The sequence below is a fragment of the Streptomyces sp. NPDC001617 genome (assembly GCF_053596855.1).
The window spans coordinates 39,862-97,532 of the sequence record NZ_JBSFHA010000020.1; the positions used below are offsets into that span (position 1 = coordinate 39,862).

Here is a 57,671-nt window from a genome sequence, read left to right on the forward strand (position 1 = left end):
CGTGCAGGCGGGTGGCGTGCGCTTCCGGTTCGGGCTCGGGGGCGTGCAGGCGGGTGGCGTGCGCTTCCGGTTCGGGCTCGGGGGCGTGCAGGCGGGTGGCGTGCGCTTCCGGTTCGGGCTCGGGGGCGTGCAGGCGGGTGCTGTGCGCGTCGGTGTCGGGCTCGGGGGTACGCACGCGTGTGTCGTGTACGGCGGTGTCCTCGGTCGGCGTCGGTGTGCCCAGGTCCGAGAGGGAGCCGCGGACGGCCCGGCGGAAGCTGCTGAAGCGCGCGGCGCGGGCCAGGGGATCGTCCAGGGAGACGGGGAAGGGACGCGGAGGCTCGGCGTCGGGGAAATCGACGCCACGCGCGCGTGCACGCTCCCGATCGGCCTCGACGGCACGCGCGCGTGCCCGCTCCCGTTCCCGCTCGGCCTCCGCGAGGGCGTGGCCGCGGCGGCGCTTGGGGAGCCCCTCGGGGAGGGAGCCGGTGTCGCGTTCCCGGGAGTGGTGACCGGGGAGGGGGTCCTGGTCGGGGTCGGCGACGGGGGAGTGGTGGGTGTCCGTGGTGCCTTGGTCGGTCTCGGTCTCGGTCTCGCCGTCGCTGTCGGTGTCCGTGCCCTCGCCGGTCCCGGTGCCGGTGTCATGGGCGTCGTAGGACACCGGCGGCTTTCCGTCGTACGACACCTGCGACCCGTTGGCGAGGACCGAACCCGCATCCTCGCCCGACCGCTTGACCGGTGTCTCCCCCGACGGCTTGACCGGCATCTCCGGCAGCGGCAGTCCCTCCGGAGCCCGTGCCGCCCCCTGCTCCGGCACCAGGATGTCCTGGGGCACCAGCATCAGCACCCCGGTCCCGCCCCGCGCGGACGGGCGGTAGGACACCTTCAGGCCGTACTTGCGGGACAGGCGGCCCACGACCGCGAGGCCGAGGCGGGTGCCGGTGAGGCCGCCGAGTCCCTCCGTGTCGCCCGCCACGGCCCTCTCCGCGCGGCGGAGCTGGACGTCACCCATGACCAGGCCGCTGTCCTCGACAGAGACGATGACACCGGCCGGCACCTCCTCGACGTAGACGTGCACCTCGGCGGTCGGCGGCGAGAAGTTGGCCGCGTTGTCGAGGAGTTCGGCGAGGGCGTGCATGACGCCTTCGGCGGCGTGCCCGGCCACGGCAGCCTCGCAGGCGGAGTGCACGCGCACGCGTTGGTAGCCGCTGATCCGGCCCATCGCCCCGCGCATGATCGACTCCATGGCGATGGGGCGGGCCCAACGGCGCCCGGAACGCGCCCCGGTCAGGACCGCGACGGAGTCGGCGAGCCGACCCGCCTGCGCGGTGCGGTGGTCGAGGTGGAGCAGGTCGGCGAGGACGTCCTCGTCGCCGTGCCGTTCCTCCATGGCGCGCAGGTCGGCGAGCATCCCGGTGGCCAGGGCCTGCATCCGGCCGGCGGCGTTGGCGGTGGCCGAGACGGCGGTGGCGCGGTCGTGGTCGGCCCGACGCGCCTGCTCGGCGAGGCGGGCGTTCTCGGCGGTGAGCCGGGCACGCTCCGCGGCCAGTTCGCCGGTCAGCCGGGCACGCTCCGCGGCCGACTCGGCCGTCAGCCGACCCCGCTCCTCCGTGAACCCGGCCGTCAACCGGTGCCGTTCCTGGGCGAGTTCGGCCGCCGACCGGGCCCGCTCACGGGTCAGTTCCTCGGTCAGCCGGACCCGCTCCTGGTCGAACTCCGCGCTCTGCCGGATCCGGTCCTGCAGCAGCCGCCCGGTGTCCGCGGTGACCGCCTCCAGGCGCCGTCGCGCGATCCGGGCCGTCTGGTACGCGTGCGTGGCCACCGCGACGGCCGCGCACAGCAGCAGCGCGCCGGCACCCCCGCCGAGGGCCAGCGGAACCCGCTCCGAGTCCGGTACGCGAGCCACCGCACCGGCCACCGCGAGCACGGCCAGCACGGCGGTGAGCAGCGGGACGGGCGCGAGGGCGCGCAAGGAGGGACGTTCGCCGGGCTGGAGGGGGGCGGTCATGAGTCGGTCCTCGGTAGGGGTCCTCGGTCGTCCTTGTCCGTGCCTGAGCGATCCGTGTCCTGAGCGAGAAGAGACACCTGTTGCTCAACTGGCCGTCACTATATGGGAGTTCGTGATCGTATTGGGAAGGTTCCGCATCCGTTCACAGATTCCGACGGCCGCTTCCGGGGACTCCGGCGGCCGCTTCGCGGGACTGCCGCGGACAGAGGAGTCGTCACTGTCAGTGGTGGGATGCATGCTGGGGGCATGACGGATCTCGAGGCGGAGCTGCGCAGGGCCGTCCGGGGCGAGGTCGGGTTCGACGTCACGTCCCGGGCGTTGGTCACCATGGACGCGTCCAACTACCGACGCGTCCCGCTGGGGGTGGTCGCGCCCAGGGACGCGGACGACGTGGCGGCCGTGCTGGCGGTGTGCCGGGAGCGCGGGGTGCCGGTGGTGGCCCGGGGCGGGGGCACGTCGATCGCGGGGCAGGCGACCGGCACCGGTGTCGTCCTGGACTTCACCCGCCATATGAACCGCCTGGTCTCGCTCGATCCGGACGCCCGCACCGCCGTCGTCCAGCCCGGCCTGGTCCTGGACCGCCTCCAGGAGGCCGCCGACCCGCACGGCCTGCGCTTCGGCCCCGACCCCTCCACCCACAGCCGCTGCACGCTCGGCGGCATGATCGGCAACAACTCCTGCGGCTCCCACTCGGTGGCCTGGGGCACGACGGCGGACAGCGTGCGCGCGCTGGACGTCGTCACCGCGCGCGGCGAGCCGCTGCGGCTCGGACCGGACTGGGCGGGCGCGCCGGAGGGCCTGCGGGCCCTGGTGGAGGGCGAGTTGGCACGCCTGCGCACCGGCTTTCCCGATCTGCCCCGCCGTATCTCCGGCTATGCGCTGGACGCCCTGCTGCCGGAGAAGGGCGCCGATGTCGCCCGTTCGTTCTGCGGCTCCGAGGGCACGCTCGGAGTCCTCACCGAAGCCGTCGTACGACTCGTCGAGGCCCCCCGCGCCCGTGCGCTCGCCGTGCTGGGGTACGCCGACGAGGGCGCCGCCGCGGAGGCCGCGGCCGGTCTGCTCCCGCACCGGCCGCTCACCGTGGAGGGGATGGCGGCGGACCTGGTGCCGTCCGGGGGCACCGGGCTGCCCAGGGGTGGGGCCTGGCTGTTCGTGGAGACGGGCGGTGACGCGGAGGGTGAGGCACGCGCGCGTGCGGAGGCGATCGTGCGGGCCGCCGACGTCCTCGACTCCCTCGTCGTCACCGACCCGGCCGGACAGCGGGCACTGTGGCGCATCCGGGAGGACGCCAGCGGTACGGCGACGCGGATGCCGGACGGCTCCGAGGCCTGGCCCGGCTGGGAGGACTGCGCGGTGCCACCGCAGCGACTCGGACCGTATCTACGGGAGTTCAGGCACCTGCTGACCTCGCACGGGCTGCGCGGCACCCCGTACGGCCACTTCGGCGACGGCTGCATCCACGTCCGCATCGACTTCGACCTGCTCACCGAGCCGGGCATCGCCCGCTTCCGGCGCTTCTCCGAGGAACTCGCCGAACTGGTCGTGGCCCACGGCGGCTCGCTCTCCGGGGAACACGGGGACGGGCAGGCGCGGGCCGAACTGCTCCCGAAGATGTACGGCCCCGAACTCGTCGCCCTCTTCGAGCGGGCGAAGGCCGTCTGGGACCCGGACGACCTCCTCAATCCCGGGATGTTGGTGCGCCCATCCCCCCTGGACTCGAACCTCCGCTTCTCCGTCCTGCCCCGCGAACCGGTCGACGTCGCCTTCGGCTACCCGACCGACGGCGGCGACTTCTCGGCGGCGGTCCGGCGCTGTGTGGGGGTCGCCAAATGCCGTACGACATCCGCCGCCGGCGCATCGGTCATGTGCCCCTCCTTCCGTGCGACCGGCGAGGAGCAGCACTCCACGCGCGGGCGTGCCCGGCTGCTGCACGAGATGCTCGCGGGTGAGGTGGTCACCGACGGCTGGCGGTCCACGGAGGTCCGGGACGCCCTCGACCTGTGCCTGTCCTGCAAGGGGTGCCGCTCCGACTGCCCGGTCGAGGTCGACATGGCCACGTACAAGGCGGAGTTCCTGCACCACCACTACGAGGGACGGCGCCGCCCGGCCGCGCACTACAGCATGGGGTGGCTGCCGATGTGGCTGCGCTGGGTGACCCGCATGCGGGCGGCGGGACTGGTCAACTCCCTTGCTTCCGTGGGCCCGTTGGCCGCGCTCGCCAAGCGGCTGGGCGGGATCGCGCCCGAGCGGGAGCTGCCGCGGGTGGCGGCGGAGACGTTCAGCCGGTGGTGGAGGAGGAGGACGAAGGCGCAGGTGCGGCGGCTGCTGGCCGAGATGAAGGAGGACGGTCGACCGGGCCGCCGTCCGTGGTTCCGCGCCGCGGACGAGGACGACGACGAGGACGAGGCCGTGGAGTCCCTGCCGGAGGGCGGGATCGACGACGACGAGGAGGAGGACGACGAGGACGACGACCTCCCGCCCTTCGTCGCCCTGTGGCCCGACACCTTCACCGAGCACTTCGCACCGGACGTGGGCAAGGCGGCCCTGCGGGTGCTGGAGGCGGCCGGGATGTCGGTGATGGAGACGCCAGGGATGAAGTGGAAGGTGGAGCACTCTCCCGAGGAGGAGACGTGGGGGTACAGCGCGAATCCCCTGACGTCCCGCAGGGTCCGCGTCTGCTGTGGACTGACGTACATCTCCACGGGCCAACTCGACCGCGCCCGCACGGTGCTGCGCCGCACCCTCGACCTGCTGGACCTCTTCCTGGACCCCAGGCTGGGTGATCACGTCCCGGCGTTCGTGGTCCTGGAGCCGAGCTGCGCGGCCGCTCTCCGTACGGACCTGCCCGAGCTGCTGCACGACGACCCGCGGGCGGCCCGCCTCGCCGGGGCGGTCGTGACCTTCGCGGAGGCGCTGGAGAAGTACGCCCCCGACTGGGCACCCCCCACCCTCGACCGCCCGGTGACCGGCCAGACCCACTGCCACCAGCACGCGGTCCTCGGTGACGTCCCCGACCGGCGCCTGCGCGAGGCGGCCGGGCTCACCGGGGAGCTGGCGGGCGGCTGCTGCGGCCTCGCGGGCAACTTCGGCTTCGAGAAAGGGCACTTCGAGGTGTCGGCGAAGTGTGCGGAGGAGCAGCTGCTGCCGGCCGTTCGGGAGGCGCCGGAAGGAGCGGTGGTCCTGGCGGACGGCTTCTCGTGCCGGACACAGCTGGAGCAGCTGGCCGGGGTGCGGGGACGGCATCTGGCGGAGGTACTGGCGGAGGCGCTGGGGGAACCGGGACCCGAGGAAGACCGCCCATGGGCACACCGACCCTGGGCGAAGAGGGCCCTGGGGAACACCGACACCGCCCCCGGGCAGGACGACCATGACCACTGAACCCACTGAACTCGGCCGCGTGGCCGTCCAGGCCGGCGGCTCCTTCGTGACGACCCCCGACCTCCTCCGCATGGCGCGTCGCTGAAACCTCGCGGTTTCATAAGCTGACTCTCAGGTTCATAAGAGAACTCTCAGGTTCGGCGGCCTCGCTCAGGTTTCACATAGGTTTTCACAGCGCTTGTTTGCCATTGGCTCGCCGACTTTGCCGTTCTTTGAGTTCCGGGGCGTGTAGGTTCTTGGTTGTCGGGTTCCGGACGCGGAATTCAGCAAGACCGACATCACAAGTACAGTGCGAACCAAGGAGTCGGAAATGAGCCTCAAGAAGCTGGCCCCGCTGCCCCCGAAGCCCAAGAACAAGCAGCTTCCCCCGCCCCCGCCGAAGCCGAAGAAGAAGCACCCCAAGCCCCCGGTGCCGAAGCCGATCCCCGGTGACGACAACTGAGTGAGCGCTGAAGAGGGCCGACGCCTGCCGTCGGCCCTCTCATTCGTGGGATTCCGGCGTGGAATTCCCGTGAACGGGGAGAGAGCGGAGGGGAATAGTCATGCGTGAAGACGAAGTAAATCCCTCGTCGGGTTATGAGGAAGACGACGAGGATGATGAATTCGAATACGGCACCCCCACCATTCCCGCCCGCACCGCATTCCGCCGTTTCTGGCCGCTGACCAGGGGTCTCAGAAAGTGGCTGGTGCTCGTCTGGGTGTGCACGGTCCTCGCCGCGCTCGCCGAGACCGAGGCCATCCTGGTCTTCAGCGACCTCACGGACAACGCCCTGCAGAAGGGTTCGCTGGCAGCCTTCTGGACCCCGGCCGCGAAGTGGCTGGGCATGGCGGTGGTCGGCGCGATCGTCGCGTACGCCGGCAACTCCCTCGCCGCCTGGGCCACCGAACGCTTCGTGATGAGACTGCGCGAGCATGTCTTCGACCACGTACAGAAGTTGCCCCCGCACTTCTTCCAGAACCACCGCCAGGGCGACCTGCTGTCCCGGCTGACCGGTGACGTCGAGTCGATCGAGACGATGGTCGTGTCGGGCCTGGTCGGCGCGGCCTCCGCCGCCTTCTCCGCCCTCTTCTACGCGGTCGCCGCCTTCTGGCTGCGCTGGGACCTGGCCGCCGCGACCTTCGTCCTGGCCCCCCTCTTCTGGCTGGCGGCCCGCCGCTTCTCGGGCTCCATCAAGGACGTCTCGCGCGAGGGCCGGGTCGCCGACGGCGCCATCACCTCCGTGGTCGAGGAATCCCTCTCCAACATCGTCCTCACCCAGGCCTACGACCGCCGGGACGCCGAACGCCGGCGCCTGAGCGAGGAGGCGAACGCCTGGTTCCGCGCCTCGGTCCGCTCCACCCGCCTCAACGAGGCCTACGAGCAGCTCGTGGCCGTCATCGAGACGGTCTGTGTGCTCGCGGTGATCGGCATCGGCGCCTGGGAGATCTCGACGGGCCGGATGACCCTCGGCCAGCTCCTCGCCTTCGCCGCCTTCCTCGGCTACCTCTACCCGCCGGTCCGCGGCCTCGCCCAACTCGGGCTGACGGTCACCGCGGCGACCGCCGGAGCCGAGCGCCTGATCGAGATCCTCGACGTACGCCCGTCGGTCGACGACCCCCGCCACGGCGGCACCGAGATCGGCCGCCCCGACGGCACGGTCGAGGTCCGTGACGCCACCTTCACCTACCCCGGCGCCGACACCCTCGCCCTCCAGGGCCTGTCCTTCACGGTCGACCCCGGCGAACTCGTGATCGTCACGGGCCCGAGCGGCGCGGGCAAGTCGACGGTCTCGAAGCTGCTGCTGAGGTTCTACGACCCGGACGCGGGAGAGGTGTTGCTGGACGGCGTACCGGTCCGCGACCTCCCCCTCGCCCGCCTGCGCGAATACATCACCCTGCTCCCCCAGGAGACCCTCGTCCTGCACGACACCGTCCGCGCCAACATCGCCTGCGGCCGCCCCGGCGCCAGCGAACAGGCGATCGAGGACGCGGCGAGGGCGGCCGACGCGCACGAGTTCATCCTGCGGCTCCCCGAGGGCTACGACACCAAGGTCGACCCCAACTCGGCCCGCCTGTCCGGCGGTCAGCTCCAGCGCCTCGCCATCGCCCGTGCGATCCTGCGCGACGCACCGGTCCTGGTCCTCGACGAACCGACGACGGGCCTGGACGCGATGGCCGCCCGCCGGGTCGTGAAACCCCTCCGCCGTCTGATGGCCGGCCGTACGACCATCATGATCACCCACGACCTCAACCTCGCCCCCGACGCCGACCGCATCCTGGTCGTCGACCGCGGCCGGATCGTCGAGACCGGCCGCCACGAGGAACTGCTGGCTCGCGGCGGGGCGTACGCGCGCCTCCACCGCTCGCAGAACAACGCGGTGATGGACACGGGCGAGCTGCGGATGCCGCTGTTCGTGGAAGTGGAGAGGGAGCAGCCGGTCGCGGCTCAGGCGCAGACGGTCTACATGTACGAGGGCTACGGGACGGCGACGGCCTGGCAGGCACAGCCGCAGCAGACGTACGACCCCTACGCCGCCCAGTCCTACGGCTACCAGGAACCGGCGTTCACGACCCCCGAGCCCTCCTACGTCACGTCCCTCCCCGACGGCCGCCCCCTCTTCCGCGACGAGGAGCCCTGGCCGGGCATCTGACGCCCGAGTCCAGCACCCCGAGTCCAGCACCCCGAGTCCGCGATTCAGGACAGCCGCAAAACGGGTTCACACGCCTGACCGAGTCCATTACTCTGAACTTGGCAGTGCATCACGATGAACGAACCCCGAGCCGAGCCCCTGGACCGCCCGTGACCACCCCCAGTACCACCTCGTCAGTGGCGCCGTCCGCCACCGCCGCCGGCAACGCGACCCCGCACCACCGGGGCTCTCTCGGCCCGGTCGGTCTGGTGCTGGCGGGCGGCATCTCGGTGCAGTTCGGCGCGGCACTGGCGGTGAGCCTGATGCCGAGGGCCGGCGCGCTGGGCGTCGTCACCCTCCGCCTCCTGGCGTCGGCCGTGGTGCTGTTGCTGGTCTGCCGCCCCCGTCTGCGCGGCCACTCCCGCACCGACTGGGGCACGGTGATCGCCTTCGGCGCCACCATGGGCGCGATGAACGGCCTCTTCTACCAGGCGGTCGACCGCATCCCCCTGGGTGCGGCGGTCACCCTGGAAGTCCTCGGCCCCCTCACCCTCTCGGTCCTCGCCTCCCGCCGCGCGATCAACCTCGTCTGGGCCGGACTGGCCCTCACCGGCGTCTTCCTCCTGGGCGGCGGCGGCTTCGCCGCCCTCGACCTCGTCGGAGTGGCCTTCGCACTGGCGGCGGGGGCGATGTGGGCGACGTACATCGTGTTCAGCGCGCGTACGGGGCGACGGTTCCCACAGGCGGACGGGCTGGCGCTGGCGATGGCGGTCGGCGCGCTGCTGATGCTGCCGCTCGGCGTCGCCGAATCGGGGGCGAAGCTGACCGACCCCGTGACGATCGCGCTGGGCTCGGCGGTGGCGATCATGTCGTCGGTGCTGCCGTACACGCTCGAACTCCTGGCCCTGCGCCGCCTCCCCGCCTCCACCTTCGCGATCCTGATGAGCCTGGAGCCGGCCCTCGCGGCGACGGCCGGCTTCCTGATCCTGGGCCAGGCGCTGTCCCTGATGCAGGCCGCGGCGATCGCGCTGGTCATCGGCGCGAGCATGGGGGCGGTGCGGACGCAGGTGGGCCGGGCGAAGGCGAAGGGCACCGACCTCGCGTCATCCTGAATCGCCCTGACTGCCCTGACGACCCCGATCAGGATGGTCGGGCCGAGATGCGGGGCACTCCCGTCACGGACATCAGCAGCGAGTACAGCGTGGTGCCGGCGGTGATGAACAGGCGGTTGTTCTTCGGCCCGCCGAAGGTGATGTTGGAGGCCCGGTCGGGTACGCGGAGGCGGCCGATGAGGGTGCCGTCGGGGTCGTAGCAGTGGACGCCGTCGTCGAGGGCGGCGACCCACAGGCGGCCCGCGTCGTCCAGGCGGATGTTGTCGAAGTGGACGCCGGCGGGCGCCTCGGCGGCGACCTTGCGGCCGGTGAGCGCGCCGTCGGCGTGGACGTCGAAGGCGAGGACACGGGCGGCGCGGGTGTCGGAGACGTACAGCCGCTTCTCGTCCGGGGACAGGATCACGCCGTTGGGCCCGTCGAGGCCGTCGGCGGCGAGATGCACCTCGCCGGTCGCCGGGTCGATGCGGTAGAGGTTGCAGGCGCCGATCTCGGACTCGGCGCGGTGGCCCTCGTAGTCGCTGATGATCCCGAAGTCCGGGTCGGAGAACCAGACGGTGCCGTCGGAGCGTACGACGCTGTCGTTCGGGCTGTTGAGCCGCTTGCCCTGGAAGCGCTCGGCCAGGACCGTCACCGTGCCGTCGTGCTCGGTGCGGGTGACCCGGCGGTTGCCCTGCTCACAGCTGACCAGGCGGCCCTGCGGGTCGAGCGTGTTGCCGTTGCTGTTCCCGGCCGGTTCACGGAAGACGCCGACGGCGCCGGTGGTCTCGTCCCAGCGCAGGATCCGATCATTCGGAATGTCGCTCCAGACCACCTGCCGCCAGGCCGGCACATACACCGGCCCCTCGGCCCACCGGCACCCGCTGTACAGCACCTCCAACCTCTGATCGCCGCTCGTGCAGCGTCCGGTACGGAAGCGGTCGTCCAGGATCTCGTACAGGGTGTCGGCGGACATGGGGTCCTCTCGCATCCATGAAGCACTGCTGATCACCACCTTGTTCGACGTACGCCGAGCGGGGCAAGCCATGGAGACCCAGTCGGAGCTGACGAACGCACCCTCGCGTCACAAATTAATGCAAGCACGCTTGCTTGTTTCTGCACCACCTGCCATGCTCGCCCCATGGCTGACCCGACGCCCGTCATCGACGACCTGCGTGCGGAGAGCGAGGAACTCGACCTGCTCGTGGCCGAGTTGAGCCCGGAGCGGTGGGCGCTCGCCACCCCCGCGTCCGGCTGGACCGTCGCTCACCAGATCGCGCACCTCGCCTGGACCGACCACTCCTCCCTGCTGGCGGTGACCGACACGGACGCCTTCTCCCGCCAGCTGGAGAAGGCGTTGGCCCAGCCCGGGGACTTCGTGGACAACGGTGCGGAGGAGGGGGCCGCCAAGCCGCCGGACCAGCTGCTCGCGGACTGGCGGGCCGGCCGCGACGCACTGGCGGAGGCCCTCCGCGCCGCACCCCCCGGCGCCCGTTTCCCCTGGTACGGCCCGCCGATGTCGACCGCCTCCATGGCCACCGCCCGCCTCATGGAGACCTGGGCCCACGGCCTGGACGTGGCGGACGCGCTGGGCGTGACCCGCACCCCCACCGACCGGCTGAGCCACATCGCCCGACTCGGCGTCCGCACCCGGGACTTCGCCTTCGGGGTGAACGGACTGACCCCGCCGTTCGAGGAGTTCCGCATCGAACTCACCGCTCCCTCCGGCGAGATGTGGATCTACGGCCCCGAGGACGCCGACGAGCGCGTCACCGGCCCCGCCCTCGACTTCTGCCTCCTCGTCACCCAGCGCGCCCACCGCGACGACCTCGCTCTGCGCGCCGAAGGGGAGAACGCCGACCGCTGGCTCGACATCGCCCAGGCCTTCGCGGGCCCGTCCGGCGGCGGGCGCCCGCCGAAGGGAGGCACCTCATGACGCCACCCCTCCGCATCGGCAACGCCTCCGGCTTCTACGGCGACCGCTTCGACGCCATGCGCGAGATGCTCACCGGCGGCGAACTGGACGTCCTCACCGGCGACTACCTCGCCGAACTGACCATGTTGATCCTGGGAAGGGACCGGCTGAAGGACCCTGGCGCCGGGTATGCCCGCACCTTCCTCCGCCAGTTGGAGGAGTGCCTCGGGCTGGCCCATGAGCGCGGGGTCAAGGTCGTCACCAACGCCGGCGGACTCAACCCGGCCGGACTCGCCGACGCCGTACGGCGGTTGGCGGACCGCCTCGGCCTCCCCGTCCGCGTCGCCCACGTCGAGGGCGACGACCTCAAGGCCCGCTGTCCGGACAGCCTCGCCGCCCATGCCTACCTCGGCGGCTTCGGGATCGCCGAGTGCCTGCGGGCCGGCGCGGACGTGGTCGTCACCGGGCGCGTGACGGACGCGGCGCTGGTCACCGGGCCCGCCGCCGCCCACTTCGGCTGGCAGCCGGGGGAGTACGACCGCCTCGCGGGTGCCGTCGTCGCCGGACATGTCCTGGAGTGCGGGACGCAGGCCACCGGGGGCAACTACGCCTTCTTCACCGAGGGTTCGCGTGAGGTGCGGCGGCCCGGCTTTCCCCTCGCCGAGCTCCACGAGGACGGCAGCTGCGTCATCACCAAACACCCCGGCACCGGCGGCTTCGTCGACGTCGGCACGGTGACCGCGCAGTTGTTGTACGAGACAGGCGGCGCCCGGTACGCCGGCCCCGACGTCACCGCCCGCCTCGACACCGTCCGCCTCACCCAGGACGGCCCCGACCGCGTCCGTATCGACGGCGTACGCGGCGAGGCCCCGCCCCCCACCCTCAAGGTCGGCCTCAACCGCCTCGGCGGCTTCCGCAACGAGGTCGCCTTCGTCCTCACCGGCCTCGACATCGAGGCCAAGGCGGCGCTGGTGCGGGACCAGATGGAAGACGCCTTTGGGCAGGCCAAGTCACGCCCTGCGGAGGTCCGTTGGGACCTCGTCCGCACCGATCGGGCCGACGCCCCGACCGAGGAGACGGCGAGCGCGCTGCTGCGGCTCGTCGTACGGGACGCGGACGAGCGGGTCGTCGGGCGGGCGCTGAGCGGGGCCGCCGTGGAACTGGCGTTGGCCAGCTACCCCGGCTTCCATGTGCTCGCGCCACCTGGAAAGGGCTCGCCCTATGGGGTCTTCGAGGATGTGTACGTCCCCCATGGCGCCGTCGACCACAGGGCCGTCCTCCATGACGGGCGCCCGGTCCCCGTGCCGCAGGCCCACGACACGCTCGTACTCGACGATCTTCCGGAGCCGTCACTCCCCGAGCCGCTACCGGCCGGGCCCACCCGTCGCGGCCCCCTCGGCCTCCTCGCCGGCGCCCGCAGTGGCGACAAGGGCGGGAACGCCAACATCGGCGTCTGGGCGCGGACGGACGAGGCCTGGCGCTGGCTGGCGCACGCCCTCACCGTCGCCCGGCTGCGCGAACTCCTTCCGGAGACGGCCGACCTGACCGTCACCCGGCACGCCCTGCCGAACCTCCGGGCCCTGAACTTCGTGGTGCAGGGCCTCCTCGGCGAGGGCGTCGCCGCCCAGCACCGTTTCGATCCGCAGGCCAAGGCCCTCGGCGAATGGCTGCGCTCCCGCCACCTGGACATCCCGGAGGCCCTGCTGTGACCGTCATCAACTCCGCTCTGGACACGGCCGGTTCGGACTACCGGGCCAACCGCGAGGCCATGCTCGGCAAGCTGGACCAGTTGACCGCCGAGCACGCCAAGGCGCTCGCGGGCGGCGGCGAGAAGTACGTCGAACGGCACCGCAAGCGCGGCAAGTTGCTCGCCCGGGAACGCATCGAGCTGCTCCTCGACCCGGACACACCGTTCCTGGAGCTGTCGCCGCTGGCCGCCTGGGGCAGCGACTACACGGTCGGCGCCTCCCTCGTCACCGGCATCGGGGTCGTCGAGGGCGTGGAGTGCCTGATCACCGCCAATGATCCGACGGTGCGTGGCGGCGCCAGCAACCCGTGGTCGCTGAAGAAGGCCCTGCGCGCCAACGACATCGCGCTCGCCAACCGCCTGCCCTGCATCAGCCTGGTGGAGTCGGGCGGCGCGGATCTGCCGTCCCAGAAGGAGATCTTCATCCCCGGGGGCGCCATCTTCCGTGACATCACGCGGCTCTCCGCCGCCGGGATTCCGACCGTCGCCGTCGTTTTCGGCAACTCGACGGCCGGGGGTGCCTACATCCCCGGCATGTCCGACCACGTGATCATGGTCAAGGAGCGCGCGAAGGTGTTCCTCGGCGGTCCGCCCCTGGTGAAGATGGCGACCGGCGAGGAGAGCGACGACGAGTCCCTGGGCGGCGCGGAGATGCACGCGCGCGTGTCGGGACTCGCGGACTACTTCGCCGTGGACGAGCGGGACGCGCTGCGGCAGGCGCGCCGCGTGGTCGCCCGCCTCAACCACCGCAAGGCGTACGGCGATCCGGGACGCGCCGAGCCGCCCAAGTACGCGGCCGAAGAGCTCCTTGGCATCGTCCCCGGCGATCTGAAGGTGCCGTTCGACCCGCGCGAGGTCGTGGCCCGGATCGTCGACGGCTCCGACTTCGACGAGTTCAAGCCCCTCTACGGGACGAGCCTGACGACCGGCTGGGCCACCCTCCACGGCTATCCGATCGGCGTGCTGGCGAACGCCCAGGGAGTCCTGTTCTCCGAGGAGTCCCAAAAGGCGGCACAGTTCATCCAGTTGGCGAACCAGCGGGACATCCCGCTCCTGTTCCTCCACAACACGACCGGCTACATGGTCGGCAAGGAGTACGAGCAGGGCGGGATCATCAAGCACGGCGCGATGATGATCAACGCGGTGAGCAACAGCCGCGTCCCGCACCTGTCCGTCCTGATGGGCGCCTCCTACGGCGCCGGGCACTACGGCATGTGCGGTCGCGCCTACGACCCCCGCTTCCTCTTCGCCTGGCCCAGCGCCAAGTCGGCCGTCATGGGCCCCCAGCAGCTCGCCGGCGTGCTGTCGATCGTCGCCCGGCAGTCGGCGGCCGCGAAGGGGCGGCCGTACGACGAGGACGCGGACGCCGCCCTGCGCGCCATGGTGGAGCAGCAGATCGAGTCCGAGTCGCTGCCGCTGTTCCTGTCCGGGCGGCTCTACGACGACGGCGTCATCGACCCGCGCGACACCCGTACGGTCCTCGGCCTGTGTCTGTCGGCCATCCACACGGCGCCGTACGAGGGTGCGCGCGGCGGCTTCGGCGTCTTCCGGATGTGAGGGATCCAGTGATTGCTTCTGTCCTCGTGGCCAACCGGGGCGAGATCGCCTGCCGGATCTTCCGGACCTGCCGTGAGGCGGGAATCCGGACGGTCGCGGTGTATTCGGACGCCGACCAGCACGCGCTCCACGCGCGCGTGGCCGACACGGCGGTACGGCTGCCGGGCGAGGCGCCCGCCGAGACGTACCTGCGCGGCGACCTGATCGTGAAGGCCGCCGTCGCCGCCGGCGCGGACGCCGTGCACCCCGGTTACGGCTTCCTCTCCGAGAACGCCGACTTCGCCCGTGCGGTCGTCGACGCGGGGCTGACCTGGATCGGTCCGCCCCCGAAGGCGATCGAGGCGATGGCGTCCAAGACGCGCGCCAAGGAGCTGATGGGGCTCGCGCCCCTCGCCGAGGTGACCGAGTCCGACCTTCCGGTGCTGGTGAAGGCGGCCGCGGGCGGCGGGGGGCGCGGGATGAGGATCGTGCGCCGCCTTGAGGAGCTGAGCGCCGCACTGGAGGCCGCGCGCGCCGAGGCCGCGAGCGCCTTCGGGGACGGGGAGGTGTTCGTCGAGCCGTACGTGGAGGGCGGCCGCCATGTGGAGGTGCAGGTCCTGGCGGACGCGCACGGCACGGTCTGGGCGCTGGGCACCCGCGACTGCTCGCTCCAGCGCCGCCACCAGAAGGTGATCGAGGAGGCACCCGCGCCAGGCCTCTCGGAGGGGCTCAGGGCAGAACTCCACGAGCTGGCCGTACGCGCCGCGCGCGCCGTGGACTACGTGGGCGCCGGCACGGTGGAGTTCCTGGTGGCGGGCGAAAGGGCGCACTTCCTGGAGATGAACACCCGCCTCCAGGTCGAACACCCGGTGACGGAAGCGGTGTTCGACATCGACCTGGTGGCCCTGCAGATCCGCGTCGCCGAGGGGGAGGCGCTGGAGAACGACCCTCCACGCGCGCGTGGCCACGCCGTGGAGGCCCGCCTCTACGCCGAGGACCCGGCGACCGACTGGACCCCCCAGACGGGCACCCTGCACCGCCTCACGGTCCCGGAGGGCATCCGCCTCGACACCGGCTTTGAGTCCGGCGACCCGATCGGCGTCCACTACGACCCGATGCTCGCGAAGGCGATCGCACACGCCCCCACGCGCGCGGAGGCGCTGCGCAAGCTGGCGGGCGCCCTGGAACGAGCGACGATCCACGGCCCGACGACCAACCGCGACCTCCTCGTCCGCTCCCTCCGCCACGAGGAGTTCACCAACGCCCGCATGGACACGGGCTTCTACGACCGCCACCTGGCCGCCCTGACCGAGCCGGCCCCGGACCCGCACGCCCCCCTGGCCGCCGCCCTCTCCGAGGCCCTGGCCGCCTCCCGCTTCGGCGGTTTCCGCAACCTGCCCTCCCAGCCGCAGACCAAGCGGTACGCGAGGGCGGGCGAGGAACACGAGGTTCGGTATGGGCATGGGCGCGGGGGCCTGGAGGCCGACGGAGTACGTGTCGTACAGGCCGGCCCCGATCTCGTCGTACTCGAAGTGGACGGCGTGCAGCGGAAGTTCGAGGTGGCACGGTACGGCGACCAGGTGTACGTGGGATCGACCGCCCTCACGGCCCTGCCCCGTTTCCCGGACCCGACGGCCCAGCATGCCCCCGGCTCCCTCCTGGCCCCCATGCCGGGAACGGTCGTCAAGGTGGCCGACGGCTTGACCGCAGGAGCCGCCGTACGGGCCGGAGAGCCCCTCCTGTGGCTGGAGGCGATGAAGATGCAGCACAAGATCTCAGCACCCGTCACAGGCACGCTGACGGCCCTGCACGCCGTACTCGGTGGTCAAGTCCAGGTGGGTGCTCTGCTCGCCGTGGTCGAGGTTTCTCAGGAGGATCAGTGAGCGCCATGTTGGAAACCGAGGAACACAAGGCCCTCCGTTCAGCCGTGTCCGCCCTCGGCAAACGCCATGGGCGCACCTACGACCGAGAAGCCCTCTGGTCCGAAGCGGCCAAGCTGGGCTATCTCGGTGTCAACCTGCCGGAGGCCTACGGCGGCGGGGGCGGCGGCATCTCCGAACTGTCCATCGTTCTAGAGGAGTTGGGCGCAGCCGGCTGCCCCCTGCTCATGATGGTCGTCTCCCCGGCCATCTGCGGCACGGTGATCGCCCGCTTCGGCACGGACGCCCAGAAACAGGAGTGGCTCCCCGGCTTGGCCGACGGCACCCGCACCATGGCCTTCGGCATCACCGAACCCGACGCCGGCTCCAACTCCCACCGCATCACCACCACGGCCCGCCGCGACCCGGACACCGGCGACTGGCTCCTCACCGGCCGCAAAGTCTTCATCTCCGGCGTCGACATAGCCGACGCGACCCTCATAGTCGGCCGCACCGAGACCGTGTCCGACAAAGAGGGCCGAACCGGCCACCTCAAGCCCTGCCTGTTCATCGTCCCCCGAGACACCCCCGGCTTCATCCGCCGCCAGATCGACATGGAACTCCAGGCCGTGGAGAAGCAGTTCGAGCTGACCCTGGACGACGTACGTCTCCCTTCCGAAGCCCTCGTCGGCGACGAGGACGCCGGTCTCCTCCAGCTCTTCGCCGGCCTCAACCCCGAACGCATCATGACGGCCGCCTTCGCGATCGGCATGGGCCGCTACGCCCTCGCGCAAGCGATCACATACGCCCGCGACCGCACCGTCTGGAACACCCCCATCGGCGCCCACCAGGCCATCGCCCACCCCCTCGCCCAGGCACACATCGACCTCGAACTGGCCCGCCTGATGATGCAGAAGGCCGCGGCCCTCTACGACCTCGGGGACGACGTCGGCGCGGGTGAGGCGGCGAACATGGCGAAGTACGCGGCGGGCGAGGCCTGCGTACGGGCCGTCGACCAGGCCGTGCACACCCTCGGCGGAAACGGTCTCACCCGGGAATTCGGGCTCGCCTCGTTGATAACGGCCGCGCGCGTGGCTCGTATTGCTCCGGTGAGCAGGGAGATGATTCTCAACTACGTCTCCCACCAGACCCTGGGCCTGCCCAAGTCGTACTAGGCCGCCGCCTTGGAGGAACGATGTTCCGCAGCGAGTACGCAGACGTCCTGCCCGTAGAACTCCCCATCCACGACGCGGTCCTCGGTCGGGCCGCCGAGTACGGTGACGTGCCCGCCCTGATCGACGGAGTCGACGGCACCACCCTCACCTACGAACAACTCGACCGTTTCCACCGCCGTATCGCCGCCGCGCTCGTGGAGGCAGGCGTGCGCAAGGGTGACGTACTGGCCTTGCACAGCCCGAACACCATCGCCTTTCCCACCGCCTTCTACGCGGCCACGCGCGCGGGTGCCTCCGTCACGACCGCGCACCCGCTGGCCACCGCCGAGGAGTTCGCCAAGCAGCTGAAGGACTCGGCGGCCCGTTGGATCGTCACCGTGTCGCCGCTCCTTCAGACCGCGCGCCGGGCGGCCGAACTCGCGGGCGGCGTCGAGGAGATCTTCGTCTGCGACAGCGCGCCGGGTCATCGGTCCCTCATCGACATGCTGGCCTCGGCCGCCCCCGAACCGGTGGTCGACATCGACCCGGCGAACGACGTCGCCGCCCTCCCGTACTCCTCCGGGACCACCGGCATCCCCAAGGGCGTGATGCTCACCCACCGCCAGATAGCCACCAATCTGGCCCAGCTCGAACCCCTCATGCCGAGCGGCCCCGGCGAGCGCATCCTCGCCGTCCTGCCCTTCTTCCACATCTACGGGCTCACGGCCCTGATGAACGCACCTCTGAGGCTCGGCGCCACCGTCGTCGTGCTGCCCCGCTTCGAGCTCGACAGCTTCCTCGCGGCCATCCAGAACCACCGCATCACCGGCCTGTACGTCGCCCCGCCGATCGTCCTGGCCCTCGCCAAGCACCCGGCGGTCGCCCACTACGACCTGTCGTCCCTGCAGTACATCCTCAGTGCCGCCGCCCCCCTGGACGCCGAACTCGCCGCCGCCTGCTCCCGGCGCCTGGGGCTGCCCCCGGTCGGCCAGGCCTACGGCATGACGGAACTCTCGCCGGGCACGCACGTGGTCCCCCGCACCGCCATGCGCGACGCCCCTCCCGGCACCGTCGGCAAGCTCATCGCCGGCTCCGAGATGCGCATCCTCTCCCTCGACGACCCCGACAAGGACCTCGGCGTCGGCGAGTCCGGCGAGATCGTCATCCGCGGCCCCCAGGTGATGAAGGGCTACCTGGGACGGCCGGACGCCACCGCCGCGATGATCGACGAGGACGGCTGGCTGCACACCGGGGACGTCGGCCATGTGGACGGCGACGGCTGGCTGTTCGTCGTGGACCGGGTGAAGGAACTCATCAAGTACAAGGGCTTCCAGGTGGCCCCGGCGGAACTGGAAGCGCTCCTGCTCACCCACCCGGGCATCGCGGACGCGGCCGTCATCGGCGTCTACAACGAGGACAACAACGAGGTCCCGCACGCCTACGTCGTCCGCCAGCCCACCGCCACCGACCTCTCCGAAGGTGAGGTCATGATGTACGTCGCCGAACGCGTCGCCCCCTACAAACGCGTCCGCCGGGTCACCTTCATCGACGATGTCCCCCGGGCCGCCTCGGGCAAGATCCTGCGCCGCGAACTGCGGGCGCTCAAGGAGGGCACATGACCTTGATCGGACGTACCCGCGCGCGCGGCGTCGAGACCCTCGGCCTCGACTCCCCGGCCAACCGCAACGCCCTCTCCGCCGCCCTGGTCGGCGAGTTGGCCGACGCGCTCGCGGACTGCGCCAAGGACACCGACGTACGCGCGATCGTCCTCACGCACACCGGAAACACGTTCTGCGCGGGCGCGGACCTGCGGGACCCGCCGCATCCGGACGGGCTGGTGCGGTTGCTGCGGCAGATCGTCGAACTGCGCAAACCGGTGGTGGCCCGGGTGACGGGTCACGTCAGGGCGGGCGGCCTGGGCCTGCTGGCGGCGTGCGACATGGCGGTGGCGTCACTGGAGGCGACCTTCGCCTTCACCGAGGTACGGATCGGAGTGGCCCCGGCCGTCATCTCGCTGCCGCTGCTGCCCCGCACGGACCCCCGCGCCCTCGCCCGCTACTACCTCACCGGAGAGCGCTTCGAGGCGCCCGAGGCGGCCCGCATCGGCCTGCTCACCGCCGCCGGCGACGACGTGGACGCCGTACTGGACCCCCTCCTCGACGGCCTGCGCCGGGCCGCCCCCGAGGCCCTGGCCGAGACGAAAGCGCTGCTCACGGCTAGGGTGCTGGAAGCCTTCGACCGGGACGCGGCCGACCTCACCGAGCTCTCGGCCCGTCTGTTCGCCTCCGAACAGGCCCGCGAAGGCATGACGGCCTTTCTGGAACGACGGGATCCCGCATGGGCGCTGTGAGCACGGTCGGCGACCGTGTGGAACGTACTCCCAAACAGGACCGCAGCCGAGCGACCCGGCAGCGCCTCCTGGAAGCCGCCGTGGCCTGTCTCGCCGAACACGGCTGGGCGGGCTCCACGGTCTCCGTCGTCGCCGAACGCGCCGGCGTCTCCCGGGGCGCCGCCCAACACCACTTCCCGACCCGCGAGGACCTGTTCACGGCGGCCGTCGAATACGTCGCCGAGGAGCGCTCCACGGCCATCCGCGCCCTGTTCCCCGAGGGCGCGGCCGCAGACGACCGCCGGGCGGTGATCTCCGCCCTGGTCGACCTCTACACGGGCCCCCTGTTCCGCGCGGCCCTCCACTTGTGGGTCGCCGCCTCCAACGAGGACCAACTCCGCCCCAGGGTCACCGAACTGGAGGCCCGCGTCGGCCGCGAGACCCACCGGATCGCCGTGGACCTGCTCGGCGCGGACGAGTCCCGGCCGGGGGTTCGGGAGACGGTCCAGGGACTGCTGGACATGGCGCGCGGGCTGGGCCTCGCCAACCTCCTCACCGACGACGGGGGGCGGCGGGAACGGGTGGTGGCACAGTGGGCGGAGATCCTGGAGGGGGCGCTGGAGGACGTCCGCTCCGGACCGGGGGACGGGCCGGCTCCGCACCCCGACCTCGCCGTCACGGACTGAGCCGCTCCACCCGCCAGCCCCCGTCCGGCTCCGCCACGTACCGCAGCCGGTCGTGGAGGCGGTTCTCCCGGCCCTGCCAGAACTCCACCGCCTGCGGGGCGACCCGGAAGCCGCCCCAGTTCGGCGGGGCCGGGACCTGCTCGCCCTCCGGGTAGCGGGCCTCCAGCTCCGCGTACGACGCGTCGAGTTCGGCGCGGGAGCGGATCACCGACGACTGGGCGCTCGCCCAGGCGCCGAGCTGGGAGCCGTGCGGGCGGGTGCGGAAGTAGGCGGCCGTCTCGTCGCGGCCCGTGCGGCGGGCGATACCGGTGACGATGACCTGACGGGCCACGGGGTGCCAGGGGAAGAGCAGCGAGACGTACGGGTTCTCGGCGAGCTCGCCGGCCTTGCGGGAGTCGTAGTTGGTGTAGAAGACGAAGCCCTGTTCGTCGAAGCCCTTCAGCAGTACGGTGCGGGAACTCGGCCGGCCCTCCGCGGTCGCCGTCGAGACGACCATGGCGTTCGGCTCGAAGAGGTGGGCCTCGATGGCGGCCTGCTCGAACCAGCGCGCGAACTGTGCCACCGGGGTGGCGGCCAGATCGGACTCGGCGAGCCCTTCGGCCCGGTACTGCTTGCGCATGGCGGCGGGCTTGAGGGGGACGGCGTCTCGGTCGGTCACGCGGTCATCTTGCCGCATGGACAGGTGCCCTTCGGTATGAAGTCGGTCATCATCTCGGCCATCATCGAAGAGTCAGTACATGGCACTCAGTGCCGCGCAGTCTCCCCAAAAGTGGCACTCGGGGATATCGTGCTGGTGCCGTTCCGGTTGAGTGACCAGCCGTACGGGGCATCACCAGGGTGGCCACCCAGGACCGCGAGTCGCACGACCGACCGCGGATCCGGCGGCCGAGCCGCCAAGCCACGTCTTCATAGGCACACGTCGTACACATCACTAGGAGCCGCCTGATGTCCGACTTCGTACCCGGACTCGAGGGAGTCGTCGCGTTCGAGACGGAGATCGCCGAACCGGACAAGGAGGGCGGCGCCCTTCGGTACCGGGGCGTCGACATCGAGGACCTGGTCGGTCACGTCTCGTTCGGCAATGTATGGGGGCTGCTGGTCGATGGCGCCTTCAACCCCGGCCTGCCGCCCGCCGAGCCGTTCCCGATCCCCGTGCACTCCGGCGACATCCGGGTGGACGTCCAGTCCGCGCTGGCCATGCTGGCGCCCGTCTGGGGCCTCAAACCGCTGCTCGACATCGACGCCGAGCAGGCCCGCGAGGACCTCGCCCGGGCCGCCGTCATGGCCCTCTCCTACGTCGCCCAGTCCGCGCGCGGACAGGGGCGGCCGATGGTCCCCCAGAGCGAGATCGACAAGGCGCAGTCCGTCGTCGAGCGGTTCATGATCCGCTGGCGGGGCGAGCCGGACCCGAAGCATGTCGCGGCCGTCGACGCGTACTGGACCTCCGCCGCCGAGCACGGCATGAACGCGTCCACCTTCACGGCCCGGGTGATCGCGTCGACCGGCGCGGACGTGGCGGCGGCGCTCTCCGGAGCCGTGGGAGCCATGTCCGGGCCGCTGCACGGCGGTGCCCCGTCCCGTGTCCTCGGCATGATCGAGGAGATCGAGCGGACCGGGGACGCCGAGGCGTACGTCAAGCAGGCCCTCGACAAGGGGGAGCGGCTGATGGGCTTCGGGCACCGGGTGTACCGCGCCGAGGACCCACGCGCGCGCGTGCTGCGCCGCACCGCGCGTGAACTGGGCGCGCCTCGCTTCGAGGTGGCCGAGGCGCTGGAGAAGGCGGCGCTGGCGGAGCTGCACGCGCGTCGGCCGGATCGGGTGCTGGCGACGAACGTCGAGTTCTGGGCGGCGATCGTGCTGGACTTCGCGGAGGTGCCGGCGCACATGTTCACGTCGATGTTCACGTGTGCGCGTACGGCGGGGTGGGCGGCGCACATTCTGGAGCAGAAGCGGACGGGGCGGTTGGTGCGGCCGTCTGCGCGGTATGTGGGGCCGGGGGTGCGGGCTCCGCAGGATATCGAGGGGTACGGCAGCATCGCCCATTGAGAGGGGTGGCGCGGGAGCGCGGGCGACTGCGGGCCGGTTGTGGCTGGTCGCGCAGTTCCCCGCGCCCCCACTCGGCGTTGATCACGCCGGAGCCGACAAGTGGTCAGGGCAGCGTCCCCACAAACGCAGACGACCCGCAAGCTCTGGGTCCCTCCGCCGAAACGGGGGAGCCGGCCGGACGTACCGGCGAGCTTGCGGGTCGGGTGACTGCTTGGGATTGGGCCGGCTGCACGGTTCTTTCCCGCGCTGGTCCGGCACCGCACTCGGTGTGGTGGCGAGCCGCTAGCCCGCAGTCACCTCACGCGTCCGGGTTTCACTCATTTACCCGATCACCTCCCTTCGGTGTGAGCCACACACTAGGAACCGTCCGACCACCGATCAACCGGTTTTTCGAGAAGTCGGGCGGCACGGGTTCTGGGCGAGTGCTGTACCCGTATCCGTCGCCCCGCTGGAGGAGCCGCAGATTCCAGTGGGAGACGTTGATTCGACCCCTGGGCGTGGTGAGGCTGTGCTGTCCCCTGGCTCGGACGGAGATGCGGCCGGTCCATGTGCCGACCCAGTTGCCGGTGGGCATGGTGGCCTGTACGAGATCGCCCGTCACGTATCCGAAGTGCTGCTTGGCGCGGGCACGCCGGAGCCGCGGGAATCCGTATCGGTCCGGGGTCGTGCGGGCGTAGGAACCACGTCCTGTGGCCTTGACGACGAGTACTCGGCTGGGGAAGCGCACCATCGCGTCGCCGCCCTCGTGGTCCAGGTGGCCGACGGACAGTGCGTCGAGGGTGTGGGTCTTCTCCAGGCCCGTGGAGCTGCGGTTCGACTTGGTGTGGGCACTCGTCCAGCCGTACACGGGCCTACCGAGAGTCGACAGCGCGCTCCGTAGTTGCCACCGGGTGGCGTTCATCGCTGCGGCGTCCTGAAGAGGCGCTCGGACTTGCTGGAGGACCTTTGCGAGGAGGTCGGGGCGGTCGGCGAGGAAAGCCTCGACGGGTGTGGTGCCCTTCGCCTTGTTGCAGGGGACGCAGGAGAGCACGAGGTTGGAGATACGGTTTGACCCGCCTTGACTACGAGGGCTGATGTGCTCGGCGTTGAGTGGTACGCCGGTGGCGCCGCAATAGGCGCACGCGCTGTTCCAAGTGGAGTGCAGGTAGGCGCGGGCGTCGGTACCGGCGAGCGTTCCTTGCGTGTACTCGAATCCGGACAGAGGTCTGCCCGTATTCATTGAGTGCGTGTCGAAGGCGGCGCTTTCCACATGGATCTCGGTGACGGGCGTATAGCGACACAGGCGCGCGGCTTGGGAGAAGACGGTGTCGACGTGATGGCGTAGAGAAGGCGGCAGCCATCCGGCCGAGCGGGTTCGGTTGCTGGAACGGGGTGAGCGGTAACGGCAGTTGGCTGAGCGTCGTCGGTGCCGGTATCCGGCGCGTTGTTGCATGCGCCGATGGATCTGATCACCACGGTGCTGGAGTTCGACCGAGACGAGGCCGCGGCGAACGGTGACGGTGACGCCGTCTCCGTTGACCTCCTTTTTCTCGTCGCTGAGGACGAGGCCGGTGCCTTTGGAACCGGGGTCGATGCGCAGTTGCAGGCCGTCGATTTCTGACTCTGCGAACGTGCGGTCCTTGAGCCGGATCGCGAAGGGAACCTGCCGTACGACCACGGCTCGTCCCTTGGCCAGGAGTTCCCGTGCACGGGCGGGGTGACAGGGCATGAGCGGCTGCCCTTCCTTGGAGAGTACGAAGACCCTGCTCGCGCCCACACCACCCGTGTACGTCTGTTCATGCGCAGGAGCGTCACCGCTCCCGTTCTCTGCCGCCCGCGCTGCCGTGGCAGCGTTCTTGGCGTGACGCCGACGGGGCCTGGTGCCGCGCCCGTCGGTCTCCCCTCGCCCATGTTCCCTGCCGGTGCCCCGCACGGTGGCGGGGTGTCCGTGGGCCGTTTCGTCCCTCCTCCCAGGGGTGTCTGCTCCCACGGATTCCAGAGCAGGCTGCTGAGGAAGCACAGCCTGGTGAGTCTGCTCGCCTGCAGGAAACGTAGTCATCGGGGCACCTCCCTGATCCTCGGATCGTGATGACTTGGGCTGGTCACTCGGCCTGGTCTCTCTTGATCGCAGGTTCCGGCCTGGGCTGGAGGAGCGAGTGACCTCCCTTCTCGTATATGCCGATCACGCTAGTGATCCACGTGGAGTGTGGGCGATCGAATCATCGGAATGCGCTCATTCGTGAGAAGAGGGCTGAATTGCCTCCCACGAGCCCGATCTTGCTGCTAGAGGAAGAGTGCGGCCAGCCGCGGCAGCCGTCCCAGCATCTCTTCCGGATCGTCGAAATCGAAGTCCTCGCCCATGTCGGTGTCGGGGGAGGGGAGATCAGGATGGTCGGTCTCGTACTGCTCCCAGGCTTCGTAGAAGCTGTCCGCGTCGCCGGTGATGGCTTCGTAGGCCTCGGCGGCGCTGTAGTTGACCTCCTCGTAAAAGATCGCGCGGTTGTCGAGGTCGGCTGCTGCCGCCATGACCTCGGGGTGGTTGGCGAGGCTGTCGGGTATGGCGGCTGCGCGCTCGTACCAGTCACGTCCCTCGGCGATCGGCCCGGCGCGGAAGTCCATGAAGCTGTCGTCGGAGCAGCCGCCGCCGATGAGGTAGGCGGCGGCCCAGATGTCCCAGCGGTAGAGGGCGTCGTGCAGGGCGTCGAAGCGTTCCTCGTACTCCAGGATCTCCTGGCGGGAGCGGCAGGCAAGCAAGGCGACCAGTGCCTGGTCGAAAGGCAGGTCGGCCGTTGTACGGGAGCGGGCCGTCTCGATGAGGTGCCAGAAGCCGTCGGTGTTCATGGCAGGGAACTGTGGCAGCAGGCACTGACAACGCGGTCTGGACCGGTGTCTCGATTAGCGTTCTGTGCATGACAGAGCAGCAGGTGGAGCGGCGGGCGATTCTCGGTGGTTCGACCTTCGAGGAGCGGATCGGGTATGCGCGGGCCGTGGTCGACGGGGACTGGGTGCATGTGTCGGGGACCACGGGGTTCGACTATGCGGAGATGACCATTTCCGGGGATGTGGTCGAGCAGGCCGAGCAGTGTCTGCGGAACGTCGGGGCGGCGCTCGCCGAGGCGGGGTGTGGGTTCGGGGATGTCGTGCGGGTGCGGTATCTGGTGCCTGAGCGGGGGGACTTCGAGCCTTGTTGGCCGGTGTTGCGGCGGGTGTTCGGGGAGGTGCGGCCGGCGGCGACCATGATGGTGTGCGGGCTGGCCGATCCTCGGATGAAGATCGAGATCGAGGTGTATGCGCGGCGGCGGGGAAGGCAGGGGCTGCGGATCGAGGCCGTGCACGGGGAGGACATGCTGGAGGAGTGGCGGTATGTCCACAATGTGGTGGTGCCGGCTGCCGCCATGTCGCTCGACGAGGCTCGGGAGCGGCTCGGCCGGTATCGGCTGGAGAACGCCTACCTGGGGGATGTGCTGGTGGGGTGTTCGACCGTGCGGCCGCCGGGAGGAGAGGGGGCCGTCGCGACCGTCATCGCGCGTGTGTTGCCGGAGTTTCGGCGGCGGGGGTTCGGGGGTGCCCTGTACGAGCGGGGGCTCACGCACGCGCGTGTGCTGGGGGCCGAGGGCATCGAGACCTGTGTACTGGCGGCCAATGAGGACGGGCTGCGGGCGGCCGAGAAATGGGGGTTTGTCGAGGTCGAGCGGTATGTGCTCGACGGTGAGAGCGATCTTTGGATTGATCTTCGGCTGGGAGTGGGCTGATCCTGGGACGGAGGCGGCTTACAACGATTCCTTCAATCTTGTGGGAACTCGGTGTGTGCTGCGTCACGTTCCAGTTAGATGATTGCGAGTGAGCGACGGCGCGCCGTACGTGCGGACGCAGCTTGGCAGGGGGTCCAGGTGAGTGCTTCTCGGCGTAGTGGGACCACCGACGAGCTGGGGCCGGAGGAGCCCGAGAGGGCCGGCCCCGTGGGTCCTGACGGCTCGGATCTGCTGGCCGCGCTGCTGGACGGGATGGACGCGGCGCTGTGCGCGTTCGACGCGGGCGGCGTCGTCACCCATTGGAACCGTGAGGCCGAGCGGATTCTGGGGTGGACCGCGGCCGAGGCGGTGGGGCGGCACGGGTTCGCGGGGTGGGCCGTGCGCAAGGCCGACGCCGAGGAGGTCGAGGGGCGGCTGATGTCCGCCATGGAGGCGCCCGGGCGGCAGGTGCATGAGTTCGCTCTGCTGACCAAGGACGGCGGGCGCGTGCTCGTACGGACGCAGTCGGCGGCTGTGCGGGGGCCTGATGGGAAGCCTGCCGGGGTGTACTGCGCCTTCAGCGAGGTGCATGCGCAGATCGATCTCGAGCGGTCCATCGCCCTGAGCGAGGCGTTGTTCGAGGACGCGAGCTGGGGTGTCGTACTGGTCGACGCCGATCTGCGGCCCGCTGTGGTGAACGCGCATGCGGCGCGGTCGTTGGGCATCGGGCGTACGTCCGCGCTGGGGCGGCCGCTCGGGGAGCTTCTCGCCCAGGGTGTGGAGGAGCTGGAGAGCGCGCTCACGCATGTGCTGGCGGAGGGGGCACCGCCCGCGCCCGCCGAGATCTGGGTGAGTGTGCGGACGCCGGAGGGGGAGCAGCGGCGGTGCTGGCGGTGCGGTTTCGTACGGCTGGCCTCTCCGCTCGCTGAGGAGCCGGTGCCATTGGGTGTCGGGTGGCTCTTCCAGGACGTCACCGAGGGCAAGCAGGGGGAGCAGGAGGCGTCGCTGCTGCGGTTCCGGACGAATCAGCTGCACCGGGCGGCCCGGGCGGCGGGCGAGTGCGAGGACCCGGGGGAGGCGGCGACGATTCATCTGGACTTCGCGCTGGCCGGGTTCGCCGATCATGCGTTGATCGACCGGGTCGCGGGGGGTGCGACGGTCGGGGACGGGGAGTTCGAGGGGCCCGTGCGGCTGGTGCGGGTCGCGGCCACGCCGTCCGGGGCGCCGGGGCCGAGCCTGCTGACGGGGGCGGCGGGGTTGCCCGTGCGGTACGGACAGGGGCATCCGGCGTTGCAGTGCGTGGAGCGGGCCGGGTCGGTGCGGGCGAGTGTGGGGGCGGTCGGGGGTGAGGCCGCGCGGGAGTGGGCGCTGGCTCGGCAGTGGCCCGCCGATGTGGTGCACGCGCTGTGTGCGGTGTTGCGGAGTCGGGGGCGGACGCTGGGGGTCGTGACGTTTCTGCGTGGGGGCGGGCGCAGTCAGTTCGAGCGGGCCGACGCGGTGTACGCGGAGGACGTGGCGGTGCGGATCGCGGCGGCGTTGGATCTGGCGGGGGTGCTGGGGCGGGACCGCTGAGGTCCGTCGGCAGGGGGCTGCGGATGATTGCCGCTGAGGTCGGTCGTGCGGGTGCCGGCGGCTGTCACTGAGGTCTGTCGGACGGGTGATGGCGATGGCGGTCACTGCTGAAGTCCGCCGGGCGGCTGCCGCCGGCCACCGCTGAGGTCCGTCGGACGCAGTTGCCGGCTACCGCTGGTAGAAGATCCGGTCTCCGTACTCCTCGAACACGCGGGCGTTCCACTCGTGGCCGCCGTCGACGTTGCCGGAGCGCAGCAGCGGGGGTTCGATGCCGCGGTCGGCGAGGGTGGCCGCGGTGGTGGCCAGGACCGACTGGAGCAGGGCGCTGGTGACGACCGTGGAGGCGGGCGCGAAGGGCGCCGGGATGGTGTCGAGGGTCAGCTCGGCGTCCCCGATGGCGATCTTCGAGTCGAGTACGACGTCGCAGTGGTCCCTGAGGAACGTGCCGGAGGCATTCCGGGCCGTGGTCTGGGCGGCGTATGCCACGGACGTCACGCCGATGACGTTGACGCCTCGCCGGCGGGCTTCGACGGCCATCTCGACGGGCAGGGCGTTGCGGCCGGAGAGGGAGATGATCACGAGGGTGTCGCCGGCCCGGAGCGGGGAGGTGTCGAGGACGGCGGTGGCGAGGCCGTCGACGCGTTCGAGGCGGGAGCCGAGGGTGGCGGGCATCACGTCGACGCCGACGAGACCGGGGGCGGCGAGCAGGTTCATCAGGGCGAGGCCGCCCGCCCGGTAGACGACGTCCTGCGCGGCGAGCGAGGAGTGTCCGGCGCCGAAGGCGAAGAGGCGGCCGCCGGCGGCGACGGTGTCGGCGAGCAGCGTGCCGGCCGCCGCGATGGTCTCCGCCTCCTCGTCCCGGACCCGCTGCAGCAGGCCGATCGCGGCGTCGAAGAACTGGTCGGCCGGTGTGCCGTCGCTCATGCGGGTCCCTCCGGGACGGAACGGGTTCGGGATCTGTGCCGCGGATCACCGTGCGGTCTGGACCAGTGCCGTGTCAATACGGGTGTCGGACGGGCCGTAACCCAGTGGTTTCAACGGCGCGGCACGGTTGTCAGTGGTATGCGTCAGAATTGAATCCAGGGCCAGCGCACGCGCCGGGAAGCTGTTCGTGCTTCCGGCACATCTCATCGAGGGGCACGTATGTCCGGACTGATCGACACCACGGAGATGTATCTCCGCACCATCCTCGAGCTGGAGGAGGAAGGTGTGGTCCCCATGCGCGCCCGGATCGCGGAGCGTCTCGACCAGAGCGGGCCGACCGTCAGCCAGACGGTGGCGCGGATGGAGCGGGACGGTCTGGTCGCGGTGGCCGCCGACCGGCACCTGGAGCTGACGGACGAGGGCCGCCGGCTGGCCACGCGCGTGATGCGCAAGCACCGGCTCGCCGAGTGTCTGCTGGTCGATGTGATCGGCCTGGAGTGGGAGCAGGTGCACGCGGAGGCGTGCCGCTGGGAGCACGTGATGAGCGAGGCCGTGGAGCGGCGTGTGCTGGAGCTGCTGCGCCACCCGACCGAGTCGCCGTACGGCAACCCGATCCCGGGCCTGGAGGAGCTGGGCGAGAAGGACGGCGCGGACCCGTTCCTGGACGAGGGCATGGTGTCGCTCGCGGACCTGGACCCGGGCGCCGACGGCAAGACGGTGGTCGTGCGCCGGATCGGCGAGCCCATCCAGACGGACGCGCAGCTGATGTACACGCTGCGCCGCGCGGGCGTGCAACCCGGTTCGGTGGTGAGCGTGACGGAGTCGGCGGGCGGTGTGCTGGTCGGCAGTGGCGGCGAGGCGGCCGAGCTGGAGGCGGATGTGGCCTCCCACGTGTTCGTCGCCAAGCGCTGACAGGACCGGGTCGGGCGCCCCGCTGCCGGTACGGCCGTCAACTGCGGGGGCGCAGGTGGCGGTTGGGGCGCTTTGTCGATCTCTGGGGATCGAAGATTCTGTGCGTCGAATTGCAGCGCTCGGACGCATCGCGTGCGACGCTTGCGCGTGAGGCATATGACCGGAGGGGGCGGGAGGATGTGCCGCAGACGTGTGGATGGCCCCGGCGCCTTGCGGCGCCGGGGCCTGTCCTCCCCTGTGCTGACCCGGAGCCCCGAGCTCTCAGGGTCATTCCCCTCGGACCGGTTTCCCCGAGCGGTCCGCCTCCCGCTGAAGATCTCCCCTCAGTTGCGGCGATCATTCCTTGATCGAGGTCACTCGAACGAGGGGTGTTGTCCGCAGAAGCGGTATTTTCGAATACCCATTCGATAGTCTGCGGGTGACGGGGGGTCTCCGAGAGTGACGGGGGACGCGGAATCTGCGCTGCTTCAGGAGTGAGTGCACGGCAACGGCTGGACGCTGAGCTAGGGGGGTGCCAGGACCATGGCGCGACGCATCGACGTGACCGGGGCGGGTGGCGTACGCCTCGCGGCCTGGGAGTTCGGGGACCCTCCCAAGACGGACCCGGCGAAAAGTGTGGCGGAATCCGTGATTCCGCCGCAGTTCTCCGGAGCGCAGGTCGAGCATGCAGGGATCGAGCACGCCCCCGGAGTCCTGTTACTGCACGGCCTGATGGGCCGCGCCTCGCACTGGGCCTCCACCGCCCGCTGGCTCTCCGAGCGGCACCGCGCCGTCGCACTCGACCAGCGCGGCCACGGCCAGAGCGACAAGCCTCCGCAGGCCTCCTTCACCCGTGAGGCGTACGTCGAGGACGCGGAGGCCGCCCTCGAAGGGCTCGGCCTCGCCCCGACCGTCCTCATCGGCCACGCCATGGGCGCCCTGACGGCCTGGCAGCTCGCCGCGAAACGCCCCGACCTGGTGCGCGGCGTCATCATCTGCGACATGCGGGCCTCCGCACTCGGCGCCGCCTCGCAGCGCGAGTGGGCCGACTGGTTCAAGGCCTGGCCCGTCCCCTTCGCCACCCTGGCCGACGTACGGAAGTGGTTCGGCGAGGACGACCCGTGGGTGGAGCGGCCCAATCCGACGCGTGGGGAGTTCTACGCCGAGGTGATGCACGAGTGCGCCGACGGCTGGCGGCCGGTGTTCGACCCCGACCAGATGCTGAAGTCCCGCGAGACCTGGGTGTACGACGCGCACTGGGAGGAGCTGGCGCAGGTGCAGTGCCCGGCGCTGGTGGTGCGGGGCCTTGACGGCGAACTCGGGCGGGCGGAGGCCCAGGAGATGGTGCGGGTGCTGCCGAGGGGGGAGTACGCCGAGGTCGCCGACGCCGGACACCTGGTCCACTACGACCAGCCGGAGGCGTGGAGGTCGGCGATCGAGCCGTTCCTCGACGCCGTGCTCAGCACCCCCTAGGGCCTGGCCCCGGCCGTCACCCCTTGCTCACCGCCGCCAGGATCTCCGGCAGGCGGGCCGCGGTGCGCGGCGCCGCCAGGCGCAGTCCCGCCCAGGTGATCGCCGCCCCGTAGGCCGACCCCACCGGCAGCAGCACCCACCCCCACGCGTCGCCGCCCTGCGCCACGTTCACCAAGATCGTGGCGGCGATGACCGGGGCGGACAGCAGGGCCGCCGAGACCATGCCGCCGAAGATGGAGATCCAGGCGAGGCCGGTCTGGCCGGGGGCCACGTTCTTGTAGCCCTCCTGCGGGATGGAGTACGGGAAGCGGGCCGATGTCCAGGCGCCGGTGGCCAGCATCGCGCCGAGGAGCGCGAAGGAGAGGCCGAGCACCTCGGGGAGACGGGCCCACTCGCCGAGCATCGCCGTGGTCAGGACGGTCACCACAGTGGCGTACGGCAGGGTGATCACCAGCAATGCCAGTGCCCGGCCCCGCAGTTCGACGTAGGCGTCGTGCCCGGACGAGATGGTCGTGGCGACCATCCAGAACGCGGACGTGTCCTGCCCGAACTGGTTGTACATCTGGATGCCGAGCATCCCGGCGGCGAAGCACGCGAAGTAGATGGAGCCGGTGCCCTGCAGCGCGTTGAAGACGGGCACGATCAGACCGATGGCCAGCGAAGTCACCCACGCCGCCTTGGTCTTGGGGTCGCGCCACACATACCGCAGGCTGCGCTCCATGACGGTGCCGGTACGGCCGGCGGGCAGCAGCCGGGTCAGGCCGGAGGCGCTGCGCTCGCGGGCGGCGCTGTCGCCGGCGGCCTGGAGGGTCGACCCGTCGGGCGAGGTCATCAACCGGGTCAGATGACGCGACCATACGGCGATCAGCGCCACCAACGCGCCCGCGCTCAGCGCCAGTTGGAGGGCCGCGACCCCGTACGAGCCCTCGCTCACCGAATCCACCGCCCCGATCGCCGAAGCCGGTGGCACCCACCTCACCACGTCCCCCACCGGCTGCAACTGCGCCAGCCCGCTCGAACCCAGCCGCTGCGCTCCGAAGTTGACCAGCTGCACGCCGATCGCGATGACGAGCCCGCTCAGCACCGCCAGATCGCGGCCCTTGCGACTGGTCAGCAGCCGGATGTTGGCGGCGGCGACGGCCCGTGCGAGGGCCACGCACACCAGCAGCGCGAGCACGACGGCGACGACCGCGACGACGTAGGACGCACCGCCGTGCGCGACCGTGATCACCGAGCCGGTCAGCAGGAGCAGCGTGAACAGCGGGCCGATGCCGACGAGCGAGGCCACCAGCAACGCCCGTACCAGAGGCCGGGGTCGCAGCGGCAGCATCACCAGGCGGGTCGGGTCGAGGGTCTCGTCGCCGCCCGGGAAGAACAGCGGCATCACCGCCCAGCCCAGCGCCAGTACGGCCACCAGCAGGACGACCACCGACTCGGCGTGCGCATGCCCGCGCAGCGCGACCAGCCCGAGCAACTGCAACGCCCCGAACAGCAGCACGACGACGGCGGAGGCGACGTAGGCGGCCCGCCGTCCCCCCGACTGCCGCAGCCCGTTCCTGAGCAGCGAAAGCTTCAGTCGTACGACGACGGAGGTGAGCTCGGCGGCCGTCATCGTGCGCCGCCGCCCAGCCAGTCCAGGTCCGAACCGGCGTCGCGCCCGCCGGCACCGACGAGTTCGAGGAACGCCTTCTGCAGCGAGGGGGCGTCGCCGCGGACCTCGGCGAGGGTGCCGTGGGCGCGGATACGGCCGGCGGCCATCACGGCCACCCAGTCGCACAGGGACTCGACCAGCTCCATGACATGGGAGGAGAAGACGACGGTGGCACCGGATGCCGTGTACCGCTCCAGCACGCCCCTGATGGTCTGCGCGGACACCGGGTCGACACCCTCGAACGGCTCGTCCAGGAACAGCACTTCGGGGTTGTGCAGCAGCGCCGCCGCGAGCCCGATCTTCTTGCGCATACCGGTCGAGTAGTCGACGACGAGCTTGTGCTGGGCGCCGGCCAGGTCGAGCACGTCGAGCAACTGGGCCGCCCGCTTGTCCACCTCACCACCGGGCAGCCCCCGCAACCGCCCGCTGTACCCGAGCAGCTCCCGCCCGGACAGCCGCTCGAAGAGCCGGAGCCCTTCCGGGAGGACACCGATCCGAGCCTTCACCTCGACGGGGTCCCGCCAGACGTCATGCCCGACGACCTCGACGGAACCCTGATCGGGCCGCAACAGCCCAGTGATCATGGAGAGGGTCGTGGTCTTCCCGGCTCCATTGGGCCCGACGAGTCCGATGAACTTCCCGGCGGGCAGTTCCAGATCGATCCCGGCAACGGCAATCTGCTGCCCGAACCGCTTCCAGAGCCCGCGAACACTTACAGCCGACGTCATGGATGCCAACCTAGGGGCGCGGGACTGTTTTCGATATGCCGCTCCGCCGCGTGGGCGCGACCAGCCACATACGACCCGCAGGCGCGAGACTAGCGATCGCGACCACACGCGTATGCCAGCGGCGAGATCAACTCCTCGCAGTCCGGAAGCCAACGGTTGGCCGGTGTCGGGCGACAGGCCCACTGAACGGCACCACGCGATCCGTACCGCGTAGGCGGCGCGGCCACATAGCTGCCTTCGCCAAGTGCCGTGAGATCGAGTGACGACGGTGACCAACCGAGGTTCCTGACGAGGTCGGGAAGCTTCGCAGCGGCACCGGGAAGTACGAAGAACTGCATGCGTCGATCCGGAGCGAGGGTCACCGGGCCGAGCGCGAGTTCCATCCGTTCCATACGTGCCAGCGCCAGGAACCCCGCGGTCTCCGGCACGTCGATCGCGTCGAAGGTACGTCCTGTCGGCAACAGAATCGAGGCCCCCGGCTGCTTCTGCCACATCCGGCGAGCAACCGTCGCGCTCCCGGTGGCCTGCGTCGCCCAGTCCTCCCGCGCCGGGTGCGCCCCCGGCGCGCCACACGCCGCGTCGTCGCACGAGCAGCGCTGCACCCCGCCGACGGCTTCCAGCCAGACCCCGGGGAAGACGTCCCAGTGGCGCTCCTCGGCGTAGCGTACGGCGGTCTCCAGCAGCGATTCGCCGCGCTGCTTCGGAATCTGAGCGGCTTCGGTGCCCGCGATCGTCTCTTCCACGATGAACTCAACTCCCGCACCCACCTGGAGTTACGGGGGTAACGCGCGCGGGGGAGGGGCATCGATTCCTTGGTTGGGGCGCATGGATGCACGTGTGGGGGCGCGCGGGAGGAATGTCGGCGTGAGCTGGGTAGCCAGGAAGGGGGTCGGCTTGCGCCTTTACCCCGGCAATCCTCGCATGTCCCGCATTTTCGGTATGTCCGCGGGGCATTGATCTTCAAGGCCGGATCCTTTCGCTCCTCATGGTGGGGGATTCGGTCAGGGAAGACACGCCAACTCGGTGCGTGGGCAGGCACCGCAGCCACAGGGGGTACGCCAATGGCCGCAAGGCCTCTCGTCGCGCGGCAGCCGAACGAACGGTTGCAGGCGCTCATCCAGGAGGCGGGGTGCTCGAACGCCGGGCTCGCCCGCCGGGTCAACATGTGCGGCGCCGAGCACGGCCTCGACCTGCGCTACGACAAGACGTCCGTGGCCCGTTGGCTGCGGGGACAGCAGCCGCGGGGCCGGGCGCCCGCGATCATCGCCGAGGCGCTGGGCCGCAAGCTCGGCCGTACGGTCACGATCGACGAGATCGGCATGGCCAACGGCAAGAACCTCGCCTCCGGTGTCGGGCTCCAGTTCTCGCCGACGGTACTGGGAGCCATCGAGCAGGTGTGTGAGCTGTGGCGCAGTGACGTGGGCCGCCGGGACTTCCTGTCCGGCTCGTCCGTCGCCGCGTCCGCGCTGGTCGAGCCGAGCCGCGACTGGCTGATCTCGTCGCCGGACTTGCAGGTGGCGCGCGCGGCGGGGCCCCGGGTCGGACAGTCCGACGTGGAGGCGGTGCGGGCGATGACACAGGCGCTCGTAGACCTTGATCACCAGTACGGCAGTGGGCATGTGCGCCCGGTCGTCGTGCACTACCTCAACAGCGTCGTCTCCGGGCTGCTGGCGGGGTCGTACCGGGAGGCCGTCGGCCGCGATCTGTTCGCCGCGGTGGCCCGACTCACCGAACTCGCCGGGTACATGGCCATCGACACGGGTCAACCGGGCCTGGCCCAGCGGTACTACATCCAGGCGCTGCGACTGGCCCAGGCGGCGGGCGACCGGGGGTACGGCGGATATGTGCTGGCCGCCTCCATGAGCCACCTCGCCGCCCAGCTCGGGAACCCGCGCGAGATCGCGCAGTTGGCCCGGGCGGCGCAGGAGGGGGCGCGTGGGCGCGTGACCCCGCGCGCGGAGGCCATGTTCTACGCGGCGGAGGCGCGCGGGCATGCCCTGATGGGCGATGCGCGGGCGGCCCAGGTCGCGTCCGGGCGGGCGGTGACCGCGCTGGAGTCGGCCGACGCGTCGTCCGGGGACGACCCGGCGTGGATCACGCACTTCGACGAGGCGTATCTGGCCGACGAGTTGGCGCACTGCCACCGGGACCTCGGACAGGCCGAGGCGGCGGCGCGGCGGGCCGAGGAGTCGCTGGCCGGGCTCCCCGAGACCAAGGCGCGCAGGAGGGCCATCGGGTACGTCCTGCTGGCCACCGCACAGGTGCAGCAGCGGGAGATCGAACAGGCCTGCAACACCGGTCTGAAGGCGGTCGAGCTGCTCGAGTCCGTGCGTTCCAACCGGGGTGCCGAGTATCTGGAGGACTTCCAGCAGCGGCTGGAGCCCTACCGGGAGGAGCCGGTGGTCCGGGAGTTCGGGGCGCGGGTGGGGCTGCAGGCGGCCGCCTGAAGCTGCGTGAACGTGCGGGAAACGGCGGGTTGCCGCTCGTGTTCGATCAGGAGGTGGACATTTACGGCGTGGTGTGGACCGCGTCTGTTACTGCTGTCACAGGTAGGGAGGTTGCGGCCTGAGCTGCGTGGCACCCGGCTCGGGGGACCCGGTAGCGTGAGCCGACGATTCACAAGGTCCCCCATTAGTAGGAGTCCCGGTGACGCAGAGTGGACAGGGCGAGGAGCCCTCGCAGCGCCAGGCGCGCGAAGGCATCGTGCTGCCCTCCGACGGCAGCGAACCGCTGCTGCCGGGCATGCTGGCCGGACAGCAGGGCGGTTACCCGGATGGGCCGCAGGGCGGTCAGCCGGGTGGGCCGACGGCCGGACCGTACGGCGGTTCGCCCAGCGATTCCTACGGCGGCCCATACACCGGCCAGCAGCCGCCCGCCCCGCAGGCCCCGCAGGGCCCGGCCTCGGCCCCGCCGGGCGGCCAGGCCTGGGGCACGCCCTGGGGCCCCGACCAGCAGCAGACCCCGGCCCAGACCTGGGACACCCCGCCGACCCAGACCTGGGGGACACCGGCCCCGTACCAGCCGCCGGCCACGGACCAGTGGGGCACGCCTCCGGACGGTGCCGGTCAGCCCGGCGCGGCCCCCTCCCAGCCGCTGCCCCCGGAGAACACGCCGTCCCCGTACGGCGCCGTCGCCCAGCCGATGCCGGGCGCCCCGCTGCCGCCCGCGAACACCTACGACGGCTCCGCGCCGGGCGCCGCGAGTGCCGGTGCGCCGCTGCCGCCCGCCGGTCCCGCCGGGGGGCCCGGCGCTTCTCTGCCTCCGGCCGCCCCTCACACCTACGGCGCTCCCGCCGCCTTCGGCTCCCCCCTGCCCCCCGCCGTCGACGAAGGCGCCACCCAGTACCTACCGCCCGTCGCCGCCGCACCCGGCAGCGAGGGAGCGACGCAGTACCTGCCGCCCGTCCCGGCGGCGCCCGGCAGTGAGGGGGCCACCCAGTACATCCCGCCCGTGGGACCCGGCGCGCTGCCGCCCGAGGTCGGTGGGCACGTCGGTCAGCCCTCCTCCGAGGCGACCCAGTTCCTGGGACGCCCGCCCCAGGGCGGGCCCCAGCCCCCCGCCGCGTATCCCGACTCGCAGGCCACGCAGTACATCGCGCCCGTGACCGATCAGCGGCAGCCGCCCGCCGAGTTCGACAACCTGTTCCGCAGCGGGCCGGGCGGCGAGGGTCCCGCCGGGGCCACTCAGCAGTTGCCGCGGTTCGAGCAGCCGCACGCGCAGCCGCAGCAGTCGTACGGACAGCCCCAGCCCGCGTACTTCCCGCCCGGGCGGGACGACGACGGACAGGGCGGCCGCAAGCGTTCGCGCGTGCCGCTCATCGCCGGGATCGGCATCGGCATCGTCGTGCTCGGCGTCGGGGCCGGTGCGCTGCTCGGCGGTGGCGGCGGGGGAGACAGCAAGGACAAGAACCAGACCGTGTCGGCCACCGCCCCCGCCACCGACGGTTCCTCACCGGCCGCCGATCCGGCGAAGGCGCAGGCCGTCGCCCTGGACAAGCTGCTGGCCGACAGCGGTGACAGCCGGGCGTCGGTGATCAACGCGGTGGGGAACGTGAAGGGCTGCAGGAACCTCGACGGCGCGGCCTCCGACCTGCGCGCCGCCGCCAAGCAGCGGGGTGAGCTGGTCAATCGCCTGGCCGGCCTCAGCGTCGACAAGCTGCCCGACCACGCCGCCCTGACCACCGCTCTCACCAAGGCCTGGCAGGCCTCCGCCGCCGCCGACAACCACTACGCGGCCTGGGCCGACCAGGTCGGCGGCAAGAAGGGCTGCAAGAAGGGCCAGGCCCGCACCACCGGCCAGACCCGGGCGGGCAACACGGCGAGCGGCACCGCCAGCCAGCAGAAGGTCAGGGCGGCCCAGCTGTGGAACGCGATCGCGAAGACGTACGGCCTGACCCAGCGCCAGCCCACCCAGCTCTGAACAGAAGGGCGCGGACGGTCAGTTGACGTCCGCGCCCTGCAGCGTTTTCGTCACGTCCACGAACCCCTTCCGCGCCGCCACCAACTGCCCCTGCCGGACGACCTGGAGGGTCACGTCCGTGTTGACGATGCGGGTGAGGCCGATGGTGGCGAGCGGACCCTGGGAGCCCCAGCGCAGCGTCGGGGTGAGCCCGCCAGTGGTGATCTTCAGGCCGTCGTCGAGGGTGTGCCGTATGGCGTCGGAGGTGACGTCCCCGCTGCCCAGCGACTCGACGACCTTCGTGAACACGGTGTAGGCGATCCAGGTCGTCTGTACGCCGACGTCCGCCGCGTCGATCCGGTTGTCGCCGAAGGCCTGCTCGCTGATCACCTTCTTCATCGGGTCCCAGCGGGCGTCACTGGCCGGCGGGTACCAGCCGGTGACGTACGACCCCTCGTACGGCCCGGACGCCGCCCCCGACTCGTTGATCACGGTCTGGTCGACGCTGTCGAGGGTGGCGGCGGTCTTCACCGCGGGGAAGTCCTCGCGGGCGCGCCGGAAGGAGTCCATGAAGGTGCTGGTGCGGTCGCCGAGCGTCGGGATCACACAGCCCTTCTTCGTCGCGTCGCCGGTCGCGGTGGTGAGGGCCGTCTGCGACGGTCCCGCGTACTCGGTGGTGTCGTCCGCCGCCCGCTGGTCCTTCGCGGCCGCGTGCCGGCCCGCCTTGAGGCCGGCGTCCAGCATGGGGGGCAGTTCGTCGCCGGCGATGGTGTCGGGCCGTACCAGCGCCACGGGACCGCAGCCCGCGGCGAGTTCCCTGCCCAGGCCGGCCAGCAGGGTGGGCTGGCCGCCGTTGACCGGGTAGGACAGCGGGCTGGTGAACTCGGCGGTGGTGACGCCGTAGCCGCCTATGTAGGGGATGCCGGAGCCCTCCAGATCAGGGAGGTACGACTCGCCGTACTGGCTGTAGGAGCCGACGACCGCGACGACGTCGTTCTTGACGGCCTCGCGGGCGCAGGTCGCGGCGGCCACGCTGTCGTTGTGGTCGTTGCAGGTCAGGACCTTGAGCTGACGGCCGTTGATACCGCCGTGGGCGTTGACGTAACGGGCGTAGGCCTGGGCGAAGGCCGGCATGCCGGGCTTGTTGGTGGCGTTCGTGTCCTGCGGCGCCCAGGTCATCACGGTGATCGGGCCTTCCCCGGCACCCCCCGTGGTCCCGGGGATGACCCCACAGCCGGCGGCGAGCGCCGCGCACACGACCAGGCCTCCCGCCGTGCGGACGGCGGCTCTGACGGGCCGGGTGGTGCGTGTGGGGAGGAAGGTGCTGCGGATGCGTCGCCGTCCGGTCATGGGCACACACGCTTCCGTCACATCGCCAACCCATGGGTGACCCTCGGTTATCCATTGGTGACGTCAGGGTGAATTACGGGGGGCGGTGAGGCGCCTGACCGGAAGAACGTACGATTGATCACCGTGCAAGGTTCGGACAGCTCTTCCCGTCGCGGTCGTCGCTCCTCCACCATGGGTGGTATGCCACTGAACGACATGCCGTGGTGGCGCTGGCGCAGCAATGTGCGCTCCGCGCTGCACATGCTCTCCGACCCCGCGTTCCAGCAGAACGTCTGGCTGGCCGGCGTCGACGGGTACGGGGACGTCACCGACGCCGTGTACCGCCTGGTCGAGGACACCTGGCTGGACAACTGGTCCGCCGAGAAGTACGTCGGCACGATCTTCCGGGACTCCCAGGAGGCGGCCCTCGTCGACACGGCCGTGCTGCGGGTGCTGCGGATCATGCACCAGGTCGGCCCGGACGCGCCGGTCTCCACGTACCTCGCGAACGAGGGCTGGCCGGAGGCGGTGCGGGCGGCGCGTGACGCGCACGTCCGGATGGCGATGGCCGACGGCGAGGACCCGGACACCCCGCCGCGCACGCTGGAGATCCTGCGGATCATGACGCGGTCCGCGTAGCGGACACCGGTTCGGGCGGGGCCGCGCTTATGGGACCCTGTCCTGCATGAACGAGCAGTCCGCCCGAGCCGCGGCGAACCCCGCCGACCAGTACGTCCTCACCCTTTCGTGCCCGGACAAGCAGGGCATCGTGCACGCCGTGTCGAGCTACCTCTTCATGACCGGCTGCAACATCGAGGACAGCCAGCAGTTCGGCGACCACGACACGGGTCTGTTCTTCATGCGCGTCCACTTCTCGGCGGAGCCGCCGGTGACGGTGGACAAGCTGCGCGCGAGCTTCGCGGCGATCGGTGACTCCTTCCACATGGAATGGCAGATCAACCGGGCCGACGAGAAGATGCGGATTGTTCTGATGGTCAGCAAGTTCGGGCACTGCCTGAACGACCTGCTGTTCCGTGCCCGTATAGGTGCGTTGCCGGTGGAGATCGCAGCCGTGGTGTCCAACCACACCGACTTCGCCGAGCTGGTGGGGTCGTACGACATCCCCTTCCACCACATTCCGGTGACGAAGGAGACGAAGGCCGACGCGGAGGCGCGGGTTCTCCAGATCGTCCGCGAGAACGACGTCGAGCTGGTGGTGCTGGCCCGCTATATGCAGGTCCTCTCCGACGACTTCTGCAAGCAGTTGAGCGGCCGCATCATCAACATCCACCACTCCTTCCTGCCGAGCTTCAAGGGCGCGAAGCCGTATCACCAGGCGCACGCGCGGGGTGTGAAGCTGATCGGGGCGACGGCGCACTATGTGACCGCCGACCTTGATGAAGGGCCGATCATCGAGCAGGAGGTCGAGCGGGTGGGGCATGACGTCACGCCGGACCAGCTGGTCGCGGTCGGGCGTGATGTGGAGTGCCAGGCGCTGGCTCGGGCGGTGAAGTGGCATGCGGAGCGGAGGATTCTGCTCAACGGCCGGAGGACGGTTGTGTTCGCCTAGCAGCTCGGGGCCTTGAAAAAGGTCGGCTCACTGGTCCGACCTCAAGGGGCGCGGGGAACTGCGCGACCAGCCACGAACCACCCGCAGCCGCCGACGAATCCGCGACCAGCCCCTACATCCGGCTCAACGACGCCGCCGCGAACAGTACGTCCTTGATCGCCTCGCGGTCGCCCACCTGCCCCGCAGCCGCCTCCTCCGGCGGTACATGGCCCGCGGCCAGACGGCAGAACTCCACGCCGTCCAGGGCGACATGGGCGACCTCGTGCTCGGCGGAGCCGACCGCCGCGGGCGAATCCAGCGGGATCAGCCACTCACCCCCGCCCAACCCCTCGATCTCCAGCCGCAGGCTGCGGCCGGGCTCCCCGGCCACCCCGAGATGCCGGCCCCGAGCCGGTGACGCCAGGCCCCGTTGTCGGCGCCCCGCCAGTGCCGTCGGCAGCATTCGGGCGGCGAGGTCGATCATGCGGTGCAGATGCCGCGGTGCGGGCGGCTCGTACGGATAGTCCACCGCCTCCGCGATGTCCTCCGAGTGGACCCAGCACTCGAAGGCCCGGTCCAACATCGCGTCGTGCAGCGGCAGTTCGAAGGAGCCGTAGGAGACCGTCAATCGCCCCGAACCCGAGCCCGCGCCGCCGGTGAAGGACGCCGTGCGGACGAGGTCGTGGGTCTGCTCGCGCCAGGGCGCCCGCACCCCGCGGGTCGGCGGGAAGTACGACGTGCGCCAGTACGCCTCGGTGCGGGACGACGGGTCGGGGCCGTCCGCCGCCGTGTCGCCCAGCGGGTCGTCGAGGCCGAGGGCGACGGCGACCAGCCCGTCGACCGACAGCAGGTGGGCGATGACGCCGGCGACCGTCGTACGGCGGCTCGTCGGCCCCTTGCCCTCGAACCACCGCAGCCGCACGGGCGCGTGCCACTCGGCGTCGCCTATGTCCTGCAGCAGGGCGTCGAGCCGGGCCGTCTCCGCGTCGTACGGCGCCGCCCAGTGCGGCACCGGGATGCGCGGCGGGCGCCGGTCGAGGCAGCCCTCCAGAACGCGGGTGCGCAGGGCCGGGTCCAGGTCGAGGCTCTCCGGCGGATGCAGCAGGCCCACGGCGTCGCGCAGCCGCAATGCCTCGTCGGCGCAGGTGCCGCAGCCGCCCAGGTGTTCCTCCACGGCCGCCGACTCCTCCGGCGAGCAGGCGGCCAGCGCCCACGCCCCGAGGAGCGACTTCAGTACGTGGTGCTCCAGGAGGAGCGGGGCGGACGGGATGATGGCCGGTGCCGACGGTTCTCCCAGATCCTCCAGATCATCCAGGGCCGGCAGTGGACCCTCGCCGTCCTCGACGGAGGCGCGGGGCATGGGTATGCGGGGAGGCCGGCCGGGGGACCGGCCGTCGCCGTCACCGCTGTCACCGCCGTTGCCGTCCGTCGGACCCGGGGCGCCGTGATCGCTCTGCTGCCCCACCGCCTCGCTCTTCTCGTCCTGGCCGTCCTTCTCCTCGTGGTCCTCCGGGCCTTCCCGGCCCCCGTGCTCGTCGTACTCCTCGTATCCGCTCACGCCGCACCCCCGTATCCAGGCGGCGTGCCGGCGTCGTGGGCCGTGGACAGGAGCTGGAGGCCCAGGCGGAGGCGGCGGCGGGCCTCGTCCTCGGTGACGCCGAGGTCGGCGGCGGTCTGGCGGTAGTCGCGGCGCTGGAAGTAGGCCAGCTCCAGGGCGGCGCGCAGCGGGGAGGGCATGGAGGTGACGATGTAGTCGGCGCGGGCGGCGACCGAGGCGCGGCGCACCTTGCTCTCCAGCTCCTCCGTGGAGTCGCCCTGAGCGAGGGCGGCGGTCTCGGTGGCGCGCAGCCGCTGCACGGCGAGGCGGTGGGTCAGCGTGGCCACCCAGGAGCGGAGGGGGCCCTGCTTGGGGTCGTAGGTCTCGGGGTGTTCCCAGACGTGGGCGAAGACGTCGCGCGTGATGCCGTCGGCGGCGCGCTCGTCGCCCAGGACACGGTGGGCCAGGCCGTGCACGAGCGAGGCGAAGCGGTCGTAGAGCTCGCCGAGGGCGGCCGCCTCGCCGCGGGCCAGGCGCTGCTGCATCTTGCGGTCCCAGCGAGGCGGTGCGTCCTTCTTCGCCATGCGGCCCCCCTCACCCCTGTTCCGTGCCTGAGACCAGCGTGCGCCCACCGTCATCTCGAATGTAGTCGGCACCTCTGACAGCGCACGCCCCTTTGTCGCAATGTGCGCTCCCCGAGGAGCCGCGGGTGATAGTGGACCTTCGCCTACCCGGTTCAGATCTGATCGAACAGGATCGAAGGCGACTAAAACAAGCCTCTTCCGACCGTTTTCCGTTTCTGCCGCCGTGTTTCAGGGAACGGCCGCTGGGCAGCCGCGCTGCAAGGAAGCGTAGGGACGACTTCCGGTTGCGGGGGTTCCGGCGAGCGAGGGGCATGGTGGTGGCGTTCAAGGTGATCTGCGTCGATCAGGGCGAGTGGGCCGTGCTCAGGGTGTCGGGCGAACTGGATCTCATGTCGTCGCCGACGCTCAGGCAACGCGTCCACGACGTGGTGGCCGAGGGCCGTCACAGCGTCGTCCTGGACCTCTCCGAGGTCTTCTTCTGCGACTCCAGCGGGGTCGGCGTGCTCATCGCGGCCCGCCGGCTGATCCGCTCCTGCCAGGGCAGCCTGCGGCTGATACTCCCGGCCCGGGGCGCCGTCGACGGCTCCCACGTCAACCGCGTCCTCGGTGCGCTCGGCGTCCGACGGCTGTTCGACGTGTATCCGGGCCTGGAGGAGGCCGTCACCGAGGACGCGGGACCACTGTCGGCCTAGGGGCGCCCGCACAGGGGTGCCCGTCCTTCTGCCACACGGTTGTCCCAAAATTCCCCCGGTCTTGGCACAAGGGTCACTTTCCCGCGCCCGCGGACCCCGCCGCGTCGTACGCTCCGACCAGAGACACCCCGACGTGACGTAAGGCGGCCCGAAGGACATGGTCAGCAGCGAGTACGAGCGCAGGATCGCCGCCCGGTTCGCCACCTTCGACCAGGACGGCAACGGATACATCGACCGCGCGGACTTCAGCACGGCGGCCAAGGCGCTGCTCGCCGAGTTCGCCGTGGCGGCCCGCTCCGACAAGGGGCAGGCGCTGTACGCCGGTGCCGAGGCGTTCTGGCAGGGCATGGCCGGGATCGCGGACCGGGACGGCGACCAGCGCATCACACGCGAGGAGTTCGTCACCGGCGCGGTCAAGCGTCTGCGCGACAACCCCGAGCGGTTCGCCGAGATCGCCCGCCCCTTCCTGCACGCGGCCCTCGACCTCGCCGACACCGATGGCGACCAGGCGGCCTCCGTCGAGGACACCGCGCGCGTGCTGCGCGTCCTGGGAGTCCCGGACGACATCGCCCGGGCGGCAGCCGTCACGCTGGACCCCGATGGCGACGGCAGGGTCGAAGAGGCGGAGATCGTGCCGGCCTTCGCCCGCTACTTCACGGTCCCTGAGTAGCGTTCCCCGAAGCGGCGGTCCCCGAATACCGCTCCCGCAGCCTGTACTTGAGCACCTTCCGCAGCGTCTCATTGCGCGGAAGGGCGTCCACCACCTCCAGCTGCTCCGGCAGCTTGTGCACGGACAGCCCTTCCGTACGCAGGTACGAGACGACGTCCGCGAGCGTCAACTCACTGGCCCCGGAAGCCCGTTCCACGACCGCGCACACCCGCTCCCCGCGCTCCGCGTCCGGCAGCCCGATCACCGCGACGTCGCCGACGGCCGGGTGGGCGGCCAGCAGGTCCTCGATCTCCTTGGCGGAGATGTTCTCCCCCTTGCGGATGATCACGTCCTTGAGCCGCCCGGTGAGCACGAGATGTCCGCTGTCCTTCACGAACCCCAGGTCCCCGGTGCGCAGGAACCCCTCCTCGTCGAAGGCCTCGGCGGTCTGCGCCGGGTCCAGGTACCCCTGGCACACGGCTTCCCCGCGCAACCGCACCTCCCCGCCCACGATCCTTATCTCCATACCCTCCGGCGGCCGCCCCTCGGTCGTCGCGAGGTTCTCCACGGTGTCGTCCGGCGACCCCATGGTGATCATCGGCACCTCGGTCATCCCGTACCCGTGCGTCAGCTGCACCTCCATCTCCCGTACGACGGAGTGGTACACCTCCGGCGGCTTCGGCGCCCCGCCGCCCGCGAGCAGCCGTAGCGACGGAATGACCTTCACGCCCGGCTCCTTGCGCTGCTCGGCCAGGAACATCGAGTAGAACGCCGTCGACCCGCCCGCCACCGTCACCCCGTGCCTGCGGTAGCCCTCCAGTGCGTCCGGCAGCGCGAACTGCTCGAACATCACCGCCGGGAAGCCGTACAACAGCAGCATCACCGTGTAGTCCGGTCCCGCGATGTGCGCGTACGGGAACGCCATCGACCCCACGTCCTCGGCCGACAGACGCAGCGCGTGCGCGAGACACGAACCACCCGCGATCAGCGAACGGTCCGTATGCAGTACGCCCTTGGGGTCGGAGGTGGTTCCCGAGGTCCAGTAGATCCACCGGACGGAGGTGCCCTCGGTGGGCGGAGGGGGCAGCACGGCCGGATCTCCCTCGGGCAGACGGTCGTACGCCTCGAAGATCCCCTTGGCGCCCAGCCGTCGCGCCATCTCCGTGTGGTCGAAGCCGCGCCAGGTCCCCGGGACCGCGAAGAACTCCGCTTTCGACTCCCGCAGCGCGAAGCCGACTTCGCGGTCCCGGTAGAACGGGATGACCGGAGTCTGTACGGCGCCCAGGCGGGCCAGCGCGAAGGAGAGCACGGCCGTCTCGATGCGGGTGGGCAGCTGCCAGGCGACCACGGTCCCGGGGCGTACGCCCATGTCGTACAGGCCGGCCGCGACGCGCTCGGCCCGCGTGCGCAGGCCGCCGAAGCTCAGGGAGCGGTCGTCCTGGAGGAGAACGGGGCGGTCGGGGGTGAGGTCGGCGCGGCGGGCGACCAGGTCCCACAGGGTGCGGGCGGAGCTCAGGGAGTGCGGGGTCTCGGTCACGGGTGCCCCCTGCTTGGCTGACGACTCGTCAGGTGACATGCTATCTGACGATCCATCAGATCGCGCCTGTCAGGAGAACGCCGCCCGGCGGAGGGGACCATGGACACCGAACTGCCCCGCATCATCAGCGTCGACGACCACGTGATCGAGCCCGCGCACCTCTTCGACACCTGGCTGCCCGAGAAGTACCGCGACCGCGGTCCCCAGGCCCTCACCGCCGGGATCGGCGAACTCGCCTACGTCGGCGGCAAGTACCAGATCACGATGGACCCGGAGGGCCCGCCGACCGACTGGTGGATCTACGAGGACCTGAAGTTCCCGTACAAGCGCAACATCGCCGCCGTCGGCTTCGACCGCGACGAGATGACCCTGGAGGGCATCACCAGGGAGCAGATGCGGCGCGGGTGCTGGGACCCGAAGGCGCGCCTGGAGGACATGGACCTCAACCACGTCGAGGCGTCCCTCTGCTTCCCGTCCTTCCCCCGCTTCTGCGGCCAGACCTTCGCCGAGGCGCACGACAAGGAGGTCGCCCACGCGTGCGTGCGCGCCTACAACGACTGGATGGTCGAGGAGTGGTGCGGCGACAGCGGCGGACGGCTCATCCCGCTGTGCCTGATCCCGCTGTGGGACGTGGAGTTGGCGGTCGCGGAGATCAGGCGCAACGCCGCGCGCGGGGTGAGGGCGGTGACCTTCTCGGAGATCCCCACCTACCTCGGGCTGCCGTCCATCCACTCCGGCTACTGGGACCCGTTCTTCGCCGTCTGCCAGGAGACCGGCACGGTCGTCAACATGCATATCGGCTCGTCGTCCCAGATGCCCGCCGCCTCCCCGGACGCCCCGCCGGCCGTCCAGGCCTCCCTCAGCTTCAACAACGCCATGGCCTCGATGATGGACTTCCTCTTCAGTGGGGTCCTGGTGAAGTTCCCGAACCTCAAACTCGCCTACTCCGAAGGGCAGATGGGCTGGATCCCGTACGCCCTGGAACGCGCCGACGACGTCTGGGAGGAGCACCGCGCGTGGGGCGGTGTGCGCGACCTGGTCCCGGAACCGCCGTCCACGTACTACTACCGGCAGATGTTCTGCTGCTTCTTCCGCGACAAGCACGGGGTCGCCTCGCTGGACGTGGTCGGCCGCGACAACGCCACCTTCGAGACCGACTATCCGCACGTCGACTCGACCTTCCCGCACACCAAGGAGGTCGCCCTCGACCATGTGAAGGGCCTCGACGACGAGACGGTCTACAAGCTGATGCGGGGCAACGCGATCCGCATGCTCGATCTGGACCTGGACCGCTAGTGGACCTGTCCTGCACGCCCGAGGAGGAGGAGTTCCGGGCGGGGTTGAAACAGTGGCTCGGCAAGGTGCTGCCGACGCTCCCGCCGAAGCCGTCCCCGGACGACTGGCCCGGGCGCAGGGCGTACGACCTCGGGTGGCAGCGGATGCTGTACGACGCCGGGTACGCCGACGTCCACTGGGACGCCTCCCCGACGATCCGGCTGATCTTCCTGGAGGAGACCGAGAAGGCCGGCGCGCCCTATGTGGGCGCAGGTTTCGTCGGACTGCTGCACGCCGGGCCGACCGTCGCCGCCGAGGGCACCCCCGAGCAGCGGGCGCGCTGGCTGCCGCCGATCCTGCGCGGCGAGGAGGTGTGGTGTCAGGGCTTCAGCGAACCGGACGCCGGCTCCGACCTCGCGGCGCTGCGCACGCGCGCGCGTAGGGACGGCGACGCCTATGTGGTGACCGGCTCCAAGATCTGGACCTCGCATGCGGAGGTCGCCGACTGGTGCGAGTTGTTGGTGCGGACGGATCCGGACGCGCCCAGGCATCGCGGCATCACATGGCTCGCGATGCCCATGGACGCCCCGGGGATCACCGTACGACCGCTCAAGACCCTTGCCGGATCGCACGAGTTCGCCGAGGTGTTCCTCGACGACGTGCGGGTGCCGGTCGCCAACCGGGTCGGGGACGAGAACGACGGCTGGCGCGTGACGATGGTGACGCTGTCCTTCGAGCGCGGGACGGCGTTCGTGGGCGAGGTGGTCGCGTGTCGGCGTGTGCTGGGCGAGCTCGCGGCGGAGGCACGGAGGAACGGGCGCTGGGACGATCCGGTGCTCAGGCGGCGGCTGGGGCGGTTGAACGCCGAGTTCCGGGCGCTGTGGCGGCTCACTCAGTGGAACGTGAGCGAGGCGGAGGGGAGCGGGGGCGTTCCGGGGGTGGGGGGTTCGGTCTTCAAACTGAGGTATTCGCATGCGCGGCAGGAGCTGTACGACGCGGCGGCGGAGGTTCTGGGGGCGGGCTCGCTGGACTTGGGGGAGCCCTGGGTGCTCGATCGGTTGTCGTCGCTGTCGTACACCATCGCGGCCGGTACCTCCCAGATTCAGCGGAACATCGTGGCCGAGCGGATTCTTGGGTTGCCGAAGGGGAGGTGAGTAGTGCGCTTTCAACTGACGGTGGAGCAGGAGGCGTTGCGAGCCGCTGTGCGGGATGTGGTCGGTCGGTGGTCGGCCGGCGTTGAGGCGCCCGGCGATTCCCCGCCACGTCTCGACAGGGGGCTGTGGCGGGCCCTCGGTGAGCTCGGGTTCTTTTCTCTGCGGTTGCCCGAGGTGGAGGGAGGGGCCGGACTCGGGCTGCCCGAAGCCGTTTTGGTGTTTGAGGAGGCTGGGCGGTCACTGGTGCCTGGGCCCTTGGTGGCCTCGCATCTCGCGGCTGGGGAGGTGCCCGGTGCGGCCACGGGGGAGGTCGTCGTGGCCGCTGCCGATGGGAGGCTCGTGGAGTGGATGGACGAAGCGGATGTCGTGCTGCCGGGTGCGGAGGGGGCCGTACCGCTGCGGTCCGTGGACCCGCTGACCCCGCTGCACCGCGTTCCCGCCCCGGCCCGCCCCGACCCCGTCGCCGTCCTCCTCACCGCCGCCGAGCAGCTCGGGACCGCCACGCGCGCGGGTGAGCTGGCCGTGCAACACGCCCGGACGCGTGAGCAGTTCGGGCAGCCGATCGGGGCCTTCCAGGCGGTCAAGCATCTGTGTGCGCAGATGCTGGTGCGGGCGGAAGTGGCCCGTGCCGCGGTGTACGCGGCCGCCGTCACGGGCGACCTGGTCGACATCGCCGCGGCCCGGCTGCTCGCCGACGAGGCCGCCGTGCGCGGGGCTCGCGACTGCCTCCAGGTGCACGGTGGCATGGGCTTCACCTGGGAGTCCGAGGTGCATCTGCTGCTGAAGCGGGCATGGGTGCGGGCGCAGCGTGGCGGGGGCGACACGGAGAGTGAGGAGTTGCTCGCGGCGGATCTGGTGGCGTGAGCCCGGTCGGCCTGGGCTTTCCCGGAAGGCGCTCTCACGGATGTCGCGGATTGTGGCATGCCGGAATCACGGAGCGTTGATATCGGGTTGTGTCCTATGCGTGACCCGTCACGGCCCGGAGTCGGTCGCCCGCTCCGGTACCTTCTGTGGGATGCGAGTGGCTGCGAGCACGAGCCGTGTCGGTGTTGCCCCCCGGGCAGCCCGGCGTCCGGCCTGTTCGACTCCCCATGGTGAGCGTCGCACAGTATGCCGCACGGGTACTCCTTCGCGCTGGAATATGCCCGAAGCGCTTGTTGGGGTGACTGTACGTCAACCATGCTGTCTCTTAAGGGATTCACGTTCCGTGACCCCTGCCCTGGGCTCTGCGCTGGCTGTTGTTCTGGCCATGCAGAAAATGGCTACGATCGTGGCCCTCGCTGTGGCGCCTCTGTCGAGGCTCACGTGGTACGAGGTCATGTGTCCGCCGGTTCGGATGGTGTGAGCGGTGCAGGTGCTTCAAGTGCAGCTGGAGATCCGGCCCGACCCCACTGAGGTGGGGCGAGCCCGGAGGTGGGCCCGGTCGCGCCTCGCCGGGTCCGGGATAACTCCCGACGAGCCGCTCGCCGAGACGCTGATCCTGCTCGTCTCCGAACTCGTCACCAACGCCGTGGTGCACACCGGCCGTCCGGCCGTGCTGCGACTCTCCCTGCCCGAGGGCGCGACCGAGACGACCACCGTCCGCCTGGAGGTCGCCGACACCAGTGACCGCGCCCCCGTGCCCCGGTGCGTGGACGGTGACGCGACCGGTGGGCGGGGCCTCGCCCTCGTCGACGGTCTCGCCGACCGCTGGGGCTGGAGCCCCGAGGGGGCGGGCAAGCGCATCTGGTGCGAACTCGACCGCTGTACCCAGCCCCGTGAGGCTGCCGCCGCTTGTCCGGTCGGCGTATCGGCCTATGAGGGGCTGGCGTTCGAGACGGTGTGACCGCGGAAATTCTCGTCACGTCCGGTGCACGGTTGCAGAAAACGCTGTCACGTCCCGGCCGTTGGGGTGCGGTGCGCCGGGGCGTGCTCCTGTGCGCGGTCACCGCAAAAATGGGTGTAAGTGATAAATCCACCTACGGGTGTTGACGCGCCGTGACCGTTTGATCACGCTGGTGGACAGCGATTCGCCGTGAGGGGACGACGAGGGATTCGGTGACGGAAACCCTCGACGAGTGCGGGTCGTGGTTCGGCGTCAGCTCTTTCAGGGGCCGGAGGGAGCTGGGGCGGTACGCCGGGGTCGGATGGCGGCGCGATATGCCGTACTCGGGGCGGTTGGGGAAGCCGCGCCGCCGGACGACGCCCTGTAGGGCTCTTCTAGAGAACGGCGACGGGGGCCACCGGAGTTCCCGTCCCGCCGACGAAGGGCTCGGGCATCGCGGACAGCAGGAACGCGTACCGACCGGTTTCTCCACAGGCTGTGGACAACTCTTCGAGATTCCAGTTCTGGCCCTGCAGCATCCCCATCTCCACCAGGTCGAGCGCGTGCACCGGTAGCCACAGATCCTCGATCTCGGGCGGAAATATCTCAAACGTGAGCGTGTCATTGGCCACGGCGGCCACATCGCGCGCGTGGAACCACTCCGGCGTGCGGACCGACAGCCCGGGCGACGGATAGCCGTATCCCTCCTTGTCCCCGGCGAGATACACCTGGATCTGCCCCGTCCGTACGAGCACCACGTCCCCGGCACGCACGCGCGTACCGGCGAGATCCTCGGCCGCCTCCAGGTCCTCCGGTGTGACCGCGTACGAGCCGTCGAGCCGGTCCTTGTGCAGCGCGCGGGCGACATCGAGCAGCACCCCGCGCGAGACGATGTGCCGCGCCTTGTCGATGCCGCTGAACTCGGCGCCGGCGTGCGGGGTGATGGAGGTGGCCGGGCGGCCGTTGTAGAGCTTCCCCGAGTGCGAGACATGGGTGAGGGCGTCCCAGTGGGTGGCCGCCTGCAGCCCCATGGTCACGGCGTCGTCGCTGCAGGCGACGGTGCCCGGGCCGAACAGCTCCTGGTTGATCTGCACCATGGCGTGCAGCGGGTTGACGCGGCCCGGGATCATCCCGGTCTGCACTCCGTCCTGCTTCAGTGGGAGGGCGAGAGGGACCCGGCGGCCGGTGCGGACGGTCGCCGCCGCCTCGCGGACGACCTCGTCGGTGATCAGGTTGAGGGTGCCGATCTCGTCGTCGGCGCCCCAACGCCCCCAGTTGTTCACGCGCTTGGCGATCTCATGGAACTCGGCCGGTAGTGACATCGGCTCTCCCCGGGGCTTGTCTCCAGGTATCTGACGGGTCCTAAAATCTAACGGTCCGTCAGAAACCGCGGGAAGGGGCCGGGCGTGGGGAACTTCTTGGCAGGCAAGGTCGTCGCCGTGACGGGTGCGGGGAGAGGTATCGGGCGGGCGGTCGCCCTGTGCGCGGCGGCCGAGGGGGCGAAGGTCGTCGTCAACGACTTCGGGGTGTCGGTCGACGGGTCGTCACCCACGAGTGAGGTCGCCGAGGGGGTCGTCAAGGAGATCGAGGCGGCGGGCGGGGAGGCCGTCGCGGTCGCCGACGACGTGTCCACGATGGCCGGCGGGCAGCGGATCGTCGACGTCGCGGTGTCGTCGTACGGGCGGCTGGACGGTGTGGTGTGCGTCGCCGGGATCCTGCGTGAGCGGATGTTGTTCAACATGTCCGAGGAGGAGTGGGACCCGGTCGTCGCCACGCACCTGAAGGGGACGTTCACCGTCTTCCGGGCCGCCTCCGCGGTGATGCGGCAGCAGCGGGCGGGGACCTTGATCGGGTTCACCAGCGGGAACCATCAGGGGTCGGTGTCACAAGCCAACTACAGCGCGGCGAAGGGCGGGATCATCTCGCTGGTGCGGAGCGCCGCGCTGGGCCTGAACAAGTACGGGGTGACCGCCAACGCGGTGGCGCCGGTTGCTCGTACGCGGATGTCGGCCAACGTGCCCATGGAGTTGGCGGAGATCGGGGAGCCGGAGGACGTGGCCGCGCTGGTGGTGTATCTGCTGTCCGAGAGGGCTCGGGAGCAGGGGGTCACCGGGCAGGTGTACACGATTGCGGGGCCCAAGCTGGCGGTGTGGGCCCAGCCGCGGGAGCTGCGCTCGGCGTATGCGGAGGGTTCCTGGACGCCGGAGCGGATCGCGGAGTTCTTGCCGGGGTCGGTGGGGGTGGATCCGATGCCGATGCTTGAGCGGTTGACGGCGATGGAGAGGGCTGCGCGTTCCGGTGAGCGACCGAACGCCCAGTAGCTCGGTGTGGAGTTCCCCGCGCCCCTAGGCGGGTCGAGGCAACCGGCGCTCAGAGGAGACGTCAGTGGACTTTGGGTTCAGGGCTGAAGACGAAGCGTTTCGGGCGGAGGCTCGGGCGTGGTTGTCCCAGCACGTCGATTCCGAAACGGACCGGCGTACCTGGGAACGCACTCTCGGCAAGGCCGGCTGGGTCGGGCTGGGGTGGTCTGAGGGTGGCTATGGGAATCGCAGCGCCACGCTCACTCAACAGGTCGCCTGGGCCGAGGAGTACGCGCGGGCGGGGGCTCCTCCGCGGTCCGGGCATATCGGGGAGAACCTGCTGGCGCCGACCCTTCTCGCTCATGGGACGGAGGAGCAGAAGGCGCGGTTTCTGCCGCCGATCGCTGCCGGGGACGAGTTGTGGTGTCAGGGGTACAGCGAACCCGGGGCCGGGTCCGATCTTGCCGCCGTGCGTACCGCGGCGGTGCGGGAGGGGTCGTACTACCGGATCACCGGGCAGAAGGTCTGGACGTCACTGGCCCGTGAAGCCGACTGGTGCTTCGTGCTCGCTCGTACCGACGCGGACTCCCGGCGGCACCACGGGCTGACCTTTCTCCTCCTGCCGATGGACCAGCCGGGGTGTGTCGAAGTGCGGCCCATCCGGCAGATGACCGGGACCAGCGACTTCAACGAGGTGTTCTTCGACGGGGCACGCGCGCGGGTGGAGCATGTCGTCGGGGGTGTGGGCGCGGGGTGGCAGGTCGCGATGAGTCTGTTGGGGTTTGAGCGGGGGGTTTCGACGCTGGCCCAACAGATCGGGTTCGCACAGGAGTTGGAGCGGGTGGTGCGTGCCGCCGTGGAGTCGGGGGCCGCCGGTGATCCCGTCGTACGGGAGAGGCTGGTGCGGCAGTGGGCCGAGTTGCGCGTCATGCGGTGGAACGCGCTGCGGACGCTGGGGAGTTCGGCCGATGCGGAGGCACCCAGCGCGGCCAAGTTGTTGTGGGGCGGCTGGCATCAGCGGCTCGGGGAGCTGGCCGTGCAGGTGCGCGGTGCCGCGGCGGCGGTCGGGCCGCGGGACTGGTCGCCTTCGTCGCCGTATGAACTCGACCCGTCGCAGCACCTGTTCCTCTTCTCCCGGGCCGACACCATCTACGGCGGCTCGGATCAGATTCAGCGCACGATCGTCGCCGAGCGGGTGCTCGGTCTGCCGAGGGAGCCCAAGGGAGTCGTCTGATGCGCGGAGTGCTGTTCGACGGGAAGCGGGTCGAGGTCGTCGACGACCTGGAGGTGCGGGAGCCGGGGGCGGGGGAGGTGCAGGTCGCCGTTTCCGCGGCCGGGTTGTGTCACAGCGATCTGTCGGTGGTGGACGGGACCATACCTTTTCCCGTTCCTGTGGTGTTGGGGCATGAGGGGGCGGGGGTGGTCGAGGCCGTGGGGGACGGTGTCACCCATGTCTCGGTCGGGGACCATGTGTCGTTGTCCACGCTCGCCAACTGCGGCACCTGTGCGGACTGTGACCGGGGGCGGCCGACCATGTGCCGGAAGGCGATCGGGCGGCCGGGGCAGCCGTTCACGCGGGGCGGGCGGGCGGTCTACCAGTTCGCTTCCAACTCCGCTTTCGCCGAGCGGACCGTGGTGAAGGCCGTGCAGGCCGTGCGGATTCCCAAGGACATCCCGATGCCGTCCGCCGCGCTCATCGGGTGCGGGGTGCTGACCGGGGTGGGGGCCGTGCTCAATCGGGCCAAGGTCGATCGGGGGGAGTCCGTGCTGGTCGTCGGCACGGGAGGCATCGGTCTCAATGTCATTCAGGGCGCGCGGATCGCGGGGGCCTCGCGGATCGTCGCGGTGGACGCGAATCCGGGGAAGGAGGCAGTGGCCCGGCAGTTCGGGGCCAGTGACTTCCTGACGTCCACGGAAGGGGTGCGGGACCTGCTGCCGACGGGGGTGGACCACGCCTTCGAGTGCGTGGGGCGGGTCGAACTGGTGCGGCAGGCCGTCGATCTGCTGGACCGGCACGGACAGGCCGTGCTGCTCGGTACGGCCTCCGCGACGGCCGAGGCGTCCTTCCTCGTCTCGTCGATGTTCCTGGACAAGTCGATTCTGGGCTGCCGGTACGGGTCCTCCCGGCCGCAGCGGGACATTCCGCTGTACGCGGAGCTCTATCGGCAAGGGCGGTTGCTGCTGGATGAGTTGGTGACCGCCACGTATCCGGTGGAGGACTTCGAGAAGGCGGTGGGGGACGCGGAGGCGGGGCGGGTGGCGAGGGGTGTGCTGACGTTCTGAGCGGTGGGCGGTGCGGGGGCGGTGCGGTGGGCGGTGCGGCGTGCGGCGGGTTTTCCACAGGGTCTGGAAAACCCTTCGGGTGTTGTCAGTGCCGCCGCCTAACGTCGAGCGCATGACGTACCGCGACGTCGTCTCCCGGCAGGTCCTGGTGTGGGCTTGTACGTCCGTCGGACAGGCCCGTCGGACTCGAAGGCCTCTCCGGACCCGCCGGACTGGACGGACTTCCCGGACCGGACGGACTCCAGGGGCCGGACAGGCCCGTCGGACCGGAGAGTTCCGTCGGACTCGATGGACCCTCCTGGCCCTCAGGACCGGACGGACTCCCTGGACCGGACGGACTTCCCGGACTGGACAGGCCTGTCGGACTCGAAGGCCTCTCCGGACCCGCCGGACTGGACGGACTTCCCGGACCGGACGGACTTCAGGGGCCGGACAGGCCCGTCGGACCCGAGAGTTCCGTCGGACTCGAAGGCCTCTCCGGACCCGCCGGACTGGACGGACCTTCCGGACCGGACAGACTCCCCGGACCGGACAGACCCTCCGGACCGGGCGGGCGCGTCGGGCCGAGCTCCGCTGTCAGTCCCGGCCGCACCCCCACCCCCCGCCCGGAAGGTACGGCGATACGCGGTGGGGGTGACTCCGAGAGTCGTCTGTAGGTGCTGGCGCATCGACTGGGCCGTGCCGAAGCCGGCGTCCCGGGCGATCTGGTCCACGGACAGGTCGCTGGACTCCAGCAGGTGCCTCGCCCGTTCGACGCGCTGCTGGGTGAGCCACTGGCCGGGGCTGACGCCGACCTCCTCGCGGAAGCGGCGCGTGAAGGTCCGTACGGACATGGACTCCTGCGCGGCCATGTCCCGCAGCTGGATCGGCTCGTGCAGGCGGCCAAGGGCCCAGGCGCGGGCGCCCCTGGTGGTCGCCAACTGGGGCTCCGGGACCGGGCGTTGGATGTACTGCGCCTGTCCGCCGTCGCGGTGCGGCGGTACGACGGTGCGGCGGGCGACGTCGTTGGCGACCGCCGTGCCGTGGTCGCGGCGCACGATGTGCAGGCACAGGTCGATGCCGGCGGCGACGCCCGCGGAGGTCAGTACGTCGCCGTCGTCGATGAACAGCACGTCCGGGTCCACGTCGATCTGCGGGAAGAGCTTCTGGAGGTGCTCGGCCTCGGCCCAGTGCGTGGTCGCGGGGCGGCCGTCCAGATAGCCGGCGGCGGCGAGGACGTAGACGCCCGTACAGATGGAGGTGAGACGGGTGCCGGGGCGGATGTGGGCGAGCGCTGCGGCCAGTTCCTCGGTGAGCACGCCCTCCTCGAAGACCGGGCCGAGCTCGTACGACGCCGGGACGATGACCGTGTCGGCGGTGGCCAGGGCCTCCGGGCCGTTCTCGACCTGGATCGCGAAGTCGGCGTCGGTCTGGACCGGCCCCGGCGGCCGGATCGAGCAGGTGACGACCTCGTACAGATGCCGCCCCCGCGCGTCCTTCGGGCGCCCGAAGATGCGGTGCGGGATGCCCAGCTCGAAGGGGAGCAGGCCGTCGAGAGCGAGGACGACGACGCGGTGCGGGCGGAACTCCGGGCCATCTGATGCACTACTCATGGCCCGATCCTAACGAATACTGTCCTCCGGGCCACTCGTTACGTCCCTTTCCGGCCTGGATGCTCTATGTCGTGACCCAGACAACCGAGGCCGAGGCCACCGCAGAGGACAACCAGCCGGTCAAGAGAACCCGCCCGCGGCTCAGCAGCGTCATGTCAGTGCATCGGGCGTGGTTCGTCGCCGCCGTCACCTTCGTGACGATCATCGGCGCGGCCGCCTTCCGCTCGCTCCCCGGACTGCTCATCGATCCACTGCACGAGGACTTCGGCTGGTCGCGCGGCACGATCGGCGCGGCGGTCTCCATCAACCTGGCGTTGTACGGCCTGACGGCCCCGTTCGCGGCGGCGCTGATGGACCGGTTCGGCATACGCAAGGTCGTGGCCGTCGCGTTGACGGTGATCGCCCTGGGCTCGGGCCTGACGGTATGGATGACGGCGGCCTGGCAACTGCTCCTGTGCTGGGGTCTGCTGGTCGGCCTCGGCTCCGGCTCGATGGCCCTCGCCTTCGCGGCGACGGTCACCAACCGCTGGTTCACCGAACGCCGTGGTCTGGTGACGGGCATCCTCACCGCCGCGTCCGCCTCGGGCCAGTTGATCTTCCTGCCGCTTCTCTCCTGGATCGTCGAGAAGCACAGCTGGAGGCCGGCGGCCGTCACGGTGGCCCTGGCCGCCCTCGCGGTCGTGCCCTTCGTCTGGCTGCTGCTGCGCGACCACCCGGCGGACGTGGGCGTGAAGCCGTACGGTGCGAAGGAGTTCGTACCGAAGCCGGAGCCCGCCACGGGGGCGGCCCGTCGAACGGTCAAGGTCCTGGTCTCGGCGTCCCGCACCGGCACCTTCTGGCTGCTGGCCGGCACCTTCGCGATCTGCGGCGCCTCCACCAACGGCCTGATCCAGACTCACTTCGTGCCCGCGGCGCACGACCACGGCATGCCGATCCAGGCGGCGGCCTCGCTGCTCGCGGTGATCGGCGTGTTCGACGTCGTCGGCACGATCGCCTCCGGCTGGTTCACGGACCGCTTCGAACCGCGCCGCCTGCTGGCGGTGTACTACGCCCTGCGCGGCGTCTCCCTCCTCTTCCTGCCCATGCTGCTGGCCCCGTCGGTGCACCCCCCGATGCTCTTCTTCATCGTCTTCTACGGCCTCGACTGGGTCGCCACCGTCCCGCCCACCGTCGCTCTGTGCCGCGAGCAGTACGGCGAGGACAGCGCGATCGTCTTCGGCTGGGTCCTCGCCTCCCACCAGGTCGGCGCGGCCCTGATCGCCTTCCTCGGCGGCGTGGCCCGCGACGTCTTCGGCTCCTACGACATGGTCTGGTACGCGTCCGGCGCGCTGTGCGCGGTGGCGGCGCTGATGGCGCTGGTGATCAGGCGGCGGCCGGCCGTACCGGTCGCGGGACTCGCGGTCACGGGCCAGTCCCTGCCGGCCTAGTAGGTCAGGAAGCCGTCCGGCACGGACCGTCCGTACAACTCCTCCAGACCGATCAACAGCACACCGCCCCGCGCCGCCTCGACCCTCAGAGCCTCCGAGAAACCCGCCGCGCTGAAACATGCCAACCCGCAGTGCGCTGTGTCCAGGCCGCGCCCGGTGAGCAGTTCCCTGGCTCTTGTGAGCCGCTCGAGGTGGGCGACTCCCATGACCGTGCCCCACTTCGCCTCGCCGAGCAGGGCGACCGATGGGCGGCTCCCACCGGACCCCCGCTCGACCAC

The 57,671-nt window shown here is 70.8% G+C and carries 45 protein-coding genes and 2 pseudogenes (1 of these 47 running past the window's edge); 31 read left to right on the forward strand and 16 right to left on the reverse strand.

Annotated elements, in window-relative coordinates:
* Nucleotides 1-1,987: ATP-binding protein (locus ACWC09_RS17640; RefSeq protein ID WP_450851436.1), on the reverse strand; the 1,987-nt coding region annotated here is incomplete at its 3' end.
* 246 nt (nucleotides 1,988-2,233) lie between these two features.
* Between ACWC09_RS17640 and ACWC09_RS17645 the strand changes: the two are divergent.
* From ACWC09_RS17645 to ACWC09_RS17660, 4 genes and pseudogenes are all read left to right on the forward strand, one after another.
* A pseudogene (locus tag ACWC09_RS17645) lies at nucleotides 2,234-5,257 on the forward strand (FAD-binding and (Fe-S)-binding domain-containing protein); the annotation flags it as partial.
* A 418-nt stretch (nucleotides 5,258-5,675) separates the two neighbouring features.
* Entirely contained in the window at nucleotides 5,676-5,807 is a 132-nt protein-coding gene (locus tag ACWC09_RS17650) for a hypothetical protein (protein ID WP_450851437.1), read from the forward strand.
* A 100-nt stretch (nucleotides 5,808-5,907) separates the two neighbouring features.
* Nucleotides 5,908-7,995: an ABC transporter ATP-binding protein gene (locus tag ACWC09_RS17655; RefSeq protein WP_450851438.1), complete on the forward strand. Its 2,088-nt coding sequence runs from the start codon at nucleotides 5,908-5,910 to the stop codon at nucleotides 7,993-7,995.
* 149 nt (nucleotides 7,996-8,144) lie between these two features.
* The gene (locus ACWC09_RS17660; protein WP_450851439.1) at nucleotides 8,145-9,086 is read left to right on the forward strand and encodes an EamA family transporter; all 942 of its coding nucleotides are present in this window, start codon (nucleotides 8,145-8,147) and stop codon (nucleotides 9,084-9,086) included.
* A 28-nt stretch (nucleotides 9,087-9,114) separates the two neighbouring features.
* On the opposite strand, the gene ACWC09_RS17665 is transcribed toward ACWC09_RS17660, so the two are convergent.
* Nucleotides 9,115-10,038 (reverse strand): SMP-30/gluconolactonase/LRE family protein, encoded by a 924-nt coding sequence (locus ACWC09_RS17665; RefSeq protein WP_450851440.1) that lies wholly within the window; start codon nucleotides 10,036-10,038, stop codon nucleotides 9,115-9,117.
* Nucleotides 10,039-10,203: 165 nt separating this feature from the next.
* Here ACWC09_RS17665 and ACWC09_RS17670 point away from each other — a divergent pair, with 165 nt between their 5' ends.
* The 8 genes from ACWC09_RS17670 to ACWC09_RS17705 are packed head-to-tail and all read left to right on the forward strand — an operon-like array spanning nucleotide 10,204 to nucleotide 20,288.
* Entirely contained in the window at nucleotides 10,204-10,998 is a 795-nt protein-coding gene (locus ACWC09_RS17670; RefSeq protein WP_450851441.1) for a TIGR03084 family metal-binding protein, read from the forward strand.
* Nucleotides 10,995-12,686 carry an acyclic terpene utilization AtuA family protein gene (locus ACWC09_RS17675; RefSeq protein ID WP_450851442.1) on the forward strand — a complete coding sequence of 564 codons (1,692 nt, stop codon included), beginning with the start codon at nucleotides 10,995-10,997 and terminating at the stop codon, nucleotides 12,684-12,686. The genes ACWC09_RS17670 and ACWC09_RS17675 overlap by 4 nt, the downstream gene beginning before the upstream one ends.
* Nucleotides 12,683-14,281, forward strand: coding sequence for an acyl-CoA carboxylase subunit beta (locus ACWC09_RS17680; RefSeq protein ID WP_450851443.1), 1,599 nt, complete (start codon nucleotides 12,683-12,685; stop codon nucleotides 14,279-14,281). The genes ACWC09_RS17675 and ACWC09_RS17680 overlap by 4 nt, the downstream gene beginning before the upstream one ends.
* 8 nt (nucleotides 14,282-14,289) lie before the next feature.
* A complete protein-coding gene (locus tag ACWC09_RS17685) occupies nucleotides 14,290-16,143 on the forward strand; it encodes an ATP-binding protein (protein WP_450851444.1) in 1,854 nt (617 codons plus the stop codon).
* Between the two features lie 5 nt (nucleotides 16,144-16,148).
* Nucleotides 16,149-17,294, forward strand: coding sequence for an acyl-CoA dehydrogenase family protein (locus ACWC09_RS17690; protein WP_450851445.1), 1,146 nt, complete (start codon nucleotides 16,149-16,151; stop codon nucleotides 17,292-17,294).
* 20 nt (nucleotides 17,295-17,314) lie between these two features.
* Nucleotides 17,315-18,892, forward strand: coding sequence for a 4-coumarate--CoA ligase family protein (locus ACWC09_RS17695; RefSeq protein ID WP_450851446.1), 1,578 nt, complete (start codon nucleotides 17,315-17,317; stop codon nucleotides 18,890-18,892).
* The gene (locus ACWC09_RS17700; protein ID WP_450851447.1) at nucleotides 18,889-19,623 is read left to right on the forward strand and encodes an enoyl-CoA hydratase family protein; all 735 of its coding nucleotides are present in this window, start codon (nucleotides 18,889-18,891) and stop codon (nucleotides 19,621-19,623) included. The genes ACWC09_RS17695 and ACWC09_RS17700 overlap by 4 nt, the downstream gene beginning before the upstream one ends.
* Nucleotides 19,611-20,288, forward strand: a complete 678-nt coding sequence (locus tag ACWC09_RS17705; protein WP_450851448.1) for a TetR/AcrR family transcriptional regulator — start codon at nucleotides 19,611-19,613, stop codon at nucleotides 20,286-20,288. The genes ACWC09_RS17700 and ACWC09_RS17705 overlap by 13 nt, the downstream gene beginning before the upstream one ends.
* Here the strand turns inward: ACWC09_RS17705 and pdxH are convergent.
* Entirely contained in the window at nucleotides 20,278-20,964 is a 687-nt protein-coding gene (gene pdxH / locus ACWC09_RS17710) for a pyridoxamine 5'-phosphate oxidase (protein WP_450851449.1), read from the reverse strand. The genes ACWC09_RS17705 and pdxH overlap by 11 nt on opposite strands.
* 269 nt (nucleotides 20,965-21,233) lie before the next feature.
* Between pdxH and ACWC09_RS17715 the strand changes: the two genes are divergently transcribed.
* A complete protein-coding gene (locus ACWC09_RS17715; RefSeq protein ID WP_450851450.1) occupies nucleotides 21,234-22,334 on the forward strand; it encodes a citrate synthase 2 in 1,101 nt (366 codons plus the stop codon).
* A gap of 313 nt (nucleotides 22,335-22,647) precedes the next feature.
* Here the strand turns inward: ACWC09_RS17715 and iscB are convergent, their stop codons facing one another.
* Nucleotides 22,648-24,090 (reverse strand): RNA-guided endonuclease IscB, encoded by a 1,443-nt coding sequence (iscB, locus tag ACWC09_RS17720; protein ID WP_450851451.1) that lies wholly within the window; start codon nucleotides 24,088-24,090, stop codon nucleotides 22,648-22,650.
* Nucleotides 24,091-24,596: 506 nt separating this feature from the next.
* Complete coding sequence (locus ACWC09_RS17725) at nucleotides 24,597-25,154, reverse strand: DUF4240 domain-containing protein (RefSeq protein ID WP_450851452.1); 558 nt, start codon at nucleotides 25,152-25,154, stop codon at nucleotides 24,597-24,599.
* Between the two features lie 68 nt (nucleotides 25,155-25,222).
* Here ACWC09_RS17725 and ACWC09_RS17730 point away from each other — a divergent pair, with 68 nt between their 5' ends.
* Both ACWC09_RS17730 and ACWC09_RS17735 read left to right on the forward strand, forming a co-directional pair.
* Complete coding sequence (locus ACWC09_RS17730; RefSeq protein WP_450851453.1) at nucleotides 25,223-26,065, forward strand: GNAT family N-acetyltransferase; 843 nt, start codon at nucleotides 25,223-25,225, stop codon at nucleotides 26,063-26,065.
* Between the two features lie 78 nt (nucleotides 26,066-26,143).
* Nucleotides 26,144-27,616 (forward strand): PAS domain-containing protein, encoded by a 1,473-nt coding sequence (locus ACWC09_RS17735; protein ID WP_450851454.1) that lies wholly within the window; start codon nucleotides 26,144-26,146, stop codon nucleotides 27,614-27,616.
* 168 nt (nucleotides 27,617-27,784) lie between these two features.
* Here the strand turns inward: ACWC09_RS17735 and ACWC09_RS17740 are convergent, their stop codons facing one another.
* Nucleotides 27,785-28,540 (reverse strand): SIS domain-containing protein, encoded by a 756-nt coding sequence (locus ACWC09_RS17740; RefSeq protein ID WP_450851455.1) that lies wholly within the window; start codon nucleotides 28,538-28,540, stop codon nucleotides 27,785-27,787.
* 219 nt (nucleotides 28,541-28,759) lie between these two features.
* On the opposite strand from ACWC09_RS17740, the gene ACWC09_RS17745 reads away from it, so the two are divergent.
* The gene (locus ACWC09_RS17745) at nucleotides 28,760-29,452 is read left to right on the forward strand and encodes a metal-dependent transcriptional regulator (protein WP_058924701.1); all 693 of its coding nucleotides are present in this window, start codon (nucleotides 28,760-28,762) and stop codon (nucleotides 29,450-29,452) included.
* Between the two features lie 522 nt (nucleotides 29,453-29,974).
* Nucleotides 29,975-30,904, forward strand: a complete 930-nt coding sequence (locus tag ACWC09_RS17750) for an alpha/beta fold hydrolase (protein ID WP_450851456.1) — start codon at nucleotides 29,975-29,977, stop codon at nucleotides 30,902-30,904.
* 16 nt (nucleotides 30,905-30,920) lie between these two features.
* On the opposite strand, the gene ACWC09_RS17755 is transcribed toward ACWC09_RS17750, so the two are convergent.
* From ACWC09_RS17755 to ACWC09_RS17765, 3 genes are all read right to left on the reverse strand, one after another.
* Entirely contained in the window at nucleotides 30,921-32,516 is a 1,596-nt protein-coding gene (locus ACWC09_RS17755) for a transporter (protein ID WP_450851457.1), read from the reverse strand.
* Nucleotides 32,513-33,283: an ABC transporter ATP-binding protein gene (locus ACWC09_RS17760; protein ID WP_450851458.1), complete on the reverse strand. Its 771-nt coding sequence runs from the start codon at nucleotides 33,281-33,283 to the stop codon at nucleotides 32,513-32,515. The genes ACWC09_RS17755 and ACWC09_RS17760 overlap by 4 nt, the downstream gene beginning before the upstream one ends.
* A gap of 89 nt (nucleotides 33,284-33,372) precedes the next feature.
* Nucleotides 33,373-34,026, reverse strand: a complete 654-nt coding sequence (locus ACWC09_RS17765) for a bifunctional DNA primase/polymerase (RefSeq protein ID WP_450851459.1) — start codon at nucleotides 34,024-34,026, stop codon at nucleotides 33,373-33,375.
* A gap of 318 nt (nucleotides 34,027-34,344) precedes the next feature.
* On the opposite strand from ACWC09_RS17765, the gene ACWC09_RS17770 reads away from it, so the two are divergent.
* Both ACWC09_RS17770 and ACWC09_RS17775 read left to right on the forward strand, forming a co-directional pair.
* Complete coding sequence (locus tag ACWC09_RS17770) at nucleotides 34,345-35,730, forward strand: transcriptional regulator (RefSeq protein WP_450851460.1); 1,386 nt, start codon at nucleotides 34,345-34,347, stop codon at nucleotides 35,728-35,730.
* 199 nt (nucleotides 35,731-35,929) lie between these two features.
* Entirely contained in the window at nucleotides 35,930-37,702 is a 1,773-nt protein-coding gene (locus tag ACWC09_RS17775) for a hypothetical protein (RefSeq protein ID WP_450851461.1), read from the forward strand.
* Nucleotides 37,703-37,720: 18 nt separating this feature from the next.
* Here ACWC09_RS17775 and ACWC09_RS17780 read toward each other — a convergent pair whose 3' ends face one another.
* Nucleotides 37,721-39,031: an ABC transporter substrate-binding protein gene (locus tag ACWC09_RS17780; RefSeq protein WP_450851462.1), complete on the reverse strand. Its 1,311-nt coding sequence runs from the start codon at nucleotides 39,029-39,031 to the stop codon at nucleotides 37,721-37,723.
* Nucleotides 39,032-39,148: 117 nt separating this feature from the next.
* On the opposite strand from ACWC09_RS17780, the gene ACWC09_RS17785 reads away from it, so the two are divergent.
* On the forward strand, nucleotides 39,149-39,649 hold the full coding sequence (locus ACWC09_RS17785; protein ID WP_450851507.1) for an SCO4402 family protein: 501 nt from the start codon (nucleotides 39,149-39,151) through the stop codon (nucleotides 39,647-39,649).
* Between the two features lie 46 nt (nucleotides 39,650-39,695).
* On the forward strand, nucleotides 39,696-40,580 hold the full coding sequence (purU, locus tag ACWC09_RS17790) for a formyltetrahydrofolate deformylase (protein WP_450851463.1): 885 nt from the start codon (nucleotides 39,696-39,698) through the stop codon (nucleotides 40,578-40,580).
* Nucleotides 40,581-40,692: 112 nt separating this feature from the next.
* On the opposite strand, the gene ACWC09_RS17795 is transcribed toward purU, so the two are convergent.
* Nucleotides 40,693-42,117, reverse strand: coding sequence for a zf-HC2 domain-containing protein (locus ACWC09_RS17795; RefSeq protein WP_450851464.1), 1,425 nt, complete (start codon nucleotides 42,115-42,117; stop codon nucleotides 40,693-40,695).
* On the reverse strand, nucleotides 42,114-42,680 hold the full coding sequence (locus tag ACWC09_RS17800) for a sigma-70 family RNA polymerase sigma factor (RefSeq protein ID WP_450851465.1): 567 nt from the start codon (nucleotides 42,678-42,680) through the stop codon (nucleotides 42,114-42,116). The genes ACWC09_RS17795 and ACWC09_RS17800 overlap by 4 nt, the downstream gene beginning before the upstream one ends.
* 311 nt (nucleotides 42,681-42,991) lie before the next feature.
* Between ACWC09_RS17800 and ACWC09_RS17805 the strand changes: the two genes are divergently transcribed.
* On the forward strand, nucleotides 42,992-43,372 hold the full coding sequence (locus tag ACWC09_RS17805; RefSeq protein WP_450851466.1) for an STAS domain-containing protein: 381 nt from the start codon (nucleotides 42,992-42,994) through the stop codon (nucleotides 43,370-43,372).
* A gap of 157 nt (nucleotides 43,373-43,529) precedes the next feature.
* Complete coding sequence (locus ACWC09_RS17810; protein WP_450851467.1) at nucleotides 43,530-44,042, forward strand: EF-hand domain-containing protein; 513 nt, start codon at nucleotides 43,530-43,532, stop codon at nucleotides 44,040-44,042.
* Here the strand turns inward: ACWC09_RS17810 and ACWC09_RS17815 are convergent.
* Nucleotides 44,026-45,558, reverse strand: coding sequence for a class I adenylate-forming enzyme family protein (locus tag ACWC09_RS17815; RefSeq protein ID WP_450851468.1), 1,533 nt, complete (start codon nucleotides 45,556-45,558; stop codon nucleotides 44,026-44,028). The two genes, ACWC09_RS17810 and ACWC09_RS17815, sit on opposite strands and share 17 nt — an antisense overlap.
* A gap of 99 nt (nucleotides 45,559-45,657) precedes the next feature.
* Between ACWC09_RS17815 and ACWC09_RS17820 the strand changes: the two genes are divergently transcribed.
* From ACWC09_RS17820 to ACWC09_RS17835, 4 genes are all read left to right on the forward strand, one after another.
* Nucleotides 45,658-46,854 (forward strand): amidohydrolase family protein, encoded by a 1,197-nt coding sequence (locus tag ACWC09_RS17820; protein WP_450851469.1) that lies wholly within the window; start codon nucleotides 45,658-45,660, stop codon nucleotides 46,852-46,854.
* A complete protein-coding gene (locus ACWC09_RS17825; RefSeq protein WP_450851470.1) occupies nucleotides 46,854-47,987 on the forward strand; it encodes an acyl-CoA dehydrogenase family protein in 1,134 nt (377 codons plus the stop codon). Before ACWC09_RS17820 ends, ACWC09_RS17825 begins: the two co-directional genes overlap by 1 nt.
* Nucleotides 47,988-47,990: 3 nt before the next feature.
* Complete coding sequence (locus ACWC09_RS17830) at nucleotides 47,991-48,851, forward strand: acyl-CoA dehydrogenase family protein (RefSeq protein WP_450851471.1); 861 nt, start codon at nucleotides 47,991-47,993, stop codon at nucleotides 48,849-48,851.
* 499 nt (nucleotides 48,852-49,350) lie between these two features.
* On the forward strand, nucleotides 49,351-49,812 hold the full coding sequence (locus tag ACWC09_RS17835; RefSeq protein WP_450851508.1) for an ATP-binding protein: 462 nt from the start codon (nucleotides 49,351-49,353) through the stop codon (nucleotides 49,810-49,812).
* A gap of 374 nt (nucleotides 49,813-50,186) precedes the next feature.
* Here the strand turns inward: ACWC09_RS17835 and ACWC09_RS17840 are convergent, their stop codons facing one another.
* Nucleotides 50,187-51,113: a cyclase family protein gene (locus ACWC09_RS17840; RefSeq protein ID WP_450851472.1), complete on the reverse strand. Its 927-nt coding sequence runs from the start codon at nucleotides 51,111-51,113 to the stop codon at nucleotides 50,187-50,189.
* 84 nt (nucleotides 51,114-51,197) lie between these two features.
* On the opposite strand from ACWC09_RS17840, the gene ACWC09_RS17845 reads away from it, so the two are divergent.
* From ACWC09_RS17845 to ACWC09_RS17855, 3 genes are all read left to right on the forward strand, one after another.
* Nucleotides 51,198-52,112, forward strand: a complete 915-nt coding sequence (locus ACWC09_RS17845; RefSeq protein WP_450851473.1) for an SDR family oxidoreductase — start codon at nucleotides 51,198-51,200, stop codon at nucleotides 52,110-52,112.
* A gap of 64 nt (nucleotides 52,113-52,176) precedes the next feature.
* Nucleotides 52,177-53,325 (forward strand): acyl-CoA dehydrogenase family protein, encoded by a 1,149-nt coding sequence (locus tag ACWC09_RS17850; protein ID WP_450851474.1) that lies wholly within the window; start codon nucleotides 52,177-52,179, stop codon nucleotides 53,323-53,325.
* Nucleotides 53,325-54,374, forward strand: coding sequence for a Zn-dependent alcohol dehydrogenase (locus ACWC09_RS17855; protein ID WP_450851475.1), 1,050 nt, complete (start codon nucleotides 53,325-53,327; stop codon nucleotides 54,372-54,374). The genes ACWC09_RS17850 and ACWC09_RS17855 overlap by 1 nt, the downstream gene beginning before the upstream one ends.
* Nucleotides 54,375-54,958: 584 nt before the next feature.
* Here the strand turns inward: ACWC09_RS17855 and ACWC09_RS17860 are convergent.
* Nucleotides 54,959-55,966, reverse strand: a pseudogene (locus tag ACWC09_RS17860) (GlxA family transcriptional regulator); the annotation flags it as partial.
* Between the two features lie 71 nt (nucleotides 55,967-56,037).
* On the opposite strand from ACWC09_RS17860, the gene ACWC09_RS17865 reads away from it, so the two are divergent.
* The gene (locus ACWC09_RS17865; protein WP_450851476.1) at nucleotides 56,038-57,393 is read left to right on the forward strand and encodes an MFS transporter; all 1,356 of its coding nucleotides are present in this window, start codon (nucleotides 56,038-56,040) and stop codon (nucleotides 57,391-57,393) included.
* On the opposite strand, the gene ACWC09_RS17870 is transcribed toward ACWC09_RS17865, so the two are convergent.
* Nucleotides 57,390-57,671, reverse strand: partial view of an AAA family ATPase gene (locus tag ACWC09_RS17870; protein WP_450851477.1) — the end only. 1,251 nt of this gene lie beyond the right edge of the window; the window shows 282 of its 1,533 coding nt (coding positions 1,252-1,533); its start codon lies off the right edge, out of view; the stop codon is at nucleotides 57,390-57,392. The genes ACWC09_RS17865 and ACWC09_RS17870 overlap by 4 nt on opposite strands.

Coding starts and splice junctions, on each gene's coding strand:
- ACWC09_RS17650 (WP_450851437.1), top strand. CDS start 5,676: ATGAGCCTCAAGAAGCTGGCCCCGCTGCCCCCGAAGCCCAAGAACAAG.
- ACWC09_RS17655 (WP_450851438.1), top strand. CDS start 5,908: ATGCGTGAAGACGAAGTAAATCCCTCGTCGGGTTATGAGGAAGACGAC.
- ACWC09_RS17665 (WP_450851440.1), bottom strand. CDS start 10,038: ATGTCCGCCGACACCCTGTACGAGATCCTGGACGACCGCTTCCGTACC.
- ACWC09_RS17670 (WP_450851441.1), top strand. CDS start 10,204: ATGGCTGACCCGACGCCCGTCATCGACGACCTGCGTGCGGAGAGCGAG.
- ACWC09_RS17675 (WP_450851442.1), top strand. CDS start 10,995: ATGACGCCACCCCTCCGCATCGGCAACGCCTCCGGCTTCTACGGCGAC.
- ACWC09_RS17690 (WP_450851445.1), top strand. CDS start 16,149: ATGTTGGAAACCGAGGAACACAAGGCCCTCCGTTCAGCCGTGTCCGCC.
- ACWC09_RS17695 (WP_450851446.1), top strand. CDS start 17,315: ATGTTCCGCAGCGAGTACGCAGACGTCCTGCCCGTAGAACTCCCCATC.
- ACWC09_RS17700 (WP_450851447.1), top strand. CDS start 18,889: ATGACCTTGATCGGACGTACCCGCGCGCGCGGCGTCGAGACCCTCGGC.
- ACWC09_RS17705 (WP_450851448.1), top strand. CDS start 19,611: ATGGGCGCTGTGAGCACGGTCGGCGACCGTGTGGAACGTACTCCCAAA.
- pdxH (WP_450851449.1), bottom strand. CDS start 20,964: ATGCGGCAAGATGACCGCGTGACCGACCGAGACGCCGTCCCCCTCAAG.
- ACWC09_RS17715 (WP_450851450.1), top strand. CDS start 21,234: ATGTCCGACTTCGTACCCGGACTCGAGGGAGTCGTCGCGTTCGAGACG.
- ACWC09_RS17725 (WP_450851452.1), bottom strand. CDS start 25,154: ATGAACACCGACGGCTTCTGGCACCTCATCGAGACGGCCCGCTCCCGT.
- ACWC09_RS17730 (WP_450851453.1), top strand. CDS start 25,223: ATGACAGAGCAGCAGGTGGAGCGGCGGGCGATTCTCGGTGGTTCGACC.
- ACWC09_RS17735 (WP_450851454.1), top strand. CDS start 26,144: ATGATTGCGAGTGAGCGACGGCGCGCCGTACGTGCGGACGCAGCTTGG.
- ACWC09_RS17740 (WP_450851455.1), bottom strand. CDS start 28,540: ATGAGCGACGGCACACCGGCCGACCAGTTCTTCGACGCCGCGATCGGC.
- ACWC09_RS17745 (WP_058924701.1), top strand. CDS start 28,760: ATGTCCGGACTGATCGACACCACGGAGATGTATCTCCGCACCATCCTC.
- ACWC09_RS17750 (WP_450851456.1), top strand. CDS start 29,975: ATGGCGCGACGCATCGACGTGACCGGGGCGGGTGGCGTACGCCTCGCG.
- ACWC09_RS17755 (WP_450851457.1), bottom strand. CDS start 32,516: ATGACGGCCGCCGAGCTCACCTCCGTCGTCGTACGACTGAAGCTTTCG.
- ACWC09_RS17760 (WP_450851458.1), bottom strand. CDS start 33,283: ATGACGTCGGCTGTAAGTGTTCGCGGGCTCTGGAAGCGGTTCGGGCAG.
- ACWC09_RS17770 (WP_450851460.1), top strand. CDS start 34,345: ATGGCCGCAAGGCCTCTCGTCGCGCGGCAGCCGAACGAACGGTTGCAG.
- ACWC09_RS17780 (WP_450851462.1), bottom strand. CDS start 39,031: ATGACCGGACGGCGACGCATCCGCAGCACCTTCCTCCCCACACGCACC.
- purU (WP_450851463.1), top strand. CDS start 39,696: ATGAACGAGCAGTCCGCCCGAGCCGCGGCGAACCCCGCCGACCAGTAC.
- ACWC09_RS17800 (WP_450851465.1), bottom strand. CDS start 42,680: ATGGCGAAGAAGGACGCACCGCCTCGCTGGGACCGCAAGATGCAGCAG.
- ACWC09_RS17805 (WP_450851466.1), top strand. CDS start 42,992: ATGGTGGTGGCGTTCAAGGTGATCTGCGTCGATCAGGGCGAGTGGGCC.
- ACWC09_RS17810 (WP_450851467.1), top strand. CDS start 43,530: ATGGTCAGCAGCGAGTACGAGCGCAGGATCGCCGCCCGGTTCGCCACC.
- ACWC09_RS17820 (WP_450851469.1), top strand. CDS start 45,658: ATGGACACCGAACTGCCCCGCATCATCAGCGTCGACGACCACGTGATC.
- ACWC09_RS17840 (WP_450851472.1), bottom strand. CDS start 51,113: ATGTCACTACCGGCCGAGTTCCATGAGATCGCCAAGCGCGTGAACAAC.
- ACWC09_RS17855 (WP_450851475.1), top strand. CDS start 53,325: ATGCGCGGAGTGCTGTTCGACGGGAAGCGGGTCGAGGTCGTCGACGAC.